Source organism: Flavobacterium sp. (assembly GCF_031409475.1).
GTDB lineage: Bacteria > Bacteroidota > Bacteroidia > Flavobacteriales > Flavobacteriaceae > Flavobacterium.
Genome location: NZ_JANNXH010000020.1, coordinates 1 through 48,694 on the forward strand (window position 1 = coordinate 1; position 48,694 = coordinate 48,694).

Below are 48,694 nucleotides of genomic sequence, written 5' to 3' on the forward strand. Positions count from 1 at the left end.
CTACTCCAGAGTAATAAACCCCAACTGCTCTGCATCACCATTATAAATATTAACATCTACATTGCCTTTTATTCCGGAGACAGTAGCTTTCTCGGTAAATTGCCAAAAGAGCCAATCCTCCTTTATTTCTTCGCGATAAAAGTTATAATTGGCAATCCAAAAAAGATAATCCTTAAACTCTTCTTTCAAAAAATCATCATAATAGTTCTCCCCAGTATAAATTATAGGACGGACTTTATAATGTGCTTCAACTAAAGCCAACCATCGTTTTAAGCCAATTTTGAGATTGACTATCGATTGTTCCTTCGGTAATTTTTCGATATCGAGAACTGGTGGCAAATCTCCTTTTTGCAAATGAACTGTTTTTATAAAAAGTTTGGCTTGTTCCATTGAATTTTCATTGGGACGATAATAATGATACGCTCCACGAATTAGTTTCGCTTTTTTAGCTCCTATCCAATTTGTTGCAAATTTACTATCGATCTTATCATTACCAGCTGTGGCTCGAATAAAAACGTAGCGCAAAAGGTGTTTTTGTTCTAATGTATCTACCAAATTCCATTGAATTGTTCCTTGATATTGCGATACATCAATTCCTATGACTTTATCTTGATGTTTTTCTAACACTTGAATATTTCGAATGTCCGAAATACGTTTATTTTCGGATTCATTTGTTAAAACTTTATCCGATTTGAAACTAAAATAATAAGCTAAACTATTTCGATAATGATACACAAGACCAAAAATAAAAATAAGTAAAACGAATAAAACGGAATATTTTTTAGCAAAAAAAGAAGTCTTCTTTTGCGGTTTACGTCTGACACTAGTTTTACTTCTTGCAATTTTCTTCCGCATCAATAAACTACTTTTTTAGGTATTGGTTGTTCATTATTGAAAGCAAAACATAAAAAAGGATCACTAATGGAATTCCCAAGTATTGGAAAAAAACCAACAACAAAACCGACAAAGTTAAAAAGACGATTTGTAAAGCATTTTTTTGGAAACTAAAATCTTTTATTTTTAAAGAAAACAAAGGGATTTCGGCATTCATAATGTAAGCACTTAATAAGGTGATTGCCAATAAAACCCATTGGTTAAAAATAACTCCTAAAAAATTATCATCAAAAAAACCTAAATTTATCAAGGGTAAACTCATGACAAATAGTGCATTTGCAGGTGTAGGTAATCCAATAAATGAGTTGGTTTGACGTGTATCTATATTGAAATTTGCTAAACGATAACATGCTCCAAGTGTAATTATAAAACCTAAAAACGGAAAAGCAATATCACACCAGGTCCAATGTTCTATTATCCTATTAGCATACATCAATTTATACATTACAAACCCAGGCGCAACTCCACTTGTAACCATATCAGCTAGTGAATCTAATTGCAAACCAAGTGGGCTTGAAACCTTGAATAATCGTGCAAAAAAACCATCAAAAAAATCAAAAAATATTCCCAAACAAACAAAGAAAAAGGCATATTCAAATTCGTTTTCAGCTACAAAAACTATAGCAATACAACCACAAAAAAGGTTGAGTAATGTAATGATATTCGGGATGTGTTTTTTAATTTGCATCGTTTATAGATTAAATGGTCAAAGTTCACAAATTTAATATAATAAGTGAATGAGAAGCACGTTTTTAGTAGAGATTTAACCCTTTCAGGGTTTAAAAACGGGAAAGGGTTGTTAAAAAAGAAATAAGCTCATTAAAAAATTATATTTTTGATAAAAAATTAAACAGTCCAAAAGGACTGAAAAAATAGACAGCCTTGAAGAAGATTCAATTATTGCTTTTGTTTTTAGTATTTTCCAATTCATTTAGTCAAGCGGTACGCAAATATTCGAATGAGTTTATGAATATTGGCGTTGATGCGGCCGCATTAGGCATGGCAAACGCAGTGACTTCGAGCACAAATGATGTCAATGCGGGTTATTGGAATCCTGCAGGATTGGTGCATCTTGAAGACCATCAGTTTGCTGTTATGCACGCCAATTATTTTGCAAATATTGCTCAATACGACTATATAGCTTATTCAAAACCTATAGACGACAGAAGTGCTTGGGGCATTTCGATGATTCGTTTTGGTGTAGATGACATTTTAAACACCACCGAATTAATTGATAGTCAAGGAAATATTGATTACAACCGCATCAGTCTATTCTCAACTGCTGATTATGGTTTTACATTTTCGTATGCTCGAAAATTACAAGTTCCCGGTTTTCAATATGGTGTAAATGCCAAAGTAATTCGGAGAGTTATTGGTAAATTTGCTAGTTCATGGGGTTTTGGTTTTGACATTGGATTACAATTTGAAAAAAATGATTGGCAGTTTGGATTGATGTTACGTGATATTACCACAACGTATAATGTGTGGAATATTGATGAAGATGAGTATGCAAAAATAGCCGCTGCGATTCCAGGACAAAATCAAGAATTACCGGAAAGCACCGAAATAACAGCTCCAAAAGCGCAACTAGGATTGTCCAAGAAATTTATCGTTCGGTATGATTACAGTATTTTGGCTGCAGCCAATTTGAACATGCGATTTGCTAAAACCAATGATTTAATTTCGACCGATTTTGTGAGTATTGATCCCGCAATAGGTATTGAATTTGGCTATACCGACTTGGTTTTTTTACGAGCTGGAGTGGGGAATTTTCAAAATTTAGTTCAACTAGACAGCACCGAGAAAATAAGTTTTCAACCCAATCTTGGTTTAGGATTCAAGTACAAAGGCATTCAAGTAGATTATGCCTTAACCGATTTAGGAAATCAAAGTGCGGCTTTATACTCGAATATCTTTTCGGTAAAAGTAGATTTGGGACTTTTTAGAAATTAAATTTGAAGTTTTAAATATTTACAATATGAATTCCGTATTCAAAAAAATCTTATTTATTATTCTGTTAATGGCTGCTGTAAATGGTTTTAGTCAGCAACAAATATTGTCAAAAAACGCCACTGTTAGTATACTTACTTGTGATTTGGGCAATGAATCCTATTCCTTATTTGGTCATACCGCAATAAGAATTACCGATATAGAAAACCAAATAGATGTTGTGTACAACTATGGAGCTTTCGATTTTGCAACCCCAAATTTTGTAGCCAAATTTACAAAAGGAGATTTACAATATTTTGTAGTAGCGCATTCGTTTACTGATTTTATAAACCAATATCAATATGAAAAACGAAGTGTTTATGAGCAAGAACTACTGTTTTCAGGTGTTTATAAACAAAAATTATTTGATGCTTTAAATAAAACCCTACAATCTGACGACCGTTTTTATACCTATAAATTTATAGATCAGAACTGTACAACGATGGTAGTTGACATTATAAATTGGACATTGAATTTAAAAGTAATCGAGAAAAAAGATAAAACAACAATTACGTATAGAAGCATTTTATTCCCTTATTTCAATGGTCATTTCTACGAGCAATTAGGCACCAGTATTATTTTTGGAAAAAAAGTAGATCAACTTGGTAAAAAAATATTTCTACCGTTTGATTTACTTCAAAGTCTAAAAACGGAAACTTTTAATAGCCAACCGTTGGCAAAAGCAACCGTAACTTTGATCGCTTTTGAGAAACAAACCCAAACATCATGGTGGAATACTATTTATACCTATTTGTTCGTTCTTGGATTCATTCTACTAATAAACAAAATAAAAATAGATTTTATATACCTTACAATTATAGGAATTATAGGGGTTTTCTTTGCTAGTGTAGGGTTTTATTCATTTCACCAAGAATTAAGCGCAAATTATAATGTATTATTGTTCAACCCAGTATTGCTTGTAATGCTCTATTTTTATGGTATTAAAAATAAAAAATGGATTTACAAACTAGCACTATTTAATCTCTTCTGCTTGTTAGTTTATGTAGTAATCCTAATAAACAAAGCCTATTTATTGATTGTGTTGCCTTTAATAATTACGAATGGAGTAGTATTAATTAAACTGGCTATTCAAAACAAAAAACCAATTTCTATAATTATTTAAAAAAGAATATAACGCTAATTTACAAATCAGTAAAATTTTAAAGCTATTTTCTGAAATCTGAAATCTCCTATTTACTGTCCTCTATAAAACAAAACCGTACTGATCGTTTTTATGGTGATGTTTAAATCTAGGAAAACGCTTCGATGTTTGATGTAATACAAATCGTATTGCAGTTTGACAAGACTATCTTCTAACGATTCTCCATAGGAATAATTAACTTGCGCCCATCCTGTTAGTCCGGGTTTAATAACGTGTCTGGTTTCATAAAAAGGCATAATTTCGGCAATTTCTTTGACAAAAAATGGGCGTTCGGGTCTTGGACCTATGACTGCCATATCACCTTTAATAATATTTACAAATTGAGGTATTTCATCTATTCTTGTTCTGCGTAAAAATTTTCCAAAAGGAGTAATTCTCCTGTCATTTGAAGTAGAAAAAGCGGCTCCATTTGGCTCTGCATTTTGAACCATAGTTCTAAATTTGAATATTTTAAAAAGTGCTCCGTTCTTACCTACTCTATCCTGAGTGTAAAAAAGCATTCCTCTATTTCCAATAAAATTGCCAATTAAGATAAAAGGCAGTAATACAATCCCAAAAGACAATCCCAGAATTGAAATTAAAAGTTCAAAAAACTTTATTGCTCCTAAATAAATTTGATTGTTGTTGCTGCGACTAAATGGGAAAAACTTATAAAAATCTCTTGTAATATATTGAACCGGAATGCGCTGTGTTTTCTCTTCATAAACTTGAGTATATTCGCGAATAGTATTTCCGTTTTCTAATAAGTACAGGAGTTTTTGATACAAGTCTACCGTAATGTCTTCGGTTTTTTGTGAGGCAATAACGATTTCAAAAATGTTGTTTTCGTTGACATAAGGAATTAAATCTTGCAATTTAATATTTTTTACAAAATGGTATTCAAAACCTTCATTTTCTGAAGAATCTGAATTTACATAGGCTATTATTTTATAATGAGGATCAACATTCTCAAGTCCTAAAATTAATTCCTCGATTTGTTCTTTGTCACAAACTAATAACACATTTTGCACAAATCGGTTGGATGCTAAAAATTGAACATAAAATATTCTCCAAATTAATAATGCAAAAGATAGTGTTAAATAAAACAGCATTATTTCGAGTCGTTGTGAAGGCAATTCAGCCGAAAATATTGGCGTTAGCAAATAAAGCAAAACCGTTAATACCGATGTGATTAGGGTGTTTTTTATGATTTGAAATTGATTGCTAGCAGATTGCAAATCATACATTTCAAAAACAGTACCCAGAATGTTAATATAAAAAGCTACTATTAACGCATATTGAAAATGAACAGAGGTTTCATATAAGTATTGCAAGTGAAAGTAACTTCCAATAAAGTATAGCGCCAATAACACAAACACAACGTCGAAAATTCGCAACAGAATTTTTCGTTCCGAAACCTCAAAATGGATTTTATTGTTTTTATTCATTATAATTGTTTCCTACTGCTTTTAAACAGACAAATCTAAACAATCATACTATAAAAGCAATATAAAATCGATGAACGGCACTATTAGTATTTTAAAACCTCATTAGAGATTTCTTTTTTCTTGTTTACAAACCCGAAATTAACATTCAGCAAAGCAAGAGAATAGACAAAAGCAGGTGCAGCCGTTCGCATGGCTGCATGATTAATCGTTAAAAACCAAAACACAACAAAACACAACAAATACATATTGAATTTGTTTTCTAAATACAAAACGAGCGGCGTGAAAAACAATATTAATAAACAAATAATTCCCAATGTTCCATGCTCTGCAAGCATTCTCGTGATTTCATCATGAGAAACAAGAGCATCTTCCCCTGTCATCATAGATCTTTCTTCAACTCCTTTTCCAACACCAACACCAAAAATAGGGTTCTTTAAAAAAATATCAATTTCTTGTTTTGCAATGTCTTCTCGACCCGTAAATTTACTTGCTTTAGCTCTACCAAGAGCATCTTGATTGGCATAACGCTTGTCGATTAAACCACCCGTTTGAAACGAAGTATAAGCCCAAGTAATCATTAGTGCAAAGCATACTAATCCAAATATGTAATTCAATTTTACCCTTCCTTTAAAATTAGATTTAGAATACAAAAAAAACAACAATAAGACAATCATCAAAAGCCCGGTTATCATTCCACCTCTAGAAAAAGTAAGCACCCCACGATAAGTAATATTCAGGGCGATAATCAAATTCATGGCGATCATAAATTTTGTTCTGGATTCTAAAATAATCCTCGAAAAAAAGATAAACATTCCCATTCCTAAAATGGTAGCTACTTGATTGGGGCCAAAACCACCAGATGTTTGACTATTTGATCCAGTTCCTGTAATTAATTCACGAATATTAGGGGCGAAGAAAGACAAATAGACCATGCAACTTATTATAGGTAAACCCATACTCAAAAGTATATTGTTCATTTGATCTAATGGAATTTTCCTCCTGAATGTATAAATAGAAGCTATTCCTAAACAAACAGGACCTGAAATGTTAAAAGCTATAGTATTTCTCATTTCTGTTTCAAAGTTCAATACAAACGTTGTGAGCACTACACTAGGTATTAGTAACAATAAGAAAATCCAATAGGGTGTGGCACCTTTAGAAAATCCACTAAAATACATTCCCAGAAAAATATAAGCAATTACCCCATATTTTGATATTTCGTATAATGGATTTCCACCCGTCATCCTTAAAAAAACTTCGCTACCTACAACATAAGCAGCCGCAATTAATGCCTCATTATTTTTATTCTGCTTTTTTATAATATAAAAGGCTCCAAAAATAAAAATAAAGTAACCGTATATTTTTGCAAGAAATGGAACCAGAAATATAACAAACCCTATCCCAACGTGGAGCAGAATTAAATTCAAGTATAAAAAATCGTCCTTTTTCATTTATTACTATTTTGCATCCAATTTAGGTATTTTTTTATCACGGTTGTTTCTGAATAATTCATTTCAATCGTTTTATATAGTGCTTCTCCAAATCGAGTCCTTAACTTTTTGTTTTCAATCAATTGTACCAGAGCTTTATAAAATAAATCGGGTTCATTCGAAGGAATCAAAAACCCATTCATACCGTTTTCAATTAGTGTAGGTATTTCACCTACATCTGTGACTACCACAGGTTTTATATGGCTTCCATATTCTAACAAAGCTACTGGTAACCCTTCGGATTGTGAGGTTAATATTGCTATAGTAGACTGGCTGAGAATGTTTCCTACATCTTGTTTGGAACCGTATATAAAAATAGTATTTTCGAGTTGAAACTCAAATATTAATTTCCTGATTTTATTAGAATATTCATCATCAAAATCTTTGCCTACTAAATGAAAGCTCCATTCTGGATGCAATACTTTAAGAATTCTGGCAACTTCAATCAATAAAAAATGATTTTTTTGTTCTCTTAAATTAGCCAAACACAAAATACGTTTTTCATCGTTTCCTTTTAAAATAGTTTGCACTTTGACTTCTTTTTCTTTAGCCGAAAAATTTGGTAAATAGATCACATTTTTAAAATGCAGTTGCTGTTCTGCCCAAGTTTTAAGTTTTTGATTAACTGAAATAATTCCGTTAAAAAACAGAAGCGTTATTTTCAAGCTAATACTTGGTCTTGTAGATAGAAATTCACTGTCTCCATAATGATCGTGCCAAAATAATTGAATTCTAGGACAAGTAAGTTTTAATAAAAATGCAAAGAAAAAAGAAGTGCTGTGCGCATGAATATGCGTTACTTTGTTTTGTGTTACGAATTGTCGCAACCTAAAAATTGCTTGAAAATCAATAATGCTCTTTTTGTTTAAAAACAAATACACTACATTTTTATTTAAATGATACTGTAGCGTGCCTTCTTTTCGGGTAACCACTAATCCAGAAAACTCCATTTCATGAGAAATCGCATTGGCATAATTGACTGCCATACGCTCAGCACCGCCAGTTTCTAATGAATCTATGATTTGTAGAATGCGCATTTTATAGAGTGTTCATTAGCTTCTCAATCTCTTGCTCAAAAACATCCAACGTATATTTTCTGGACCAATCACATGCCGCAGTAGCCATTTGTTGGTAAACCATATTGTCTTTTATCATAGTTATAATATTACTGATATCAACTTCCAAGTTTCCAGTCAACAACAAACCTCTAGTTCCGTTATCCAGCATTTGTGGCACCACCGATGTTGGAATTGCCAATGGTACACAACCCCAAAACATGGATTCTGCCACTACTTTAGGCCAACCTTCAAAACTTCCGGATTGTAATACTAGAAAATGACTGTTTTTATAGACCTCAATTAGGGACTCTTTATTGGCATTGCCTTTTAGAAAAACACTTTCTTGCAAATTGTTTTCCCGTATTACTGTCGCTATTTCATCATAAAGAATTCCATCTCCATACAAATCTATTGTAGATTTAATTCCGGTTTTGTTGAGTGCTTTTACGATTTTTATACCATAATACGGGTTTTTCCCTTTGGTTAAAGTCCCAACAAAAACAAACTTTATGGGTGTTTGATTCGTATTCCGAATGTTTATGGGTTGTTTTTCATTTTCATGATAAGTAGCTGTAAAAAAAGATTTTATATTTTTAGAAGCATTATTCCAATCTCCATAAACTAAAACCTGCATGTTTCGGGTTAGGAACGTATTATTCAAAATCCATCTTTGCAAACGGTAACTCCAAGGTTGTACCGAATTAGAATCCCAATTGCTGGCATATTTAGCTGTTTTTATTTTATTAGGGAATAAAATCTGAACAAAACAACCCAATAACCCAATATTCCCTGGACAACGCACATGAATGTGATCCGCTTTTTGCATGGCTTTAAAAATAGTCCAACTTATTTTGGGCGTTTTATAAAGAGTTTGGAATACTGCTTTAACTCCCAAAACATCGAAACTTTCAATGGGAACGAATTCTATATTAGAGTGCTCGTAACGAATATCAATAGCAGTTTTTTTGGCTTGGATTAACGGCGCAACTATAATAACTTTATCGGTGTTTTTGATCCAAATATTCATCTCCCGAACATAAGGTGCATAGGCGAAGTATTGCTTTTCTTCGAGAATATGTGGCACATGAGTTATGATAAGGAAAGTCATCTATAATGTATAAAATTGTTATTAATAGGAGAAGTTAAAAATTTTAAAATTCTTTTTTTACAATACAAAACGTGCTCACACCAAACGGAAAATTAATATACCGAAGTAGCTTATTTTCTACTAAAACTAGTTGTAATAATAAAGCATTTGCATATTTATTGCCGACTATTTGTCCTTTTTCTTTTTTGCTTTGTGGGAAAAATACACTCATTTTTCTGAAAAAATAAACAGGTAAGAATAACGAAAAATTCCAATAACTGGCTTTCAAAATGGTAAGTTTTGCATTGGTGAGTTTGGTCTTCAATTCGTTTTTTGTATATCTTCTAAAATGTCTATTAACTTCATCATGATAACTCCATAACGATCGAAAAGCAGGTACAAAAACATACATCATTCCGCCTGTTTTTAACAATGATTTCCAGTTATTAATTGCTTTTAAGTCGTCTTGTAAATGTTCTAAACAATCTGATGCTATAATGATATCAAATTCTTCGGATAAAGTAATATTTTGTGCATCCATTACGTGAGCATTTTGAATCCCATTTTTTTTACAGTTTTGAATCGCTTTTTCACTAATATCTACTCCAAAAAGGTTTTCAGTTTTAAATCCAAGCCGTTCTAAATCTTTCAAAAAAATACCCGAAGAACACCCAATATCTATAATTTTACTATCTCGTGGTGCGTCTTTCAACAAATCGAGTAAATACTTTCGACGAGAAACGAACCACCAATTACCGGTTTCCACTTCATGGTATTTTTTTTCATACTCTATATCCATCAAACACTTTTTAAATTTATTAGGCTAATTTGTTAATATATTGTAAAATCTTTATTTTGTTAATAATATCATGAATCTTTGTTAAACAATTTAGTTTCCCATTAAAACTATTTCTTGTTACAAAATAAAACATACCTAAATTGATTTGATATTAAATTACTCATTTGTCAGAAATGGAAATTGGAAATAAAAGAACAGCTATTTTATTGATTATTTTTTTTATCCAATAGATACGATATAAACCTGCTGCACTCATAATATATAGTGCTACTTTAGAAGGAAAAATATAACGTGGTTCCATATAAGTCAATCCATGAAAAACTAGCAAAGCAATAGTTATTCCCCAGAAAATCCAATACTGAATTAAGTTTTTTTCGTTGAATAAAAATAGTCCTACTCCTAAAAGTACAATTAAATTGATACTGTTGATAATCAGAAGTAAACTCCAAAAACCAAACGCACCCTTAAACGGTCCCAAATCAAATTGGCTAGGCTGAACTTTACTGATAATGTTAATATGACCATAAAGGCATTTTATAAAAAACTGCCTTGTGAACCAAAAAGGGTTTGTAAGTACATCATTAATAATAAATTCCTTATACACGTCATTATAAGAACGATTCGTCGAAGTGATAACTGAATCTAATTTGGCTCCATTTTTTATCCAATTTTGATAATCTCTGCTATCCGGTCGATTGTCACTTTCCCAAAACCGTAGATCCATTGGTTCTTCACGAAATTGAAACCTACCGATATGTGCCACATAATAAAAATAAGATTCTTGGCTTCCAACCGATTTGGTTTCTGTAATATTTTTAGCTAACTTCAAGAAACCAGATATTAATAATCCAACAATTAAAAATGTTAACATCATTTTTTTACCATAGTTTTTAAAAAACGCCTTATCCTTATAAAAAGAAAACAAAACCACCAGAAAACCTATTCCTAATAACAACATGGCATTGGGTCTGTTAAGTATAAATAACAACAACCCTAGCGTAAGCATTATCCAACCGCTTTTTTTATTGGGTTCCTTAAAAGCAATTGTCCATCCGCAAATGGCTAATGCCAAAGAAAAAAAAGCGGGTATTTCGGCTAATATCCCCAAAGAATAATAGCAGTGAATTGGAAAAATAAAAAAAAGCAATACACTCAAAAGCCCTACTTCTTTGGAGAAAAAAGAGGTTGCAATTCTAAAAATCAGCAACAAACTAATCGTGGAAATCAGGAATGTAAATACCACCGCATACGTCCAAAGCTGATCATCTGTAGCATCAACTGGCGCTAGTAAATAGACCGGTGTATAAAATAATAATGGTCCAGGTGCTTTAGTAATTAGCACTTTATCAAAAGAAATTTCTCTTTTAATAAACAACGCCAAATTCTTTGACTCTTCGTGAAAAGTGATATCTCCAAATTTATTTGCCTTAAACGGGAAATTTAAAACTACCAACATCAGTAGCAAAGAAATTACTACAACAACGAGATTAAATCTTTTGGTAGAAAACGTCATTTTATTCATAAATAATTTTCATTGTTGTTGTTTTTGAAAGTGATGTTTCTATAATTTTGTGTGGTAAAAGTAAAGTAACATTATATTCTAGCAAATTATTTTTGAAAAATTATCACAATAGTTTTTCATACTAAACTTATTGAAATAAGTTAACCTTGCATCAATACCCATTTGTGTTTGGAGATTGAAACTATGCTCTACTTTTTCAAACAATTCAACCATTGAATCAATATTAGGTTCAAATTTAAAACATTCCTTTTCATCCGTCAAATAATGCGATAAACCTGTCGCGTTTGAAATCAACAAAGGAGTTTGATTCATCATTGCCTCTAAACCCACTGTTGGTAAATTATCAAACTTTGAAGGAATTATGACAAAATGACTTTCATTCAAATAAGCATCAATATTATCATAAGGTAATCCACCCCGATAGTTTATGTCTTTAATATCATTTACCACTTCTATAATCTTTTGCTGCTGACTGCCTGTTCCTGCAATATTCAAAACCATTTTAGAGTCTTTAAACTTTTTTTTATAGGTTTCAAAAGCATGTACAAGTTCCATTACTCCTTTTGAAGAATCTAATCTACCCAAATAGGATATCACAATCGGATTTTTGGCAATGTTTGTTTTATTTTTAAATCTATCCAGCATTGGATTCAATATCACGAGGCTTTTTGTGATGCCAAAAAAGGATTTTAAGTCGTCTTTTGCCATTTCGGAAGGACATATCATCAAATCACAAAAGAATTTATAAAATATTTTTTTTCTTATAAAAAAAAATCTTTGCTTGAAAGTTAATTTATTCAAATCTTCTAAAATTTGAGTACTCAAAGTATGATAATATTCTATTGTTTTTACTTTTCCAAAAGATAAAATTTTTGAAACACTAACCGCAATATTACTTCCTACAAAATGACCAATCACAACATGAGGTTTATATTTGAAATATATCATTGAAAACCAAAAAAAATCTTGCAAGGAAGTGGGTCGTTTTGTGGTTGGCCAAGAGCAAATTATAAGTTCTCCTGTGTTTATTTTTAAGCTTTTTTTTTCTAAAAAATGAGGATGATGCGAAATAAATAATACTCTATTTCCCATGTTCGCTAAATGATTCGCCAAGTGATAACTCATTGCGGCAAACGAAATTTGGCTGTAATTATGGGCAATTATTATTGTCTTCATAAATCTATAATTGGAATCCCTATTTTTTCGTAGCCTCAAAATATAGAGTCGTACCTTGATATTTATTAAAAAAAACTTTTATACAATCGATATAAAATCCTAAACTTTTAAGTTGCAAATAGGGCAATTTTTTTACTAAAACCTTACAATTGCTATATTGATGCTTTTCAAAAATATTTTTGATATTCTCTTTTGTGAAAAAATTCAAATGAATTGGAGGTTGATCTTGAAATATTTGATCTTTCTCTCGTTTAGGGTAATTGTGAATTTTATTATAATTAGGCGTCGAGAGTATGATTTTCCCGTTTTCATTCAGTTTTTTGAATGCCAATTCAAGAAATAAATTCAAATCTTGTAAATGTTCAATCACTTCCCAAAGCATAATGACATCAAAATTTTCGTTCAGGTTCCCAATTATGGCAAAGTCACCGTGAATGGTATTTAATTTTAAAATTTGAGATTTTTCAAAAGCTTCTTTGTCAAGCTCAATACCCGTATATCTAATTTTATTATCCTGATAGCCTATATAATATCCTATTAATCCAACACCACTTCCTATTTCTAAAACAGATTTACATCGCTTATTGAAAACATTTTTCTTTATTATTTTCGACCGATCATAGCCTACTTTTACTCTATTTCCTTCTAATAATTTATCAAATTCAACTTTTGAATGTCTTTGATAATGGCTATTTGACTGATTATATAATGTATCATAAACCGAAATAATTTCTTGTTGCGAAAAAATAGTTTTACAAAATATCAATTTACACTTGGTACATTCTACCAAATTAAATTTTTTATTTACCAGCTCAATTTTCTCAAAGCAAACTTTGCAACAAAAATATTCAGTCATATAATCATTTTTACAAAATTGTTAATTGGAAATTTTTGGTTTATTCCACAACAAACTCCACCAACCTACTGTTCTACCAACTGCTTCAGTAAAGGCTTGCTTTCGTTTGGTTGTTGTAAATGTATTGCTAAATCTGATTAGAGTCAAGAGAATTGTGATAGAATGCCATTTTAATTTAGCCGCAAAAAGTGGTTTTGGGTTTTTTATTCTCCATACATACCATCCATTACGCACTACCATTTTACCGTATTGGTATTGATTTGGTCGTCCTGAAGGATCATGGTAATGGTTTAATTTTGCAGCGGTATTCAAAAATAACTGACCTGTTTTAGCTAACCGTAATGTAAAATCGGCATCTTCATATAGTCCATATCCTTCAAAATAGGTAGAGAATTTGATTTTTTTGAAAACTATTTTTTTATAGGAGGAAACACCACCCATAAACTGCTCAACTTCGTAAATTTTTCCGTTTGGAGGTAAAAAACCTGTATTTCTACCATGTGCATATAAAGAAGAATATCCTGGTGGGCAATCACTATCAAGCCCTAGAAGTTTTCTTAGGATAAAGCGGCTTCCATCCATTCGTTTCCAACCATCATAAAAGTATTCATTTATTTTAGGTTTATAATCCATTCCTACATAACTGCACTCAATATCACTAATGATATAACCACCAACTCCCAAAGCTTCGGGATGAATTTCGTAGGTTTGAAGTAATTGCTCAAAATAATCCTTCTCTAAAACCGTATCATCATCAAGGAAACAAACTATTTCTATCTCCTTTCCTAATTTTTCAATACCAAAATTTCTTTGTTTAGTCAAACCCCGTTGTTCTGGTGGAACTAAAAAATAAACTAAATTATCAAATTTATTTTCTTTTAAAATAAGTTCTGTTTCTTCATTATTAGAGCCATCAATTACTAGAATTTCATCAGGATATAAAGTTTGCCCCTGAACCGATTGCAACAATTGAAGCAGCGGTTTGGAACGCATGTAGGTACAGATAATGAGGCTAAATTTCATTTTGCTTTTTTAATTCGTTTGCCCAAAACACACTGCTTTTCCATTGCTTCTGAAAAAAACTTAAATATCGAAATGGGTTTTTTATTTTTTGATATTGGTAATATTTAAAAAACAAGATGGTTTTATATCCTAAAATTTGCTCCTTTGTATTATGCAAAATATGATATAACATTACGGTTGGCGATGGTTTGGGCTGTATGCTTTCGTTCTGCCATTGCAGTACTGGTTTTGTTCTAAAACCACCCATTGGTGCTTTGAGATGCAAAATTTCAGGCTCGGGTAAATACAAAATATCGCAACCTTGATTGCGCAACTGCATACCAAAATCACCATCTTCGCCAAAACCAAACTCATACCCCATTTTAAATTCACATCCTTTCAAGTTTTTTGCAAAAACAACACTACAACCCGAACCAAAAGCTACCCATTGAAATACAGAATTGTATATTTTATTTTGCCCTTTTTGTAAACAACTTATAGACACTGCTTTTGCACCAAAATCGGCATTCTTCTCTAACACTTTTTGAAGAAAGTCTTTCCCTATTTCAATATCATCATCGGCAAAGAAAACCCATTCACTAGATATTTTTTTTAAGGCCAGATTTCTGGCATTGCATGCTCCAGCTTGATGAATGAAAAAATGCTCAATTGCAAAAGGCCATTTTTCATTAACCAAATATTCTAATTCAGAACTACTTCCTTCGACTGGGTTTTGTTCTACAATTATAATTTTGTTAGGCAACAACGTTTGTGCCGAAAAATCCTTTAATGTGTCATATAAATAATTTTTCCTTCCAATAGTTGGTATAATTACATCAATGGTTTTCTTGTCCACTACATTTTTCGATGATTGCACCACGATACTGTCTAAATTTAGGCTTTCGCTGCTTCTTTTTTTGTAAAATACTGCACCTAAAAAAGGCAATAGGGATAGTTTTCGTTCGTATAATATAAGATCCAACAACAGCAAAAATACCCAGCGGGTTTTATAGTGTTGTTTTACAAAACGAAAAAGGGTGTAAGGATTCGCTTTGGGTATTTCGATTTGTGTGTTTTGTATTAAAAGTTTTGGCTCTGAGTAACAAAACAACCCTTTTGGCATGGCTAACTTTGCAAAAGAACATAAAAAATAGTCAAAATCCTTATCAAAAGGAACGGTTCTCCCTAGAGCAACTAAAACTTCGGTATGAATCACCCCAACCCAACTACTCATTTGCCAGGTCGGGAAAGCAACTGACTTATTGATTTTTATAAATGGCGATTCATCAACAAAGCCTATTTTTGAATCAAAAAAATTATCCTGACTTGGGCAATAGGATAGCATCATTTTTTTGTGGTGTATAAGTGAATCTATCACTTTTAAATTCAGTTGCTCTTTTAAAAGTGAATTACACCAAACTATTTTTTTATCGGGAAACCTCAGTGCGAGTTTGTAAAGTTCATATGCAATCGTATTCTCAACCTCAAAATCTATATTTTGATTTTGGGATGAAACAACTTGGACAATTTTATTATTTAAATGGTGAACTACTATCAAAACCTACCTTGTTAAAGATTTATAATACGCCAAACTATGCTTTGCCACAACTGTAACACTGAATTTTTCAATTATTTTTTCTCTTCCTTTTTCACCAAAATCTTTTTGCATTTTAGGATTTTCAAGTAAATCAAGAATGCGTTGAGCATATTCTTTGTGCTGTTTTGGGTTTACCAAAAAACCATTTACTCCATCGTCAATAACTTCGGATGCCCAACCAATATTTGATGCTACAACTGGTTTTTGCATCGCCATGGCTTCTATCCAAGAAACGGGTAAAGCTTCGGCAAAGCTAGGAAAAACACATACAGTTGCTTGTGCTATTTGCATTTTTATTTCAGTATAAGGAACACTTCCCAAATAACTTACTTTTTGTATTGCTTCATCTGAAAACAGCGGTTGCATCATTGCCCAAGTGGAAGTATTTCCAGAAATACTGTCGGAAGCATTCTTACCAACCAATACTAATTTCACTTCTGGATTATTTTTTATTACTTCATTAAAAATTAAAGGCAACTCGAGCGCTCCTTTTTTTCGAATCAAGGTGCCAAAATACAAGATTGTATTATTGCCAATACTATTGTCATTTCCATTGAACAAACTTGTATCAATACAATTTGGAATGATAGTAAACTCTTTTTTTAATCCAAAAATTGCGTTGGTCAAATCGGCAGTAAACTGACTTACCGAAAGCAATCCACTGGCGTTTTGTAACGCTCGTTTCTCATGAAATGTATTAACCCACTTTACCGGACGGTTATCCAAACGACAAAAATAAGTATCTGAACCATTGAGTCGAATAACAATTGGGCATTTTTTTGGATTTATAAAAGAGGTTATTCCGGTCCAATCTGGTGCTTCGACCAAATCAATTTCTTGGTTAGCGTACAATTGATTGATGATGCGTTCTATTTTTTTTCGAGTCAAATACCAAGACAATCCTTTGAATTTTATATTTTTAATTTGTTGAACACAAATGCCATTATCATCAAAAACAGTATCTGCATTTTGACCATAAACCAAGACTCGAACACAACATCCTTCTGCCAAAAGTCCAACAGCTAAATTCTTAATACTTGTGCCGATACCACCAGAGTTTCCTGTGCTATGGTGTGGATATTCGGGAGTGAGAAAGGCTATTTTCATGGTAGTAATTGTATGTGATTGGTTACCATTTTTTCTAAATTAAATTCCTTTTCGATTTGAAAGTTAACGTCATTATCGATTTTAAAATTTCCTAAAACAATGTTTTTTATAATGGTTGCCAGAACTAAATAATCTTTTGGCTCAAAGATAAATCCGTTTTTACGGTGTTCAATTATTTCAAGATTGCCACCAACAGTTGTAGTAATTACCGGAACATTAGACATTAGACTCTCTAGAATAGAAAGACTAAAACATTCCATATAAGTGGGTTGCACCAAATACGCATAATTCGCATAAAGCTCATTTAGTTTAGATGAACTTCCTTTAAAATTAATGATTGAATTCAAATTAAATTTAGTGGCCATGTCCAACAATTCTTTTTCATATGGTCCATCTCCATAAATATCAATTTGAATTTGGTTTTTGATGTTTTCTTCTACTATTGAAACGGCTTTCAATAAATCCTGAATGCCTTTTGATTGGCGTAAATGAGAAGTTACAATAAATTTATTTTTATTTTCTTGAGTTCTCTTAACAAAAACCGAAGTATCAATTCCGTTATAAATCACGGTGGTTTTTTTGTCTAGAAAATATCCGTAATCTTTGAGAATGTGCTTTCGGGTATATTCAGAAACGCCTATAAACTGGTCAATGTATCTGGAATACAAAACACCTTTGATTTTATTTTTTATGATTTTAGAAATAGGGAAACCTTCAAGCGGTCTTGGATTGTGATCTACCACGATGGTATGTTGTATGCCAATTGCTTTTGCACTTTTAAAAAAAGAAGTACATAAAGCCACGAAATGGGTAATTAAAACATCATATTGAGGTTTTTCACTGATTACTTTTTCTAAAAAAAACAGTTCCACATTTTGATTATTGGCACTATAAATCGTCAATTCCGAAAAAAATTCAAACGGCTCATAATCCGAAAAATACCAATCGATTTCATAACCCAATAATTTAGCTTTACTGTCATAAGCAACCCAAAATCGATCCATTCCACCAATGCGGTTTGAGTTTAGCGCATAATCGCAGACGACGGCAATTTTTTTTGGTTTAATCATTAAAATGAGATAAGACGTAAGCAATTCGCTTGCTGGTTCCTACTAAAGGTTTGCTGATTTGCAAATCTATCATTTCTTTTCTTTGCCTTACTCTTTCCTTTGGATTACTTAATGCTTGATTAATCTGCTCAATTAATTCTTCTTTGTTTTTTGCAATGAAGACCGAACCACTATCTACTACTTTTTTATAATGATCAAAATTTAAAAAGCGTTGATCGTTGTACAAACCATTTTCTGGATTCCCAAAAACGGTGTTGATTACGGGTTTGTCAAACAACATAAAATCGAGACTCATGGTCGAACACATATTAATATTTAAATCTACATGTTCTAATATGGAGCGCAAATCTGTAATATCTTCTTCGCTTGGAACTCGTTGCGACCAAGTTTCTGCATGATTTTCTCGGGTCAAAATCCACTTTGGAACATTCCAAATAATCTCTGGAAATTCGTCTCTAATTGTTTTGAATCTGGAGTCGTCTTCGGCTGGAGAAGTCCGAACCAATAGCTGTACTTTTTCTTTAATTTGTTTATTCCTCATAGCATTGGCAATGGCACTAATAACTATTGGATCATTTTTACCAATAGAAATATCGGCACAGCTATAACAAATGGTTTTCGTGTTTTCGTCTAAATTAAATTTTGTATAAAATTTTTCGATTGTCGTTTCATATTTTGGCATTACATAAGGCTCAAATTGTGGTGTTCCCACTACTTTGACATTCTCACTTTTTGCATTTGGATAAAAATACAATAACTCCTTTTTCATTAAATCACTCCAAACAAAATAAGAATCAAAGTTACCCATCATTCTCCCTTTGGAGGCCAGATTGTCCCAACTAAAAATAAAAGTACTCGTAGGGATTTTTAGTTGCTGTGCAGCATATAAAAACGGAGCTACATAAGGTGGCCTTTGATGGGTAAAAAATACATGTGTAGGCTTGTCTTCTTGTAGCAATCGCAAGTAAGTTTTTGTTGTTTTATTGTTTGAAAACGAGAGGAATTGCAACTTTTCTGTCAGTAAAATACTTTTATTCGAATAAAAAAAACGGGTGAAAAAATAAATGATTTTGACCAACATGGAACGAGGAGAATTTGTGGTTGGATAACCTGTAACAAGATTGTCTTTCATACCATAAAAAGATTGGTGCTTTTGCAAATGCGCCACTTCTTTCCATTTCCTGAAAAACCAAGTTATTTTTTGTTCTTCAAAAACCTCTAACTCTTTCACTTTGATATTGGTTTTTATAAAAACAGTAAAAGCACTTATGGGTAAACCGGAATAAATAATAACTTCTTCAAATTGTTGACTGGCTTCCATGATAAAATCGCTCATAATGAAATTCCTGAAACCTACTCCGTCTGTGATTACTATTGCTAGTTTTTTCATTTAAATAATCTTGCATACTTTTACAAAGTCTATTGTGTTGCACAATAACTTTATCCATTCAATTAGAGCTTAAGAAATATCCCAGTTTTTTATTTCTTTTTTATCAACAATTAATTCTTTAATTATAAATAAAGGACGCTTTTTTACTTGAAAAAAAACACGAATTAAATATTCTCCAATAATACCAATCGATATTAACTGAACCCCACCAAAAAGAATAATTAGAAAAATGATGGCCGTAAAGCCATCAGGTATATAATCACTCGAGAATCTTTTTACAAGCGTAACAATAAAATAAATTACGCTTATAGACATCGTGGAAACACCAAGGAAAGTAATAAATTTGATTGGGAACTCGCTAAAGTTAAATATTCCGTTCATCGCTAATCGCAGGAGATGCCTCAAAGTATATTGAGTATTTCCTGCTTGACGATCAGGACGACTGTATTTGTAACCTATTTGTTTAAAACCCACCCAACTTCTCATACCTCTTAAATACCTACTTTCTTCGGGCATTTTATTCATAACATCAACTACTCTTCGACTTATAAGCGAAAAATCACCCGAGTCTAGAGGAATATCTATCGAGGCAATTTTTTGCAGCATCCGATAAAATAATTTATAAAGTCCCACTTTAAAAGCGCCTTCTTTTCTGGATTCTCGTACGGCATAAACTACATCGTATCCATCCTTGTAGAATAGATACATTTCTTGTAGCAATTCAGGAGGATCTTGCAAATCTCCATCAATAATCATAACGGCTTCAGAAGCATTGACCATAGTCAAAGCGGCAGTTAATGCTATTTGGTGACCAAAATTCCTAGACAAAATAACACTTAAAAATCGATCGTCTACTGAAGACAATTGTTTCATTAAAAAAGAAGTACTATCTGAACTACCATCGTCAACCAAAATTACCGTTATGACCAATTGACTTCGGTTTAATAATTCAGTAATCCGTGATATTAATAGAGGAAAAACTTTCTCTTCATTATATAATGGAATAATTATATTTATTTCAGGAATCATTTTGTTATTGGTTAATGAAAATTGATGGTATCATGTCAATTATGTTTTAAAACAAAGTAATTAGACTTTACAAAGAAAGTCTTTTTTGGGGTTTTGTAACTAGTCTGCTCCTATTATTAAACATAGGTAAAATAAGGCTAATGTATTTAATTATACTAGAAAAAGCAACTTAAGGCATCACTATAATTTTACTTCATTAACAAATTGTCTGTTAGAATTTCTGTAAATCGTTTTGCCCCACTATGATTCAAATGATTGCAATTTTGAAACATCTTATCATCTTTAATCACATCTGAAAAATCTTTGAGTTCTGGTATTTTTTTCTTCAATTGTGATATAAAAATACGGTTTTTGTTGTTCTTACAAAACGGAGCACAATAAAATACTACATTCATATTATTCTGTTTCGAAAAAGACTTTATACTGTCTACAATTGGGTTTGAATCTACAATTACATCAGGTAATGATCCTGCAAGTTCTTTTGAATTTCCTTGCAAAGCAACATAACCATTATTAACAATAATGTTGGTTTTTTTGTTTATCAAATTAGAAAAAATCTCACGAAACCCTAATTTTAAATCGTTGTTACAATACCTATAAAAGGGAATATAATAATTAGCCCAAGGACTCGTAGCATAACGATCTGAATACGCTTTGGTTATTTTATTTTCTCTAATAAAAGGTATCATTTGATATTGAAAAATATTAGAATTCCCGTCAGTGATATTATAAATATAATCCACCTGGATTAGAATGGTTCCGCTTTGTATGTTATACTCTTTTATAAGTTTCAAAACACTGTAAATATCTACTAATTTAGCCGCCTGAAAACCTAGATTAACAGCCGTTTTATGTGTTTTGTTATAAATTACCGAAGGTACAATTGCGTTCTCAACACGAGAGGAACCCAGAAATATATAATCTATTTTCATGTCCTTTAAACTTCTCAAATACTGAAATTTTGTTCTAGGATTTGAATTGCAATAAATTTTTGTATAAGCAAAATCCAATACCGTCATGCAAATCATTAGTATCAAAAGACCACTTACTATGTAAATACTGAATTTTTTCATCTAAAACTGGAAATAAATAAAATTACTTGGACTGGAAAAAACACCCAGAATCAAGATTGCCGTTAATATTGCCAATGCCTTAAGGGTTGTAAATCTACCTGAAATGGGGTGTTCTTTTTCTCTTGAACTCCATTCAATGCCAATAAACAACCCCAAAATTAAAAGAAATTCAATAGCATACCGATCAAAATCCAAAAACTGGATCTTCCCATCGAAATTAAAACTTAACATATTCTTGATGTAAACAGATGCTTCTGAAACGGTTTTAGCTCTAAAAAATATCCAAGCTAAAGTGGTTAAACCAAAAGTTAAAAGCATACTCGCAAATTCTTTTAATGTGGGCAGGGTTTTTCCTTTGGCGACAATATCTAAATTATTTCTGTTGTTTTGGGTTATCAAAAGCGGCAAGAAATAAACAGCGTGCAATGCTCCCCAAACAATAAAAGTCCAATTGGCGCCATGCCAAAACCCACTAACCAAGAAAATAATAAAGGTGTTGCGGATTTTTAACATCATTCCGCCTTGACTTCCTCCCAACGGAATGTACAAATAATCCCGAAACCACGAAGATAACGAAATATGCCAACGACGCCAAAATTCCGCAATATCTCTAGAAAAATAAGGATAATTAAAATTACGAAGTAAATCTACTCCAAACAATTTTGATGTTCCTAAAGCTATATCCGAATACCCGCTAAAATCCCCGTAAATCTGGAAGGCAAAATAAATGGCTCCCAAAAACAGGGACACCGAGTTCATTGACTCATAATGGTCAAAAATAGCATTGGCATATAAGGCGCAATTATCGGCTATGACCACTTTCTTGAACAATCCCCAAATGATTTGGTGCACTCCGTCTATCGCCATACTATAATCAAAATGGCGTTTCTTTTTTATCTGCGGTAATAAATGTGTCGCTCTTTCTATTGGTCCAGCAACCAACAACGGAAAATAACCCACAAAAAGAGAATAGGTAATAATGTTTCTTTCGGCTTGTATCCTGCCTTTATAAATATCAATGACATAAGACAATCCATGAAAGGTATAAAAGGAAATCCCTACGGGCAAAATCACTTTCAATGTCCAGAAATTTGCTTGTATTCCCAATCCTGATAATGCTGTGGCAAAAGAATCAGCAAAGAAATTATAGTATTTAAAAACACCCAGAAAACCAAGATTCACTATTACACTCAACCAAAACCAAAGCTTTTTATTCCCTTTATTTTTGGCTTCCTCCATTTTTATTCCTGTGAAATAATCTAATGCTGTAGAAAATAGTAAGAGAAACAAAAAACGCCAATCCCAACAAGCATAAAAGAAATAACTCGCTAGCAGCAACAAAAAGTTTTGCAATTGCAAACTTCGTTTATTAATCCACCAATACAGTGTGAAAACAATGGGCAAGAACAGTAAAAAGGAAAGGGAGTTAAATAGCATTATAAGTCTCTAAATTGTTTTTGATGATTGATTTTCCAAATATTATTTATTCTATTGTTATTTTCAATCCTTTCTTTAACCCTTTCAGAGTTTAAAACTCTGAAAGGATTTTGTACTCTGAAAGGGTTTTTACTCTGAAAGATTTAAAAAAAGCTCAAAGGTAAGTTTAGTTTCTATCAATAATTAAATCAAAAATAGTCTCTAAATCTTGTTCTTCGCTATGATAGTCGATAAAATTTTCTTTAGATTCATAAATTTCAATCACATCATCTCTTTTTAGTTTTGTCGGCATATCCGAAAGAATACTACCATAAGACGACCAAGGATACTCGATTATCGTTTTGGTAAAACCATGATGAACGGGATTGTTATGTATATAATAAATTAAATTTTTCAAATACTTTTCAGATGTTACCCGCTTTCTTTCAAACGGCTTTTCGAACAAACTTCCGGTTCGAGAATGTTTTTTATTTATGGCTTGGGTGTAAGCATTAAACAAATGCCCAAACTGTTTAGACGGGTCTATTACTCTTGGGTTATCAACGGTTGAATATTCGAGAGAATCTATCAATACTTCCTTTTCGTTTCGAATATAAACCAAAAAATGAAAATGATTTTTCATCAAACACCAAGCAAAAGTTTCAGCTATAGGATGAATATACTGATGGTATAACTTTAAAAAATAGTCGTAATTTTCGTTGTCAAAAAAAATATCAATACCATTGTTCCCACGATTGTAGATGTGATAGTAATTCCCAAAATCTAAAGGTTCTTTTTTATATTTATCGTCTTGCATTTTTTTTTAATTTAAGAACACTTATTGTATTTCAACCCTTTCAGAGTTTTGAACTCTGAAAGGGTTAAAACTCCTGAAAAGCTTTATAAGTCTCTAAATTGTTTTTGATGATTGATTTTCCAAATATCGGTTTTTAATATCATTGATAAAACTAATTAGTTGTTGAATTCATGATCCCGTACAAACTAACACACTGCCATATATGAAAACTAGACTGTCTATTTCCTTCTAAATAAAGCTTCAATTCTTTCTGAACTTCTTCCTTATTAAACCAATTAGAAAATTTCGAGTTTTCAATTGCCGCAAAACAAAGTTCTACCCAAGCTTTCAAATCGTCTGCCAACCATTCGCGCTGTGGAGTTTGTAACGCTCTTTTGGGTGCAAAAACCAAATCGTCTGCTAGATATTCCGAGGCGATTTCACGCAGCATAAATTTAGATATTCCATTTTTTATTTTGAAATCCAAAGGCAATGAAAATGCCAATTCGACCAATCTATAATCCAAAAATGGCTCCCGCAATTCAGTTGAAAACGCCATGGAGATTCGGTCATTAAACCGTAACGCTCGAGGTATTTTAGTATAAAATAAATCTCTGTATTGTTTGTTCAACACTTCATCACCATAAGGTTTTGGATACACCGGTTTTATCGCTTTTGCCAAAAACGATTCGGAAAGCATGCTGGTCTTATATGGCGACTTAGTTACGCCTTGAATAGTAGCTTCATTTTCTTGCGTATAATAATCATAACCTGCCCATTGTTCATCCATTCCTTGACCGTCAAGAAGCACTAAAACTTTGTCCTTGCGAGCTTGCTCGAATATTTTGGCATACGCCAAAGTAGGAATACCACCAAAGGGTTCGTCTTGCTGCAAAGCCATTTTTTGAGCAAGAGTTGGAACCTCATCGGCTTGCAAAAGTACTTTTGTCAAGGGATTTTGGGTTTTGGAAATCATTTTTTCTACCCAAGGTAATTCGTCATAGTCGGGATTATTAGTATAAAAAGTATAAGCATTTATTAATTTCTGATTTTTGGCATTGCTATTGTCATTGAAATTGTCATTGAAATTGCCATTGCTATTGTCATTGAAATCATTCACTAAAGCTAATAAAACCGAACTATCCAAACCACCACTGATATTGAACCCCACAGCCACATCAGCTCTGAATCGCAAATTAATACTGTCTTTTAAGAGAGCAACGTATTTTTCTTTTGCTTGATTGTACGTTAAATTTTTTGGTTGTTTGGCCACTTCTTCTTCAAAGCAATACCATTTTTGTATTTCTAAATTTTCTTTGTAAACCATCTCTTCGACAGGCTCAGACTGACGTTGTTGATGTGAAAAACTTAAAAAATGTCCTCCAGGCAATTGATGAATACCTTCCCAAAAAGTTTCGTCAGGATTGCCGTAAGAACCAAAAGCAAAATAAGAAGCCCATACTTTTTCGTTGGGAGTTTTATGAATTCCTGCTGCGTGAATGGCTTTTATTTCGGACGAAAAATAAAATGAGTTGCTTTTTATACTGTAATAAAAGGGCTTTACCCCAAAACGGTCTCTAGCGGCAAATAGTTTTTTGTCTTGCTTGTCCCAAATCGCAAAAGCAAACATCCCGTTGAGTTTTTCTAAACACGATTTTCCGTAAAGGATAAATGCTGCCAATAACACTTCGGTATCGGATTGGGTTTTGAAATCGTATTGAGATTGTAGTGCCTTTTTGAGTTCGATATAATTATAAATCTCTCCATTAAAAACAACTACATAACGTCCTGAATTATCTATAAAAGGCTGATTCGACTGTTCTGATAAATCAATAATTGCCAAGCGATTATGTCCTAAAGCAGCGAAGCCATCATCAAAATTTTTTCCTGTTGCATCTGGACCACGATGATTTTGACTGACAAGCATTGCATCCAATTGAAGTACTTTACAATCCCCTATTATTCCTGCAATGCCACACATTATTTTTTGAAATTTTTAACCATCAATTCTGCTTTTTCCCAGTCTTGCATCGTGTCTATATTCACATACATTTCAGGGGAAGATTCAATAAAAGTGGTGTTTTTTCCGTATAAAGAATGTTCTTGCAATAGCACTTTGGTTTTAGTGATGTAAATGCTTCCGTCTCTGTGGTAAGCAGTTGGGAGTTCTTGTCTTCGGCTGATGATTTCTGTTTCACCAGTGGCAATTTTTAAGTTACCTTCGTTATTGACTTCAAATGTCCAGTGTGGATTGTATTCGTGAGGTACTTTCTGTACTGAAACTAAAGAATCACAATCACTTTTTATGAATTTTTCAATGGCTTTGTCAAGAAATTTCGCCGTTCTAAAAGGACTTGTGGCTTGCAATAAGCACACCGCATCAAAAAAAACATTTTGACTTTCATACCATTTCAAGGCGTGAATTAGTACATCAATTGTAGGTGTGTTGTCATTTGCTAATTCAGCTGGTCTCACAAAAGGCACTTTAATATCCAAACTTTTTGCCACTGCAATAATTTGTTCGTCCTCACTGGACAAAATTACTTCGGTCAAATACTTCGATTGTAACGCAATTTCGGCAGTATAGGACAATAAAGGTTTGCCATTCAATAACTTAATGTTTTTTCCAGGCACTCCTTTTGAACCTCCACGAACTGGAATTATGGCAAGTATTTTCATTAATACATTATTGTTTTGTGAAACTGCAATGGAAACTGCGCTAATATAGCAGCAATCCGAATACCTGATGCACCATCGCCATAAAGGGATTCGCTTACTAAATTTTCAGAATTGATATGATTGTTTATGGCTGTTTTTATGGCTTCACTATCATAGCCAACATCGACCACATTCTTACCTCTCAACCGTCGGTTTTGACGGGTTCCAATATTAACAACAGGAACACCAAGATACGAACTCTCACGAACGCCAACACTTGAATTACCAATCAAACATTTGGAATTTTTGATTAAATGCAAAAAATCATTGGGTTCCATATTCTTAAAAAATAAAATGTTTTTTGGATTGTATTTTTCTCTGTACGAACGAATTCCGTTTGACGTTCCGTCTGCACCTGCATCTACATTAGGCCAAAACCAAAACGTAGGAATTTGAAGTTCATCTATGGCTATTAATGTTTTATGTATGTCTTCTTTGGCTGCTGCATATTCTGTAGTTACAGGATGTTGCATAACAACTATATAGCCGTTTTCCCAGCCTTTGGCTTGACCTACACCACCATATTTTTGTATGGGATCAAAATGAATATCAGGATTCTCCAATACTTCTTTTGCCAAATCTATTGATGGACAACCAGTGTTAATTACCATTTCAGGGTTTTCGCCCATTTTTATTACCCGTTCTCTAGCATCTTCAGAAGCTACAAGATGCAAATCTGCCAATTTTGTATTGGCATGACGCACCTTCTCATCGATATTTCCTGTTACTTCGCCACCTTGAATGTGCACCAACGGAATGTTTTGAAACGATGCCGCTATAGAAGTTGCAATGGTTTCGAATCGATCTGCAATGGTAACAACGGCATCGGGTTTTAAGTTGTAAAAAACCGTTGATAGTTCCATTACAGCCAATCCTGTTGTTTTTGCCATAGCCGTTGCATTCTCGCCTTCGAGCACCATAAAAACTTTTTCGTTGATCGTAAAACCATCTTTTTCAATATAATCTACTGCTGTTCCGTAACGATCTAACAAAGCGGAACCTGCAACAATTAACTGCAACTCCAAATCTGGATGTTCTTGAATGGCTTGCAGAGCCGATTTTATTCTGCTATAAGATGGACGAGCTGTGATAACTACACATATTTTTCTTTTGGACATTCTTGTACAATTATACTTGGGTTAAAAGTAAGTAAAAAAGAAGGAATAGGGAAAATATATTTTTAATATATTGTTGTCAGTCTGAGCCTGTCGAAGAGATGTCAGTCTGAGCTTGTCGAAGACCCTAATACAATTGATTCTTCATAAAAACGCTTCGACAGGCTCAGCGAGACATCACAATACTCTGTCAGTCTGAGCTTGTCGAAGAGATGTCAGTCTGAGCTTGTCGAAGACCCATTCTTACCATACTCTGTATAATTTTTAGAATACTGCACTAACTTATCCCAGTCTTCATTAATTAAAGCTTCTTTCTTTCTCCTACTCCAACCTTTAATTTTTTTTTCAATCATAATTGCCTGTGTTGGATCAGAAAAGGTTTCAAACCAAACTAACTGAACTGGTCTTCTAGTAAAAGTATAGGAATCAGGATTTTTTCCTGAATTGTGTTCAAACAATCTTCTATCAATACTATTCGTAATTCCTGTATAATAAGTTGAATCCGAACACTTGACTATATAAACATAATAGAATTTCATATCTTTATTTTCGATTATTAAAAACGCTTCGACAGGCTCAGCGAGACATCACAATACTCTGTCAGTCTGAGCTTGTCGAAGAGATGTCAGTCTGAGCTTGTCGAAGAGATGTCAGTCTGAGCTTGTCGAAGAGATGTCAGTCTGAGCTTGTCGAAGAGATGTCAGTCTGAGCTTGTCGAAGACCCTAATACAATTGATTCTTCATAAAAACGCTTCGACAGGCTCAGCGAGACATCACAATACCCTGTCAGTCTGAGCTTGTCGAAGACCCTAATACAATTGATTCTTCATAAAAACGCTTCGACAGGCTCAGCGAGACATCACAATACCCTGTCAGTCTGAGCTTGTCGAAGAGATGTCAGTCTGAGCTTGTCGAAGACCCATAACTAGTCGCAGTCCGCTTCATTTAAAAAATCCCATTGCTTCAAATCCTTGTTCAAAACCTTTCCGATTACTTCTTGAAAACGAGAAGCATCTATACCGAAACCTTTTGGTTTTTTAGCTTCTAAATCATCAAAAGTCAGCAGGTGATTTTTAGATAAGTCTTTGTTTACAGCTAATGATTTTTCGAAAATTTGCTTCAACGATTTGAAATCGGCATTGGTCGTTTTATCGATTGGATTAGCAAGTGCTGTTGCAATATTTCGTAAGGCAACGACCAAATCTTTGGTTTCTTGAATGGTTAAAGAGGATTTTGCATCAGGTCCAAAAAGTTGTCTATCAAAAACAACGTGAAACTCGAGAATACTTGCACCCAAAGCAGTTGCAGCAATGCCCGTTTCGATTTTGGATGAATGATCCGAAAAGCCTACGGGAACGTTGTACCGTTTTTGTAATTCCTGAATGACATTTAACCCGTATTGTTCGGGTTGGGTTGGATAAGCTGTGGTGCATTGCAGAATAGAAAAGGAGACATTTCTTTCTCTTAAAAATAGAACGGTTTCATCTAATTCTTCATACGAACTCATACCCGAAGACAAAATTACGGGTTTCCCAGTTCTAGCAATTTTCTCTAAAATTAAAAAATTATTTACTTCGCCAGAACCTATTTTGTATTGTTCTACTCCTATTTCTTCCAGCCAATCGACAGCTAGATTACTAAAAGGAGAACAAATAAAATCAAGTCCAAATACATCACAATGTTGTTTAATATCTTTCCATTGCGATAAAGTAAAACTCATTCGTTTCCAATAATCAAATCGTGATTTATCTTCTTTAGAAAATACAACTCTAAAAGGTTCGTGTTCGCTACTTTCGGCTTCGGCAATGTGCATTTGGAATTTTACTGCATCAACACCAGTATTGGCAAGAGCATCGATGTAAGAATATAAAATACCCAAACTGCCTTCGTGTGCTTGACCTATTTCGGCAATGATGTATGGTAATGAATTTTTCATTTTTTATTTTTTAAAATTTACAACTTACTTTCTAAAAATTCATCTAATCCACAAACCGTTACTTGTGGAGCTATATCATAAGAAACTTGTGTAGGTATTATTACAAATGTTTGTTGAGGCTTTACTACATCTATAGCTCTCCAAAAACCTTTAGTTAGTTTGGGCGCTGTCGAGGCTTTACATTCTATAGCAATACGTTGGTTTCCTTTTGTCAATATCAAATCGAGTTCATCGCCCGTAGCAGTTCTATAAAAATAATAATCCCAATCAGGGTAGTTTACAATCACATTTTCGACCACCAAACCTTCCCATGAAGAACCAAATATAGGATGTCCTAACAAGGAATTATAATCAGAAATTGCCAATAATTGATGTAATATTCCCGAATCTCGAACAAACACTTTGGGCGATTTGACTAATCTTTTCTTGACATTAACTTCATACGGAAGCACCGTTCTAACAATAAATGTTTGCTCTAATAAATCAATATAACGTTTAATAGTTGGATGGGTCAAGCCCAAAGATTCTCCCAACTTTGAATAATTCAAAAGCTGTCCTTGATTGTGAGCACACATCATCAAAAGGCGTTTGAGTTGCAAAGTAGGAATTTGAAACCCCAATTGCGGAATGTCTCGTTCGATAAATGTTTTGACAAAATTATCGCGCCAAATCTTACTAAAAGCATCGTTATCGGCCAAATAACTGTCCGGAAAACCACCTCTTAACCAAAACGTATTTAGACTAAATCCGTCTAAATTGTTAAGTTCATTGAGTGTAAAAGGCGACAAATAAACCATCCCTATTCTTCCTGCCAACGACTCCGAAGTTTGCTGAATTAAATCTCTTGAAGCGGAACCCAACAAAACAAATTTTCCGTTTTGTCGATTGCTGTCTACTACGCTTCTTAAAACCGAAAACAATTGTGGAACCAATTGAATTTCGTCTAAACATATTATTTTATCATCATTAGATTGAAAAAAGTAAGTAGGTTGATCTAGTTTACTTAAATCGGTATCGTTCTGCAAGTCGAGATAAACAGAATCACCCCAGTTTTTGACCAATGTTTTGACCAAAGTAGATTTTCCGCACTGTCGTGGTCCCAAAACCGCAACAACAGGAAATATTTTAAGATACTGACGAACAGTTGCTTCAATCTTTCTTTCTATAAAATCATGCATATTGCAAATATGATTTTCAATTTGCAGTAAAATTACTTATAATAAATCTAATAAATACTATTCACGCACTTAATTTTAATAAAATAGCCTTTTTATAACAAAATAAGAATAAATAAATTTATTTTAAAATATTGATAATCAATATTTTATATTAAATTTTAACATAAATCTTGCAAATTGAAAATATAATTTTCAATTTGCACGATTTATATAATTTATACTTATTTTTCTGGTTGCCAATATATTTTAGTTTCAGGTAGTTTAGTATAGGCGGCATATTCTTTTTGAGACAAGCGATTGCTGCTTTTAACGATTTTAGGAATTGCCAAAACTAAATCTAGCAATGCTAAAATGAGTGCTTGTAATGTCTTGAAATCGCCGCTAAATACTTTCTTGAACTGCATCCAAATAGAATAGGCTATTTTTCTTGGAATCACAGGAATCGGATTAAACAAGAAGAGCAGATACCAACTCGAACGCAAAGAACGTCGCAACCGAGTACTATAATCAGTATTGTTTTTTCGAGATTTTACTGCAACACGATGGTTGACTAAAACTTGGGGAAAGTACTGTACTTGCCAGTTTTTTTTGAATAATTGGTAAGAAGCAAAATTTTCTTCTCCATAAAAAACAAACCATTCTGGATAACTAGGAATGTCTCGCCAAGCGGTCGTACGCCATACATGAGCACAACCCACAAATCCTTGTACTTGAGTTATTTTTTCGTTAGAAACTGTGGTGTTTGGTTCTTGCAATCCCCAAAAAATACGCAAGGCTATCACACCACAATTGGTGTTGTTTTCAAAATGGGATTGTATAAGTTCTAATGGATTTTGGGTAACAAAATGCGCGTCATCGTCTAAGGAAATCGCATAATCTGCTTTGGTTTCGTTGAGCATTTTATTCCTACAATACATATAGCCTTTTGAAACGGGGTTTCTTTGGAGTTGTATATTGGGGAAATTTTGCGCCACATATTCATAAGTGCCATCCGTAGAACCATCATCAAAAACAACGTAAGTCACACTATTCTCTTTTAAGAGATACTTGATTTTTTCCAAAGTAAAAGCCAAATCGGTTTTACGGTTTTTGGTAGTGATGTGGATGGAGAAAGAGGAATTTGGCATAAATTTCTAAATTAGTCAAAACAATTTTTATACTGTTCTTCTATTTTATTTACTTCTTCATTAGTTAATACTGCAAACTCTTTTTCAAGTGCTCTCTTTGAAAACCTACCGTTATTTTGTTCTAAAAACCGAATGACCATCGCTACTGTTTTATCGGGCATTTGAAAGATGTCATCTAAATAAGCTTTCATTTTATCATATTTTTGAAGATAAGCTACTTCGTATGGAATAATAGTAACAATAGTGTCATTGACGCAATCGTATAAAAACTCAGCCTGATTGGTAGCATCAAAATAACGATAAAAATCAATCGTGTCATTTAAAACAGTAACGTTATTGGATTTTGTGGTTTCCCATTCTATAAAATCCAATAATGGATGGGAGTACGATTCCAGCACAACTCTATAATCATCGATATGATTCAAGATAGAAGCCGAAACAGGAAAAATGATTCCCTGCTGTGCAAATTGCATTTTTGCTAAAATATGATGTAGCAAATAGCGATGAATTCTACCATTGCCGTCTTCATAAGGATGAATAAATACAAATCCAAAAGCAATTAGCGCAGCGGTCAAAACAGCATTAAAATCAGTATTTTCCAAATTTTTGTAAGTTGCAAAAAGTCCTTCCATCAAGAGTGCTACATCTTGCGCTTTGGCCGAAATATGCTCAGGCAAGGGTTCACCAGTGGTTCTATCGTGTTCTCCAACAAAACCGCCTTCGCTTCTAAATCCCATCTTCAAAAACCGACTGTTTTCTATTACTATATGCTGTAAACGGAGTAATTCTTCTGTATCTAAAGATTTTGATCCCGCTTGTCCAATGGCTTTTCCCCAACGAACTGCACGATTGTTTGTCGGGTTTTCTCCCTCAATAGTAAAGGAAGCTTTAGAGTCTTTCAACAATAAAAAAGCCGATGCCCGCTGTAAAACATCTTTATGAATTGTATTGAGATAGCTGTTTTTTTTATTGGATAAATTTACTGCTATGTAATTGTTTAACTTGTCTGTTCTGAATATTAATGGACAAAAACCAACTGTTCCAGGCAAGTTGTTCTTTATGCGATGTCGGCTAGAATTAACGGGTATCGACAAAGCAAATTGTAGGTTTTCATCTAGCAAGGAAACAAAATTACCTGTACTTAAATCCGGAATAGAAAGTTTTTTTTGGAATAACCATTCATACAAAAACCAAATTTTTCGACTGTATTGTCCTTGTGGTTCAATTTGCACCAAAGTCGTAATGGTTTCTTCTGATAATTTTTTGAATAATTTTTTAAAAAACAACAAATTGACTCCTTCGTATTTCAACGCAAACACCAATTGTTTGTATAGACTGTCTTCAGGTTCATGACGCGAGGTAAATACTTGCCAATGATCTGTAACATACTGTCTCTTTTTAGAACTTATCAGCGTTAATCGATGTGGTATTGGCATAGCCAAAGTATAGGCTTCTATTAAAGCTCCATAACCTACCAGCAACCCTTCTTCGGGTGCCTTACGACCGTGAAAAAGACTTATTTTACGTGAAAAATGATTATTATCCATTAAATTTGGTGAAAAATAATTATTCAAATATAAAAAAAAACAATTGACTTTATTTATTTTGGTAAAAAAACTTTCTTGTTCTCCAAAAAAACTTTTTATGCGTAAAAGCCAAATCGGTTTTACGATTTTTGGTAGTGATGTGGATGGAGATGACCATAGCTGTCATTGAGTTTTCTACTTAATTCAAATCATGAATCACTTTTTTCAAATAAGTAACTGATAAATAATCTTGTAAATCCTTTCTATTTAAAAGCAAATTTTCAGGATTTTGTTTCCATAATTGATATAACATTTCTATCAGAGCTGCAATTTTTTCAACATCATCTACTTCTGACCAATACTCATAATCATTGCCTAACAATCGTTTTGTTTCGCTATAAAATGGCGCTAGGGAAAGAATCATTTTATTAGCTTCGACACAATGTGGAAATTTACCAGGAAGGAACGGACTAATTTCTGATTTAGATTCTAGAATAATGTTTGCAGATACATTTGTTTGAAGATTATACACTACATCAAAATCAACATAGCCTGTATAAATATAAAAATTAGGGTTATTGTTTTGATAGTTTTTGAGTATTTCCAAATGATCTTGCGCTGGACCAAGTAAAAGTAATTTTGCTTCATTTTTAGCTTCGGGATTTCGGGCTAAAAAAAGTTCAAAACCATCTAATAACCCTTTGGGTGAGCGTTGGGCCAGAAGATTTCCTGCGTGTAATAAATTAAATTTTGTAGTGTCAAAATAATCAGGTAAATCAAGGTTTTGAATTTTATAATTTGAATTTTGATGCGGAATAACAACACCAGTTTTTAGAAAATTAGAGAAATAACTGCCCATCCACTCTTTAAGCAATACGCTTGGAAAAGAACTGAATCCTGCTTTTTCAGAAACTTCTTTAAAGAAATTTTCTTTTTTCTTGTACCCATTTTCTACCCAATTAAAAGGTCTGGGATTGAGATGAAAAGGATAGGGATCGTGTATGTTTGCTATCCATTTGCTGTGCAATTCTGGAAAGGACAACATGGCGTAATGTGGGCGAAAACTTAATCCTTTGCTTACCGTAAGTATTAAATCTGGATTGAGTTTCCTTGCTTTACTAATTGTTAATTTCATTGAGTTTACATCATTAAAAAAAGTAAATGAAAAACCAAATATTTTATCAAAAAAAGGATGCAAATCTATGTTGAAATTGCGTTGTGTAACGCGTACTGCTCTACTCAATACATAGTTTAAACTCCACTTAATTTCTTTTATAGGTTGGCAATCAATATTGTTTAATTTAATGTTTTTACGGGTATAATGATAAACCATAATGTCAAAACCAGCTTGTTTGAGGTTCTCGATTAATGCTACATTGCACTTAGAACAACTGCTGTCGTTTTTATCAATAGATTCTGCAATAACTATTATTTTTTTATTCATCAATATCTAATTACAATTTTTCTTTCAACCAAGCTATCGTTTTTACTAAACCCAATCTAAAATCATAATCTGGATTGTAGTTTACTAATTTTTTTGATTTTTCGATATTAGAGCATCTGTTTTTTACGTGATCCCAAACTCTTGGCGGAGTATATTCGATTTTTGAATTTGATTGTGTTAAGGCTATTATTTCTTCGGCTAGTTTTTTGATACTTACTTTGGTTCCTGTTCCTCCGTTAAAAACTTCGGCTTGTTTGTATTCTGAAAGGGCAAGTTTCGAAAGTAAATCTACCGTGTCTTCAACATAAGTAAAATCTCTGGTTTCATCGCCCGTTCCTGTTATGCTTATGGTTTGATTTAACAGTGCTTTTTGAATAAAATTTGGGATTACATTTCTATATTGTCCTGGCATTTCACCTGGCCCAAAACTATTAAAAATCCTAGCACTTACTGTTGGAATGGCATGTATCTCGGCATAATATTTAGCATACAATTCGCCAACAAATTTATTGATAGCATACGGTGTGTCATAAGGAGCAACATGAATGTCTTCTTTCATTATTTCGCTATTTCCATAGACGCAACTCGAGCTTGCAAAAATAATTTTTTTTAATTCCTTGTTGTTTTTTTGCGTTTCAAACAAATTAACTACTCCAATAACATTGGTATTGATATCCGACAATGGATGATCTACCGAGTTTTGATTTGCAAAATGTGCTGCTAAATGAAAAATAAAATGAGGCTGATAGTTTTTGAAAAAAGTGGTTAACTTCTCTGTATTGCCAATATCGACATAGGTAAAGACCACTTTATCAGAAAAATTAGTATGACCTGCACTAAAATTATCTATAACTTGAATAGTACAATTATAGTTTGCGGTCAAGTATTGAATTAAATTATAACCCAATGCGCCAAAACCGCCAGTTATTAATATTTTTGAATTATTGAATGTCATTTAGAAATAGGTTTGTTTTTAATAAATGAAGAATTGGTTTCATTTTGATAGCTTTTGATTAATCCAGTAACAATAAAAAAAATTATAAGTTATATCTACTTTTTATAGTTTTCTTAATTCTATAAAACCTAAACCTTATAGGCAAAGTGGTATAAAAAAAACACCATTTTAATTTTTCAAATGTAGGCAATTCAAGGATAATTAAAATAGCTTTAAATAAATTATATTCCTTAAAGTCGATCGAAATGGTTATAAAATATCGTTTTAAAGAATAGCTGAGCAATTTTTTTTCCTTAAGATTTTGCACTACTAATAGAATCGCTTTTGAATAAGATTCCCTATGAATTGGGTTTTTCCTTATATATTGTCCCGTGTTAGATTCAGGATGCTTTCTGTTGTAATACAAGACGTTGTTAATTATTATTCCTTTGAAGTTTTCAGTAATAATTCTACTGTAACATTCCCATTCTTCTGCATACAAAAGATTTTCATTAAATCTAGTCCTTTCAAAGCAATTCTTTTTCCATAAAACGGTGCAAGATGCCAAACCTATTTCTTGCGTAACTACTTTTAATATATCGGCTTTAGTAAGGAATTTTGCTATAGCAATTGGATTGTTTTCGACAATAGGTTTCTCCACCTCAAAAGACATTTTTTGATAATGACAAAAGTCAACCTGACTTGTTTCTATTACTTCTAGGCTTGTTTTTAAATTATGTGGATGTACAATATCATCATCATCATAGAAGATAACATAAGTTCCTTTAGCCAAATCCAATCCATAATTCCTGCAGCCTGGCAAACCTTTTTTATAACTGTCGGGACGTTTTAGAAACTGGAATCGATGGTCTTTCTCCAGAAGTGGTTCTATACTTTCTTTTGTATTATCCGAACCGCCATCATCAATAATTAAACATTCCCAGTTAATAAAAGATTGTTTTTTTATGGTTTGCAATGTCTCAACAATAAAATGCGCTCTATTGTAGGTGGCCATAATAATGGATATTCTTGGCGCATTTTTCATTTAAAAAAAGATTTAATCCATCGTAAGGGTCGTAAAATATTTTTTCCTATTTTAAATTCCAATCGTTGTGTGTTTTTAATTTTTTCGAATTCTTCTCTTTCTAGACTATAAAAAAATTCTGCTAACAATATGTCAAAATTAGCAAGGTATAGTTCTCTGTGCTTTGCAACAATAAGTTTAAACTTATCCAATCTTTTATGGCGAATTTTACTAGTGGTAGAACCTTCTCGTAATTGATAATTGAATAATGTTTCGTCTATAACGCAAGCATATCCTCCTAATTTTAATATCTGGATATAAAATTCCCAATCTTCAAAGCCCAAAATAGGCAGCTTTTCTTCATAACCGCCAGAATTATCCCAATCATCCCTTTTAAACATACAACTTCCCAATGCTGAATTTGCAAATAAAAAATTATTCAAGTCTCCGCCCTTTGGTACAAAAATATCAATAGTACCTGTTTTATTAAACCTGTTGGCTTGACAGGTTACAATTTTAATTGCATTGTCCTCTTGAAATTTCTTGATGGCTTTTTCGCAAAAAGTCGATTCAAAAAAATCATCCGAATCAAGATTCAAAATATAATCTCCTTTTGCAATCCTTATGCCATTGTTCCTAGCTATACTCTGCCCTTGATTTTCTTGCGTGAGTAATTTTGTGATTTTAGGCTCCAGTTTTTTTAAAACTGCCTTGGTTTCTGCATTTGACCCGTCGTCAATTACTATTACTTCTGTATTAGGATAGGTTTGATTCAATGCAGAATCCACACATTGTTCAATGAATTGAGCATCGTTATAACAGGGAATGACTATGGAAACTTTACTACAATTCATGTTTTTTGTTTTTAAAAAGGGTTTGAATGCTTTTTTAAAGTCATTATTATCTTACCCCCAGTAACTCTTTTATTCTTTTTTTGGAAAACAAAACCATTAATATTCTTAAAAAAACAGATGTCATTTTCTTTGCAAATATTGATTTTTCGATTTCACACAACATTTTAAATCGATTCATTTCAAGTAAATTACGATTCTTGTGCCATTCTTCATAATCTAAAATAAATGCACTAAAATATTCAACTAAAACCTGATTTCTTTCATTCAAATGATTCTCTATTAATTGCGCACTTATCCCATCCACGTAATAAGTTGACAGCGTTTTGTTTATATTGATGTATGTGCAATTATGGACAAACAATGCCAAAATAAAAAATTTCCAATCGGATACAATTTTCAAATTTTCGTCATACAAGCCTATTGTCTCAAAAAGTTCTTTTCTAATCAAAACTGATTGATGATTCAAACCATTCAAATAGAAATCAGAAAAACGCAACTTGTCAGGATGCTTGACCGTTCTAGAATTCCCATTCTTAATCATGTGCACATCAAAACAGATTAAATCATAAGAATTATAACACTGAGAAGTTTCTTCTAAAACTTGATTGTTGAAAAAATGATCTCCACTATTTAAAAACAACAAATACTCTCCAGTGGCTTTTGCAATCCCTTTGTTCATCGCGTTGTAAATCCCTTTGTCAGGCTCACTTACCCAATAATCAATGTTCGCGTTTTGACTTTCGATAAAAGCCGCACTGCCATCAGTAGAACCGCCATCGATAACAAAATATTCAAACTCTTGCCAAGTTTGATTCAGAACACTCTCCACGGTTCGCTTCAACCCTTCGAGGTTGTTGTAGTTGATGGTGATGATGGTGAGTTTAGGCATTGGGGGTTTTAATAAAAACAACGCAATTTAGGAAATTATTTTTGTCTTTTGAATCGGATTAAACAATTAAACAGTTTTTAAAAAGCATATAACTTATACGAAGTTCCTCGACCACTGCCTTCCTGTTCTAAGACTTCTTTACTTATTAAATCTTGAATATCTCTGAGGGACGTATCGGTAGAAACTTTGGTGATTTTGGCATATTTAGAAACGGTAAGCTTACCAAAAAATTCATCTAAAAGCAGTTGCAGTATTTTTTGTTGGCGTGTGTTAAAATCAACAGCACGATGGATTTCCCAAAATTGAGCTCGTTTTAAAATAGAACCAATAGTTTCATTGGTTTGTTCCATCGATTGCAGTAAACTATCTAAAAACCATTTTACCCAAGCAGTACAATCCAAATCTCCTTTTTGGGTAGTTTCTAAAATAGTGTAATAGCTGTTGCGCTCCGCTTGAATCTGGGCTGACATCGAATAAAAACGTTTTTTACTATGGTCGGCTCGAGCTAACTGCATATCGGTTATAGCTCTTGTAATACGACCGTTACCGTCTTCAAATGGATGTATGGTAACAAACCACAAATGAGCAAGTGCAGCTTTCAATACTGGGTCTATAGTTTGATACCCATTGAACCAATTTAAAAAAGCAACCATTTCTGCAGGTACTTTGTCTGCGCTTGGCGCTTCAAAATGTATTGTTTCTTTTCCCATTGGGCCAGAAGTTACTTGCATACTATCGTCACGCCATGCAGCAGTCTTTATTTTATGGATACCACTTCGACCAGTAGGAAAAAGTGCGCCATGCCATCCATACAAACGTTCTTCGCTTAATGATTCATCATATCGTTGCGTGGCGTCCAAAAGCATTTCGACAATACCTTCAACATGGCGTTCTGCAGGAACAGCACCTGCAATTTCAATACCCAATCGTCTTGCAATAGAAGAACGAACTTGTTCTGGATTTAATAGTTCTCCCTCAATTTCGCTCGATTTTACGACATCTAAAGTCAATGTTTTAAGCAGAGTTTCCTCTTGCAATCGAAAACCAAGTCCTTGCATCACTCCTAATATTTTGCCTTGGCTATGCCTGACTTCGCCCAGCAAAGGGGTTATTACAGCTGCATCCCAAGTGAATTTTGGCCAATTTTTTTTCTGATGAATATACATATACGCCGCTTTTTTGCGGTAAATATAGGCTTTATATACCGTAAAGAAAAATTATGCGGTGCTAATTTCATTTATACACCGCACTATTGCGGTAAAAACAAAGTCTAATCACCGCGTAAACACAAAAAATAGAGCCTACAATGAAGTAACAAGGCGGAATTTACATCAAAACATTGCCTCTTTTATGATTGTTTGTAGAAGCACAATCAATAACGAGGTATTCAAAGGCTTGTCAAGTCTGGTTCACGAAGCTCGCCACGGTTCATTGAAGTCCGTCGAGATTGTTGTAGTTGATGGTGATAATGGAAAGTCTTTTAGTCATTTAATATTTATTTTTTTGAAAAATTGATTCGGTATACAATTGTAGTCCTAATGTATCCAGAATTTTCTTCTCGTATTTGGTTGATGAAAGTCTAAAATCTAAAATAATATGATTCCCATTAGCCTATATAGGTTAACAAAATTAGAATTGACAAACAGTTATAATCCTAATATTCGAAAAAAAAATATCTTTTCTTTATTTTCTCATTCATTTTACATTCTAAAGTACTTTTGAAGATTGCATTTTATAAAATAATTCAAATTACGCTAAAAAGTTTAAAACATACTTTAAGTTTTTAAGTTAAGATATACTCAAACTCCTTCAAGGTTTGATTCCTGTCGCTCTAAAAGATTTTTTAACACTTCAAGATTATTGCAATTGATTGTAATAATCGAGAATTTATTACTTCTTGATTAAATTTCTAAGTGTTTTCTTAAAAAAAAACTTGACTTTCTTGATGAAATTGGCATAATCAATAACTACTCCATTCCAGTACGCTGCAACATTTATAATCTCATATTTAGGTTCAATTTTGAGTCTACCTTTTAAATTGGCATTTGCATTTTTTAGAGCATTAACTTTAATATTGCTCAATCTGATGTGTGGAGCTTGATTGGTGTGTGTTGCGTTTTCGTTAAAACCAATATTATTGATCATATTCAAATTAGGTCGTATACAAAATTGTTGATTTTTCAAACAGGTGTATACCCACTGATAATCCCAAGTATCAATCTTTCCGCTTTTTGTTGCATCAAAAAAATACTGCCATTTATAAATCCATTCCTTGTGGGGTAAAATAGTTGGCAAACGTAATGATTTTAATAATTTACTGCCTTTTTTAAAATCATTGATTCCATCATAAGTAGGCCAGGTTTTATTAACCAAGTCATTCGATCGTCGCCATGAAGCCCAACCCCACATATTAAAATAACGAGTCAAACCAAAATCATATTTATGATTTTCATAAGCTAAACTACATCCATTAATTGAAAAGATTTGGGTATTATCTTTAAAGCGATGAAGCAATATTTCGGTATACTTAAAAAATGAAGGGTCAGGTAATATATCATCTTCAATAATAAGCCCCATTTCAACTTCACCAAAAAACCAGTCTAAAGCGTTTTGAACAGCTTTGCCACAACCTAAATTTTCTTCCCTAAACAAAGTTTTCAACTCACAATCCCAATCAATTCCTTTAATGACAAGTTCTCGAGTTACTTTACATTTTTCCCAGTCTTCATTAGTATTAGGACGAGCTCCATCTGCTGCAACATATAAGTACTTGGGCTTTTGATTTTTTATTACCTCAAAAGCTCTTTGGGTATTTTCTGGCCGATTATAAATGAGAAAAAGAATAGGGATATCGTACATTAATTTATAAATTAAAAATATTGATTAAAAATCTCCTAATACTTTTGATAAAAGGAATTATACCAAAATTAATTAAATACAATCGTATCAAAAAGAACCACTCCTTTAAAGTCAACTTTCTGTTTTTTTTTATAGTTGCCTCATAGAACATTAACAATTCTAGTCGTTGATATTTTTTAAACAACATTAATTTTTTGGTCAGAACATCTTTAATAAATTGAATTTTTAGTTGCTTTTTTAGATCTAAATCATCTTGTATTCCTGAAATATTGATCTTTGAAATTCTAAAAAAAACAATGGCTTCATTTATGGTATAAATCATTTTGCCGTCCGGAAATTCTAACCACGCATAACAATCGCTATGCCATGCTAATGGATAATCCTTAAAGCCATATTTTAAATAGGACTTTCTAGTAAAAACATATTCCGACAAAGAACTCCGAGTTTGTCCCTTGAAATTTCTATAAAAAAATTCACTGTTTTGTTCCCAAATTGGATGCGTGTAAACTGAAGAAATAGTGTTAGTTTCTTCCTGAATAATCTTGGTTGCAAATCGCACTAAATTTGATTCCCTTTTAAAAAAATTATAATTTGTATACCAGGAAGCAATCACATTATCACCCAATGCATCATCATCACCCAAAATCATGACCCACTCTTCATCACCGGACAATGCCAAGCATCGTTCCCATTGCTGTACTAATGAAGTTCCTCCGAGATTCTCTTCGAAGCGATGATAAACAAAATCAAAATGATCTTTATACTTTTCTAATAACTCTCTTGGATTTTCTGGACTCGCATCATCACCTATATATACTTTAAACCGTTTATCCGTTTGATTGGTCAATGATTGTAACGTGGCTTCAAAAAAAGTACGTTTGTAATATGGGATTACTATGGCTAACATTACTATTTTTTTATTTTATATATCCCAAATATAGAGAATTTAAAAAAAGTACTACAAAATAAATCGATTACAAATTTTTCGCTTTTAAGAGTTTTCAAATGTTCTAATTCTATTTTCTGATTTTTCAAATAAAGCGTTCTAAAATGGTTTTGATATTGGGTGCAATACTTTTTAAAAATATAATTATTATTCATCTCATGCATTTCACTCGTAAAGGATCTTATCATGGAATTCTTTGAAACATAATACTTAAAAGTAATCGCATTTAAATGATGAAACTTCACATTTAAACTTCCTAAAGCAATCCAAAATTCCCAATCTTCATGACCTTGATACGGCATGTTTTCATCATAACCACCTACTTCTTTCCAAAACTTCTTCTTGTAAATTGCACAAGCATCAATATAATTATGAACCAACATTTTCTCAAATTTATAATCATCCACTACCCAAAGTCCCTTTCTTTCCCCAAAATATTCAGCATTGCCATAAACAACTCCAATTTTTAGATTTTTTTCAAAAACGAGAATTGCATCTTGGATGAAATCTTTCATCAATAAATTATCAGAGTCCAATGGCAAAATATAAATACCATTTGACCTGATTATTGCGTAGTTTCTAGTTTTACCCAAACCTTCATTTTGCTTGGCATAATAGTTGAATCTGTTGTCTTTTTTGACCCAACTTAAAGCAATTTCCTCTGTTGTGTCCGTTGAACCATCATTGACTATGATTGCTTCCCAGTCTTGAAAATCCTGACAAATTACTGACTCTAAAGTCGCATCTAAAGTCGCTTCAGAATTGTAACAAGGAATGATTATGGATATAATTGGGTTCATGTTATTTTTTTCTTGCTACGACAACATAATTCATTGTGTTTATCGGATTGAAATCTTTTTTGTCTAAATACCTGAAAATTCTATTTACAAGTATGTGTATTCTCAATTTTCGAAATAAATATTTCAATCCTTTAACTACTATATTCACATTAGGATTTCTAAATTCAAAGGTGTGATTTATAACTTGTCCAAGAGTTGCCCATGCACCACCATTTGGAGTAATTTCGCATATTTCAAAACCTGCTTTTTCTAAAATATATTTGAAACCGTGTTTTGTAAATCTAAAAAAATCATACGGTTCTTCATGTAAGTTCCAATACATCGGACCAGATAAAACGAAATACCCATCTGGTTTTAATAATCGATACGCTTCATTTACCATTCCTTGATGATCTTCTACATGTTCAATAACTTGAGTAGAAAAAACGGTGTCAAAACTTTCATTTTCTAACGGAATGTTATTTGCTTTACATAATAAATCCACTTGATTTGCGCTCGATTGTACAATATCACAACCAATATATTCTGTAATTTTACTCTCAAACCAATCTCCATAAGGTTTATTGCCGCAACCAATATCTAATAATTTGCCTTTTGCATATTTTTGAATAGCCGTGTTTAATTCTCGATGAAAATACAAGTAAACCAAATAATTTGTGTTTGAAATATCAATTTTTTCAACATTCGTTAATCGGGCAAGATTATCTGCTCTTTTCATTTAAGTTTCGATTTTACCTTTTTTAAATAATATTTTAAAAGCTGAATAGGATTATTTAAAACCTGCTCTAATTGTGCGACTTTTTTTTCTAATCCATAAACTTTATTACACTTGTATTCAAATAAAAACGGGTGAACATAGGAGTTTTTAAAAGGATTCTTTTCTTTTGTTAGTAAGTCGTATTTCACATTACTCCTTTCGGATTCTCTGATAAAAATCAAAATATTTTGTCTGTACCACCAGCTAGTTTTGTCATTATTCCAAATTTCATGTCTTAAAAAATCAATACACTGAAATCCATTTTGAGCAAAAAGAGCAACCCAATACTCATTATATTGTTCGTTATAATGCAATGTGCCTTCTTGACCAGGAATTGCAGCAGAGAACAATACAATATCACTATGCAAACACATAGAATCTATATATGTTTGGGCATTTTCTGGTAAAATATGTTCTGCAACTTCTAATGAAATCACCAAATCAAATTTCTTTTCTAAATTATAGGCTAAATTTAAATTATAGGGTTTAAACTTATTTGCGTCTATAACTAAATCTTGAATTTGAACATAATTACCATCGATTCCAAAAACTTCACATTGGTTTTCTTCAAAAATTTTTAACCAAGTTCCTAGACCGCAACCAACATCTAAAACTGTATTTGCTTTAAAATAGGATAAAAATAATGGCACTATTTGCCTGGCAGAATTTATTGAGTTTTTAAAATGAAAATCGTGAAAATTGTCATTATAATCTTTCGGCGTCATAATTTTATAGTTTTCTACCTTGTTTTGTGTTTACAATATGACAAACACCATTTTTTGTTTGTGATATTCGAAGAGGCAAATTATTTTTAGATAAATAATCATGAACAGCTCTGGAACAGCCATCCCAAGCGTAATAATCATCAATTATTATTAATCCATTTTCTGCAACCAATGGGTATAAATTCTGTAAACAAATCATAGTAGAATCATACCAATCTCCATCTAATCTCAAAATTGCAATTGGTTCAGATATTTTAGTATTAGGTATCGATATATCAAACCAACCTCTAACAATATTGTGATTTTTTGAGTTCGCTAACTTCATCGCTTTTTCAGCAAACAAAATTTCTGCTTTGCAATTATCTAATCCTACACCGTTATTTGTTTCTTGCCAAATCTTTGCAGCTTTACCGTCATTTTCTTTTACATCTGGTAACCCTTCAAAGCTATCAAATAGAAAACATTTTCTTTTTAGTTTTGCATAATCATATATACCTGCAATCATTCCCCCTCTCCAAACTCCACATTCTACAATACATCCATCTATTACATTAACACTATCACATAGTAAAAGATTGTCCACATATACTGATTCTGGAATCATAGTGTAATCTTTATACTTATTGTATATAATTTTGGCTTTATTTTTTTTAAAAAAAATCTTCATAATTTCAGTTTAATCTTATTCTAAAGTAATCCATTTGCCTTCGTCAATATATTGACAAACATTATTTTGCCAACCCCATTCTGGTTCTATTTGGTTAATCATTTCTACTTCAAAACTACAACAATCAAATTCCTGAAATTTTTCTCTCGTTTTGGAGTTTGCCAAATGCATTTTTAGATAATAATTTCCTTTATAAAGACGCAAATTATCAAACTCATAACTCAATTTATTAACCTCTTTTTTTCTACAAATAGATATATTGTTATCAAAAATATACGCAAATATAATCGCTTTATTTAAGTTGTTAATTATTTGAAAAGAGAGAGAGATATTCTCGTAATTTTCATCTAGCATATTTATTTCAAAATTAATTTTGAAGGGTTTACCATTTGCCTGTAAAGTTCCCCTTTCTGATGTTACAATTTCTACCTTTGTTATGGATGGCTTATCCACCAACTCATTTTGAACAAAAATACTCTCATTTTGTTGCATAGAAGAATAAATAGAAATAGCTTTATTTGTTTCCTCAATTGCTAAAATACTGCCATTACTTAAAACAATAGTTCTTGTTGCGAGAGTGCTTATTGCACTCAAATCATGACTCACAAACAAAACCGTTCGTCCGCCATTTCTAGAAATATCCTGCATCTTGCCAATGGCTTTTTTCTGGAACTCGGCATCGCCTACGGCCAAAACCTCGTCTATCACCAAAATCTCTGGTTCGAGAAATGCGGCAACTGCAAAAGCCAATCGTACCGTCATCCCGCTGCTGTAGCGTTTTACGGGTGTGTCGATGTAGCGCTCACAACCCGAGAAGTCAATGATTTCGTCAATCTTCGAGGCAATTTCTTTTTTGGTCATTCCCAGTATGGCGCCGTTCAAAAAGATGTTTTCGCGTCCGCTCATTTCACCATTAAATCCCGTGCCTACTTCGAGCAAAGAAGCAATGCGTCCTCGAGATTTTATGCTTCCTGTGGTTGGTGCAGTAACCTTAGATAATATTTTGAGAAGCGTAGATTTTCCTGCTCCGTTTTTGCCTATAATGCCTAGAACTTCACCGCGTTCTACCTCAAAATTAATGTCTTGCAATGCCCAAACATAGTCGCTTTCGCCTTTGGTACTGCGGTCATTGGTATCGCCAATTCTTAAATACGGGTTTTCTTTACCACGAACCTGATGCCACCAGCGGTTCAGGTCGTGGGTCAACGTGCCTGTTCCTACTTGTCCGAGACGGTATTGTTTAGAGATGTTTTCGGCTTTGAGGATGATGTCTTTCAAGGGAGGTTATGAGTTGTGGGTTATGGGTTAATCGTTTAAACAGTTAACCAATTAATACTTTTTGCGCTAAAGCACAAAGTTATTTTATTTTTTCTTATATGAAACTTTTATGCCTTATATGGTGAATTATTTTTACCATATAAGGCATTTAAGGAATTATAAGGTTTAGGCTTTGAGGATGATGTCTTTCAATGAAGGAAGTTAGAGGTTCTGGGTATTGGGTGTTGATTTGAACAATGTATAGGTTACCTGTTTTACTTAAGAAAGTATTTTTTAGTTTTTAAAAATTACTTGATGCTGCTTTTTAATTTCTGCAATATAATTGCTTGGCATAGCATCCCATTCAAATACTTGAACAAATATTGGAATATTACTTTGTTTTAGATTTTCTTTGAATAACTCGATGTAAGCTTTAATTTCTATAGTTTTAGACTTGTTTACTACTACTAAATCTAGGTCACTTCCTTCACTAGCTGTTTCTTTTACCCTACTACCAAAAGCCCAAATTTCCACGGGCATCTTAAACGATTGATTCGCTATTTGTAAAACTCTTTCTTTATCGGTATCTCTAATTTGCATTATTATAATTTTCTATACACAGCATTATTTTTTTTGCATCAACTATAAACACATCGAGTATTTCTATTATGTTTTGGGCAAAACTTTGTCCATATTCATGAGCGGTTTGATTTCGTTTATCTCTATAAACAAGCCAATTTTCAGCATCCTCAATATTTAAAACTCCAAATTGGCAGGCTTTTCTGAACACATCTTTAAAATACAGCTTATCTATTTCTATGCTAGAAACCACATAACTTTTTAATATTTTTTTTATTATTTTGGCACTTTGCTCCAAAATAATTTCAAATTCTTTAATACAAGCCGAACGATAAATGTCTCTTTCAACAGAGTTTTCTGGGGATTCATTATAAAATTCGAAAGCTTTTTCTAAAGCATTTATACATTTTTGCAAAAAAGCACCATCTAATTGATTCATTTTTTTACTCTTTGTTATTCAATGTTAGTAGGAAACCTTTTAATCAGTATGCGTAACTACCCTTTTTATGTTTTATCCAAAGATATTATAATTTTGATAAATAAAATATATAATTTTTTCAAATCTAAAAAGCTGACGAGCACAGATTTTTATTTTATTTATTAAATGAACTTAAATACCTTAAAGAGTTTAAACTTTTAAAGCTCTGTATGGCATTGGTTAATTGTTAAACCAGTCATTTGTCAGATTTAAGGAAGCTATTTCGATTATTCTAAATTTTTGCATTATGCTTTTCTAACAATTTTGCATTACTTAAATAAATTCAATACAAACCATTTTATATTTCGCACTGGCTTCAAAATCGCAGCTCCTATTTTGTAATCCATCGTATTGGCGTATTTATTATTTTCGGCATTTTCTTTATTACAAATTGATAAATAGCGATCAACGAAAACTTCGTAATGTTCCAAATAGATTGTCTTATTTTTGATAAAAATATATTTCTTATTTTCATTTTCCTTCTGATTCATTTCTTTTCGTCTGGAAACCTGATGTTGTCTGTAAAAAAAGAGTACTTCTTCAATAACATGCACTTTCCAACCTAAAGCGCATACTCGCAGGTAAAACTCCCAATCTTCGTATCCGTTTCTTGGATTGGTGTCATAACCGCCCACTTGCTCCCAACATTCTTTTCGGAATAACGATGAACCCATATTGACCCCATTATAAAACAAAAAATCGGTACCTGATTTCGCTGTTGATTTAAATACTTGCAATTGTTTATCGCCTACAAAATACCTGCCCCAACTGCTTACGATACCCAATTCATCATTGGCTAACAAAACCGTTGTTGCTTTTTCTAGAAAGGTTGCCTCGTATTTATCATCGGCATCAAGTGTGAGTATATAGGCTGCTTTAGCTTTCTCGATTCCAAGATTCCTAGCACTGCTTACGCCACCATTTTCTTTGTGTAAATAAAT

At 32.6% G+C, this 48,694-nt stretch carries 45 protein-coding genes; 2 read left to right on the plus strand and 43 right to left on the minus strand.

Features of this window, described 5'->3' with window-relative positions; genetic code table 11:
- A complete protein-coding gene (locus RMO53_RS03940; protein WP_310378238.1) occupies window positions 1–855 on the minus strand; it encodes a glycoside hydrolase family 25 protein in 855 nt (284 codons plus the stop codon).
- A gap of 7 nt (window positions 856–862) precedes the next feature.
- Entirely contained in the window at window positions 863–1,582 is a 720-nt protein-coding gene (locus RMO53_RS03945) for a CDP-alcohol phosphatidyltransferase family protein (protein WP_310378240.1), read from the minus strand.
- 278 nt (window positions 1,583–1,860) lie between these two features.
- Between RMO53_RS03945 and RMO53_RS03950 the strand changes: the two genes are divergently transcribed.
- Window positions 1,861–2,847 (plus strand): PorV/PorQ family protein, encoded by a 987-nt coding sequence (locus RMO53_RS03950; protein WP_310378324.1) that lies wholly within the window; start codon window positions 1,861–1,863, stop codon window positions 2,845–2,847.
- A 25-nt stretch (window positions 2,848–2,872) separates the two neighbouring features.
- Window positions 2,873–4,006 carry a DUF4105 domain-containing protein gene (locus tag RMO53_RS03955; protein ID WP_310378242.1) on the plus strand — a complete coding sequence of 378 codons (1,134 nt, stop codon included), beginning with the start codon at window positions 2,873–2,875 and terminating at the stop codon, window positions 4,004–4,006.
- 71 nt (window positions 4,007–4,077) lie between these two features.
- Here the strand turns inward: RMO53_RS03955 and RMO53_RS03960 are convergent, their stop codons facing one another.
- From RMO53_RS03960 to RMO53_RS04160, 41 genes are all read right to left on the minus strand, one after another.
- Window positions 4,078–5,472 (minus strand): exopolysaccharide biosynthesis polyprenyl glycosylphosphotransferase, encoded by a 1,395-nt coding sequence (locus RMO53_RS03960; RefSeq protein WP_310378244.1) that lies wholly within the window; start codon window positions 5,470–5,472, stop codon window positions 4,078–4,080.
- Between the two features lie 83 nt (window positions 5,473–5,555).
- On the minus strand, window positions 5,556–6,923 hold the full coding sequence (locus tag RMO53_RS03965; RefSeq protein WP_310378246.1) for an O-antigen ligase family protein: 1,368 nt from the start codon (window positions 6,921–6,923) through the stop codon (window positions 5,556–5,558).
- Entirely contained in the window at window positions 6,920–7,999 is a 1,080-nt protein-coding gene (locus RMO53_RS03970) for a glycosyltransferase family 4 protein (RefSeq protein WP_310378249.1), read from the minus strand. The genes RMO53_RS03965 and RMO53_RS03970 overlap by 4 nt, the downstream gene beginning before the upstream one ends.
- Before the next feature lies 1 nt (window position 8,000).
- Window positions 8,001–9,128 carry a glycosyltransferase gene (locus RMO53_RS03975; protein WP_310378251.1) on the minus strand — a complete coding sequence of 376 codons (1,128 nt, stop codon included), beginning with the start codon at window positions 9,126–9,128 and terminating at the stop codon, window positions 8,001–8,003.
- 43 nt (window positions 9,129–9,171) lie between these two features.
- Complete coding sequence (locus tag RMO53_RS03980; protein WP_310378253.1) at window positions 9,172–9,906, minus strand: class I SAM-dependent methyltransferase; 735 nt, start codon at window positions 9,904–9,906, stop codon at window positions 9,172–9,174.
- A 160-nt stretch (window positions 9,907–10,066) separates the two neighbouring features.
- Window positions 10,067–11,419, minus strand: a complete 1,353-nt coding sequence (locus tag RMO53_RS03985; RefSeq protein ID WP_310378255.1) for a phospholipid carrier-dependent glycosyltransferase — start codon at window positions 11,417–11,419, stop codon at window positions 10,067–10,069.
- An 87-nt stretch (window positions 11,420–11,506) separates the two neighbouring features.
- Entirely contained in the window at window positions 11,507–12,604 is a 1,098-nt protein-coding gene (locus tag RMO53_RS03990; protein WP_310378258.1) for a glycosyltransferase family 4 protein, read from the minus strand.
- A gap of 19 nt (window positions 12,605–12,623) precedes the next feature.
- Entirely contained in the window at window positions 12,624–13,370 is a 747-nt protein-coding gene (locus RMO53_RS03995) for a class I SAM-dependent methyltransferase (RefSeq protein ID WP_310378260.1), read from the minus strand.
- Window positions 13,371–13,481: 111 nt separating this feature from the next.
- The gene (locus tag RMO53_RS04000; protein WP_310378261.1) at window positions 13,482–14,483 is read right to left on the minus strand and encodes a glycosyltransferase; all 1,002 of its coding nucleotides are present in this window, start codon (window positions 14,481–14,483) and stop codon (window positions 13,482–13,484) included.
- Window positions 14,473–15,840 (minus strand): glycosyltransferase family A protein, encoded by a 1,368-nt coding sequence (locus RMO53_RS04005; protein WP_310378263.1) that lies wholly within the window; start codon window positions 15,838–15,840, stop codon window positions 14,473–14,475. Before RMO53_RS04005 ends, RMO53_RS04000 begins: the two co-directional genes overlap by 11 nt.
- Before the next feature lie 183 nt (window positions 15,841–16,023).
- Window positions 16,024–17,166: a glycosyltransferase family 4 protein gene (locus RMO53_RS04010; protein WP_310378265.1), complete on the minus strand. Its 1,143-nt coding sequence runs from the start codon at window positions 17,164–17,166 to the stop codon at window positions 16,024–16,026.
- Complete coding sequence (locus tag RMO53_RS04015) at window positions 17,163–18,236, minus strand: glycosyltransferase family 4 protein (RefSeq protein WP_310378268.1); 1,074 nt, start codon at window positions 18,234–18,236, stop codon at window positions 17,163–17,165. Before RMO53_RS04015 ends, RMO53_RS04010 begins: the two co-directional genes overlap by 4 nt.
- Window positions 18,229–19,626 (minus strand): hypothetical protein, encoded by a 1,398-nt coding sequence (locus tag RMO53_RS04020; protein WP_310378271.1) that lies wholly within the window; start codon window positions 19,624–19,626, stop codon window positions 18,229–18,231. Before RMO53_RS04020 ends, RMO53_RS04015 begins: the two co-directional genes overlap by 8 nt.
- A 69-nt stretch (window positions 19,627–19,695) precedes the next feature.
- The gene (locus tag RMO53_RS04025; protein ID WP_310378273.1) at window positions 19,696–20,655 is read right to left on the minus strand and encodes a glycosyltransferase family 2 protein; all 960 of its coding nucleotides are present in this window, start codon (window positions 20,653–20,655) and stop codon (window positions 19,696–19,698) included.
- Window positions 20,656–20,843: 188 nt separating this feature from the next.
- Window positions 20,844–21,728, minus strand: a complete 885-nt coding sequence (locus tag RMO53_RS04030) for a hypothetical protein (RefSeq protein WP_310378275.1) — start codon at window positions 21,726–21,728, stop codon at window positions 20,844–20,846.
- Window positions 21,729–23,165 (minus strand): MBOAT family O-acyltransferase, encoded by a 1,437-nt coding sequence (locus RMO53_RS04035; protein ID WP_310378276.1) that lies wholly within the window; start codon window positions 23,163–23,165, stop codon window positions 21,729–21,731.
- Window positions 23,166–23,331: 166 nt separating this feature from the next.
- Window positions 23,332–23,961, minus strand: coding sequence for a hypothetical protein (locus RMO53_RS04040; RefSeq protein ID WP_310378278.1), 630 nt, complete (start codon window positions 23,959–23,961; stop codon window positions 23,332–23,334).
- Between the two features lie 151 nt (window positions 23,962–24,112).
- Window positions 24,113–25,921 carry an asparagine synthase (glutamine-hydrolyzing) gene (gene asnB, locus RMO53_RS04045; RefSeq protein WP_310378280.1) on the minus strand — a complete coding sequence of 603 codons (1,809 nt, stop codon included), beginning with the start codon at window positions 25,919–25,921 and terminating at the stop codon, window positions 24,113–24,115.
- The gene (locus tag RMO53_RS04050) at window positions 25,921–26,619 is read right to left on the minus strand and encodes an acylneuraminate cytidylyltransferase family protein (RefSeq protein WP_310378282.1); all 699 of its coding nucleotides are present in this window, start codon (window positions 26,617–26,619) and stop codon (window positions 25,921–25,923) included. Before RMO53_RS04050 ends, asnB begins: the two co-directional genes overlap by 1 nt.
- The gene (gene neuC, locus RMO53_RS04055; protein ID WP_310378284.1) at window positions 26,619–27,776 is read right to left on the minus strand and encodes a UDP-N-acetylglucosamine 2-epimerase; all 1,158 of its coding nucleotides are present in this window, start codon (window positions 27,774–27,776) and stop codon (window positions 26,619–26,621) included. The genes RMO53_RS04050 and neuC overlap by 1 nt, the downstream gene beginning before the upstream one ends.
- Window positions 27,777–27,988: 212 nt before the next feature.
- Window positions 27,989–28,312: a GIY-YIG nuclease family protein gene (locus tag RMO53_RS04060; protein WP_310378286.1), complete on the minus strand. Its 324-nt coding sequence runs from the start codon at window positions 28,310–28,312 to the stop codon at window positions 27,989–27,991.
- A 386-nt stretch (window positions 28,313–28,698) separates the two neighbouring features.
- A complete protein-coding gene (locus RMO53_RS04065; RefSeq protein WP_310378288.1) occupies window positions 28,699–29,709 on the minus strand; it encodes an N-acetylneuraminate synthase family protein in 1,011 nt (336 codons plus the stop codon).
- A gap of 17 nt (window positions 29,710–29,726) precedes the next feature.
- The gene (locus tag RMO53_RS04070) at window positions 29,727–30,887 is read right to left on the minus strand and encodes an ATP-binding protein (RefSeq protein ID WP_310378290.1); all 1,161 of its coding nucleotides are present in this window, start codon (window positions 30,885–30,887) and stop codon (window positions 29,727–29,729) included.
- 221 nt (window positions 30,888–31,108) lie between these two features.
- Complete coding sequence (locus RMO53_RS04075; protein ID WP_310378292.1) at window positions 31,109–32,014, minus strand: glycosyltransferase; 906 nt, start codon at window positions 32,012–32,014, stop codon at window positions 31,109–31,111.
- Window positions 32,015–32,025: 11 nt separating this feature from the next.
- Window positions 32,026–33,561 (minus strand): Fic family protein, encoded by a 1,536-nt coding sequence (locus RMO53_RS04080; protein ID WP_310378294.1) that lies wholly within the window; start codon window positions 33,559–33,561, stop codon window positions 32,026–32,028.
- Between the two features lie 178 nt (window positions 33,562–33,739).
- Window positions 33,740–34,984 carry a UDP-glycosyltransferase gene (locus tag RMO53_RS04085; RefSeq protein ID WP_310378296.1) on the minus strand — a complete coding sequence of 415 codons (1,245 nt, stop codon included), beginning with the start codon at window positions 34,982–34,984 and terminating at the stop codon, window positions 33,740–33,742.
- A 10-nt stretch (window positions 34,985–34,994) separates the two neighbouring features.
- Complete coding sequence (locus tag RMO53_RS04090) at window positions 34,995–35,939, minus strand: NAD-dependent epimerase/dehydratase family protein (RefSeq protein WP_310378298.1); 945 nt, start codon at window positions 35,937–35,939, stop codon at window positions 34,995–34,997.
- 82 nt (window positions 35,940–36,021) lie between these two features.
- The gene (locus RMO53_RS04095; RefSeq protein WP_310378300.1) at window positions 36,022–36,963 is read right to left on the minus strand and encodes a glycosyltransferase family 2 protein; all 942 of its coding nucleotides are present in this window, start codon (window positions 36,961–36,963) and stop codon (window positions 36,022–36,024) included.
- Window positions 36,960–37,796 (minus strand): glycosyltransferase, encoded by an 837-nt coding sequence (locus RMO53_RS04100; protein WP_310378301.1) that lies wholly within the window; start codon window positions 37,794–37,796, stop codon window positions 36,960–36,962. Before RMO53_RS04100 ends, RMO53_RS04095 begins: the two co-directional genes overlap by 4 nt.
- Window positions 37,797–37,842: 46 nt before the next feature.
- The gene (locus RMO53_RS04105) at window positions 37,843–38,685 is read right to left on the minus strand and encodes a glycosyltransferase family 2 protein (RefSeq protein ID WP_310378303.1); all 843 of its coding nucleotides are present in this window, start codon (window positions 38,683–38,685) and stop codon (window positions 37,843–37,845) included.
- Between the two features lie 77 nt (window positions 38,686–38,762).
- Entirely contained in the window at window positions 38,763–39,851 is a 1,089-nt protein-coding gene (locus tag RMO53_RS04110; protein WP_310378305.1) for a Fic family protein, read from the minus strand.
- 724 nt (window positions 39,852–40,575) lie between these two features.
- The gene (locus RMO53_RS04115; RefSeq protein WP_310378306.1) at window positions 40,576–41,544 is read right to left on the minus strand and encodes a glycosyltransferase family A protein; all 969 of its coding nucleotides are present in this window, start codon (window positions 41,542–41,544) and stop codon (window positions 40,576–40,578) included.
- A gap of 4 nt (window positions 41,545–41,548) precedes the next feature.
- Complete coding sequence (locus tag RMO53_RS04120) at window positions 41,549–42,451, minus strand: glycosyltransferase family 2 protein (protein WP_310378308.1); 903 nt, start codon at window positions 42,449–42,451, stop codon at window positions 41,549–41,551.
- 2 nt (window positions 42,452–42,453) lie between these two features.
- Window positions 42,454–43,290, minus strand: a complete 837-nt coding sequence (locus RMO53_RS04125; RefSeq protein ID WP_310378310.1) for a glycosyltransferase family A protein — start codon at window positions 43,288–43,290, stop codon at window positions 42,454–42,456.
- 1 nt (window position 43,291) lies between these two features.
- Window positions 43,292–44,008 carry a class I SAM-dependent methyltransferase gene (locus tag RMO53_RS04130; RefSeq protein ID WP_310378312.1) on the minus strand — a complete coding sequence of 239 codons (717 nt, stop codon included), beginning with the start codon at window positions 44,006–44,008 and terminating at the stop codon, window positions 43,292–43,294.
- Window positions 44,005–44,772, minus strand: a complete 768-nt coding sequence (locus RMO53_RS04135; RefSeq protein ID WP_310378313.1) for a class I SAM-dependent methyltransferase — start codon at window positions 44,770–44,772, stop codon at window positions 44,005–44,007. Before RMO53_RS04135 ends, RMO53_RS04130 begins: the two co-directional genes overlap by 4 nt.
- 4 nt (window positions 44,773–44,776) lie before the next feature.
- Window positions 44,777–45,376: a TylF/MycF/NovP-related O-methyltransferase gene (locus RMO53_RS04140; protein WP_310378314.1), complete on the minus strand. Its 600-nt coding sequence runs from the start codon at window positions 45,374–45,376 to the stop codon at window positions 44,777–44,779.
- Between the two features lie 78 nt (window positions 45,377–45,454).
- Window positions 45,455–46,717, minus strand: coding sequence for an ABC transporter ATP-binding protein (locus RMO53_RS04145; protein ID WP_310378316.1), 1,263 nt, complete (start codon window positions 46,715–46,717; stop codon window positions 45,455–45,457).
- A gap of 273 nt (window positions 46,718–46,990) precedes the next feature.
- The gene (locus RMO53_RS04150; RefSeq protein ID WP_310378318.1) at window positions 46,991–47,296 is read right to left on the minus strand and encodes a nucleotidyltransferase domain-containing protein; all 306 of its coding nucleotides are present in this window, start codon (window positions 47,294–47,296) and stop codon (window positions 46,991–46,993) included.
- On the minus strand, window positions 47,286–47,714 hold the full coding sequence (locus tag RMO53_RS04155) for an HI0074 family nucleotidyltransferase substrate-binding subunit (protein WP_310378319.1): 429 nt from the start codon (window positions 47,712–47,714) through the stop codon (window positions 47,286–47,288). The genes RMO53_RS04150 and RMO53_RS04155 overlap by 11 nt, the downstream gene beginning before the upstream one ends.
- Before the next feature lie 308 nt (window positions 47,715–48,022).
- On the minus strand, window positions 48,023–48,694 hold a 672-nt coding region (locus tag RMO53_RS04160; protein ID WP_310378322.1), incomplete at its 5' end, for a glycosyltransferase family A protein.

What these genes read in the sequence shown, in the direction of transcription:
- RMO53_RS03940 (WP_310378238.1), bottom strand. Translation starts at nt 855, where the DNA reads ATGCGGAAGAAAATTGCAAGAAGTAAAACTAGTGTCAGACGTAAACCG.
- RMO53_RS03945 (WP_310378240.1), bottom strand. Translation starts at nt 1,582, where the DNA reads ATGCAAATTAAAAAACACATCCCGAATATCATTACATTACTCAACCTT.
- RMO53_RS03950 (WP_310378324.1), top strand. Translation starts at nt 1,861, where the DNA reads ATGAATATTGGCGTTGATGCGGCCGCATTAGGCATGGCAAACGCAGTG.
- RMO53_RS03955 (WP_310378242.1), top strand. Translation starts at nt 2,873, where the DNA reads ATGAATTCCGTATTCAAAAAAATCTTATTTATTATTCTGTTAATGGCT.
- RMO53_RS03960 (WP_310378244.1), bottom strand. Translation starts at nt 5,472, where the DNA reads ATGAATAAAAACAATAAAATCCATTTTGAGGTTTCGGAACGAAAAATT.
- RMO53_RS03965 (WP_310378246.1), bottom strand. Translation starts at nt 6,923, where the DNA reads ATGAAAAAGGACGATTTTTTATACTTGAATTTAATTCTGCTCCACGTT.
- RMO53_RS03970 (WP_310378249.1), bottom strand. Translation starts at nt 7,999, where the DNA reads ATGCGCATTCTACAAATCATAGATTCATTAGAAACTGGCGGTGCTGAG.
- RMO53_RS03975 (WP_310378251.1), bottom strand. Translation starts at nt 9,128, where the DNA reads ATGACTTTCCTTATCATAACTCATGTGCCACATATTCTCGAAGAAAAG.
- RMO53_RS03980 (WP_310378253.1), bottom strand. Translation starts at nt 9,906, where the DNA reads ATGGATATAGAGTATGAAAAAAAATACCATGAAGTGGAAACCGGTAAT.
- RMO53_RS03985 (WP_310378255.1), bottom strand. Translation starts at nt 11,419, where the DNA reads ATGACGTTTTCTACCAAAAGATTTAATCTCGTTGTTGTAGTAATTTCT.
- RMO53_RS03990 (WP_310378258.1), bottom strand. Translation starts at nt 12,604, where the DNA reads ATGAAGACAATAATAATTGCCCATAATTACAGCCAAATTTCGTTTGCC.
- RMO53_RS04000 (WP_310378261.1), bottom strand. Translation starts at nt 14,483, where the DNA reads ATGAAATTTAGCCTCATTATCTGTACCTACATGCGTTCCAAACCGCTG.
- RMO53_RS04010 (WP_310378265.1), bottom strand. Translation starts at nt 17,166, where the DNA reads ATGAAAATAGCCTTTCTCACTCCCGAATATCCACACCATAGCACAGGA.
- RMO53_RS04015 (WP_310378268.1), bottom strand. Translation starts at nt 18,236, where the DNA reads ATGATTAAACCAAAAAAAATTGCCGTCGTCTGCGATTATGCGCTAAAC.
- RMO53_RS04020 (WP_310378271.1), bottom strand. Translation starts at nt 19,626, where the DNA reads ATGAAAAAACTAGCAATAGTAATCACAGACGGAGTAGGTTTCAGGAAT.
- RMO53_RS04025 (WP_310378273.1), bottom strand. Translation starts at nt 20,655, where the DNA reads ATGATTCCTGAAATAAATATAATTATTCCATTATATAATGAAGAGAAA.
- RMO53_RS04030 (WP_310378275.1), bottom strand. Translation starts at nt 21,728, where the DNA reads ATGAAAAAATTCAGTATTTACATAGTAAGTGGTCTTTTGATACTAATG.
- RMO53_RS04035 (WP_310378276.1), bottom strand. Translation starts at nt 23,165, where the DNA reads ATGCTATTTAACTCCCTTTCCTTTTTACTGTTCTTGCCCATTGTTTTC.
- RMO53_RS04040 (WP_310378278.1), bottom strand. Translation starts at nt 23,961, where the DNA reads ATGCAAGACGATAAATATAAAAAAGAACCTTTAGATTTTGGGAATTAC.
- asnB (WP_310378280.1), bottom strand. Translation starts at nt 25,921, where the DNA reads ATGTGTGGCATTGCAGGAATAATAGGGGATTGTAAAGTACTTCAATTG.
- RMO53_RS04050 (WP_310378282.1), bottom strand. Translation starts at nt 26,619, where the DNA reads ATGAAAATACTTGCCATAATTCCAGTTCGTGGAGGTTCAAAAGGAGTG.
- neuC (WP_310378284.1), bottom strand. Translation starts at nt 27,776, where the DNA reads ATGTCCAAAAGAAAAATATGTGTAGTTATCACAGCTCGTCCATCTTAT.
- RMO53_RS04060 (WP_310378286.1), bottom strand. Translation starts at nt 28,312, where the DNA reads ATGAAATTCTATTATGTTTATATAGTCAAGTGTTCGGATTCAACTTAT.
- RMO53_RS04065 (WP_310378288.1), bottom strand. Translation starts at nt 29,709, where the DNA reads ATGAAAAATTCATTACCATACATCATTGCCGAAATAGGTCAAGCACAC.
- RMO53_RS04070 (WP_310378290.1), bottom strand. Translation starts at nt 30,887, where the DNA reads ATGCATGATTTTATAGAAAGAAAGATTGAAGCAACTGTTCGTCAGTAT.
- RMO53_RS04075 (WP_310378292.1), bottom strand. Translation starts at nt 32,014, where the DNA reads ATGCCAAATTCCTCTTTCTCCATCCACATCACTACCAAAAACCGTAAA.
- RMO53_RS04080 (WP_310378294.1), bottom strand. Translation starts at nt 33,561, where the DNA reads ATGGATAATAATCATTTTTCACGTAAAATAAGTCTTTTTCACGGTCGT.
- RMO53_RS04085 (WP_310378296.1), bottom strand. Translation starts at nt 34,984, where the DNA reads ATGAATAAAAAAATAATAGTTATTGCAGAATCTATTGATAAAAACGAC.
- RMO53_RS04090 (WP_310378298.1), bottom strand. Translation starts at nt 35,939, where the DNA reads ATGACATTCAATAATTCAAAAATATTAATAACTGGCGGTTTTGGCGCA.
- RMO53_RS04095 (WP_310378300.1), bottom strand. Translation starts at nt 36,963, where the DNA reads ATGAAAAATGCGCCAAGAATATCCATTATTATGGCCACCTACAATAGA.
- RMO53_RS04100 (WP_310378301.1), bottom strand. Translation starts at nt 37,796, where the DNA reads ATGAATTGTAGTAAAGTTTCCATAGTCATTCCCTGTTATAACGATGCT.
- RMO53_RS04105 (WP_310378303.1), bottom strand. Translation starts at nt 38,685, where the DNA reads ATGCCTAAACTCACCATCATCACCATCAACTACAACAACCTCGAAGGG.
- RMO53_RS04110 (WP_310378305.1), bottom strand. Translation starts at nt 39,851, where the DNA reads ATGTATATTCATCAGAAAAAAAATTGGCCAAAATTCACTTGGGATGCA.
- RMO53_RS04115 (WP_310378306.1), bottom strand. Translation starts at nt 41,544, where the DNA reads ATGTACGATATCCCTATTCTTTTTCTCATTTATAATCGGCCAGAAAAT.
- RMO53_RS04120 (WP_310378308.1), bottom strand. Translation starts at nt 42,451, where the DNA reads ATGTTAGCCATAGTAATCCCATATTACAAACGTACTTTTTTTGAAGCC.
- RMO53_RS04125 (WP_310378310.1), bottom strand. Translation starts at nt 43,290, where the DNA reads ATGAACCCAATTATATCCATAATCATTCCTTGTTACAATTCTGAAGCG.
- RMO53_RS04130 (WP_310378312.1), bottom strand. Translation starts at nt 44,008, where the DNA reads ATGAAAAGAGCAGATAATCTTGCCCGATTAACGAATGTTGAAAAAATT.
- RMO53_RS04135 (WP_310378313.1), bottom strand. Translation starts at nt 44,772, where the DNA reads ATGACGCCGAAAGATTATAATGACAATTTTCACGATTTTCATTTTAAA.
- RMO53_RS04140 (WP_310378314.1), bottom strand. Translation starts at nt 45,376, where the DNA reads ATGATTCCAGAATCAGTATATGTGGACAATCTTTTACTATGTGATAGT.
- RMO53_RS04150 (WP_310378318.1), bottom strand. Translation starts at nt 47,296, where the DNA reads ATGCAAATTAGAGATACCGATAAAGAAAGAGTTTTACAAATAGCGAAT.
- RMO53_RS04155 (WP_310378319.1), bottom strand. Translation starts at nt 47,714, where the DNA reads ATGAATCAATTAGATGGTGCTTTTTTGCAAAAATGTATAAATGCTTTA.